44 protein-coding genes and 1 pseudogene (1 of these 45 running past the window's edge) are annotated in these 44,960 nt (G+C 72.4%); 13 read left to right on the top strand and 32 right to left on the bottom strand.

From position 1 onward, the window contains the following. Positions 1–854 carry the 3' portion of a DNA integrity scanning diadenylate cyclase DisA gene (gene disA / locus KJS59_RS17060; protein WP_213453892.1) on the top strand. 334 nt of this gene lie to the left of the window's left edge, so the window shows 854 of its 1,188 coding nt (coding positions 335–1,188); its start codon lies beyond the left edge, outside the window; the stop codon is at positions 852–854. A gap of 54 nt (positions 855–908) precedes the next feature. Here the strand turns inward: disA and KJS59_RS17065 are convergent, their stop codons facing one another. From KJS59_RS17065 to KJS59_RS17080, 4 genes are all read right to left on the bottom strand, one after another. After that, positions 909–1,598: a hypothetical protein gene (locus tag KJS59_RS17065; RefSeq protein WP_213453893.1), complete on the bottom strand. Its 690-nt coding sequence runs from the start codon at positions 1,596–1,598 to the stop codon at positions 909–911. Between the two features lie 87 nt (positions 1,599–1,685). After that, positions 1,686–2,249, bottom strand: a complete 564-nt coding sequence (locus KJS59_RS17070) for a peptide deformylase (protein ID WP_213453894.1) — start codon at positions 2,247–2,249, stop codon at positions 1,686–1,688. After that, positions 2,246–2,758 carry a glycine cleavage system protein R gene (locus tag KJS59_RS17075; RefSeq protein ID WP_213453895.1) on the bottom strand — a complete coding sequence of 171 codons (513 nt, stop codon included), beginning with the start codon at positions 2,756–2,758 and terminating at the stop codon, positions 2,246–2,248. Before KJS59_RS17075 ends, KJS59_RS17070 begins: the two co-directional genes overlap by 4 nt. Next, positions 2,755–4,320: a hypothetical protein gene (locus KJS59_RS17080; RefSeq protein WP_213453896.1), complete on the bottom strand. Its 1,566-nt coding sequence runs from the start codon at positions 4,318–4,320 to the stop codon at positions 2,755–2,757. The genes KJS59_RS17075 and KJS59_RS17080 overlap by 4 nt, the downstream gene beginning before the upstream one ends. Positions 4,321–4,426: 106 nt before the next feature. On the opposite strand from KJS59_RS17080, the gene KJS59_RS17085 reads away from it, so the two are divergent. Then, positions 4,427–5,317: an HhH-GPD family protein gene (locus tag KJS59_RS17085; protein ID WP_213453897.1), complete on the top strand. Its 891-nt coding sequence runs from the start codon at positions 4,427–4,429 to the stop codon at positions 5,315–5,317. Positions 5,318–5,444: 127 nt separating this feature from the next. Here KJS59_RS17085 and KJS59_RS17090 read toward each other — a convergent pair whose 3' ends face one another. From KJS59_RS17090 to KJS59_RS17140, 11 genes are all read right to left on the bottom strand, one after another. After that, a complete protein-coding gene (locus KJS59_RS17090) occupies positions 5,445–7,511 on the bottom strand; it encodes a DUF6077 domain-containing protein (protein WP_213453898.1) in 2,067 nt (688 codons plus the stop codon). Between the two features lie 119 nt (positions 7,512–7,630). Continuing rightward, positions 7,631–10,162, bottom strand: a complete 2,532-nt coding sequence (locus KJS59_RS17095; RefSeq protein ID WP_213453936.1) for an ATP-dependent Clp protease ATP-binding subunit — start codon at positions 10,160–10,162, stop codon at positions 7,631–7,633. A gap of 739 nt (positions 10,163–10,901) precedes the next feature. Then, on the bottom strand, positions 10,902–11,252 hold the full coding sequence (locus KJS59_RS17100) for a histone-like nucleoid-structuring protein Lsr2 (protein ID WP_213453899.1): 351 nt from the start codon (positions 11,250–11,252) through the stop codon (positions 10,902–10,904). A gap of 90 nt (positions 11,253–11,342) precedes the next feature. Beyond that, positions 11,343–12,797 (bottom strand): lysine--tRNA ligase, encoded by a 1,455-nt coding sequence (lysS, locus tag KJS59_RS17105; RefSeq protein ID WP_376771196.1) that lies wholly within the window; start codon positions 12,795–12,797, stop codon positions 11,343–11,345. Between the two features lie 158 nt (positions 12,798–12,955). Continuing rightward, positions 12,956–13,723, bottom strand: a complete 768-nt coding sequence (locus KJS59_RS17110) for a type III pantothenate kinase (RefSeq protein WP_213453901.1) — start codon at positions 13,721–13,723, stop codon at positions 12,956–12,958. Between the two features lie 5 nt (positions 13,724–13,728). Beyond that, positions 13,729–14,598, bottom strand: coding sequence for a carboxylating nicotinate-nucleotide diphosphorylase (nadC, locus tag KJS59_RS17115; protein WP_213453902.1), 870 nt, complete (start codon positions 14,596–14,598; stop codon positions 13,729–13,731). Then, entirely contained in the window at positions 14,598–16,232 is a 1,635-nt protein-coding gene (locus KJS59_RS17120) for an L-aspartate oxidase (RefSeq protein ID WP_213453903.1), read from the bottom strand. Before KJS59_RS17120 ends, nadC begins: the two co-directional genes overlap by 1 nt. Positions 16,233–16,309: 77 nt before the next feature. After that, a complete protein-coding gene (locus KJS59_RS17125; protein WP_213453904.1) occupies positions 16,310–17,203 on the bottom strand; it encodes a septum formation family protein in 894 nt (297 codons plus the stop codon). Between the two features lie 197 nt (positions 17,204–17,400). Continuing rightward, on the bottom strand, positions 17,401–17,832 hold the full coding sequence (gene panD / locus KJS59_RS17130) for an aspartate 1-decarboxylase (RefSeq protein ID WP_213453905.1): 432 nt from the start codon (positions 17,830–17,832) through the stop codon (positions 17,401–17,403). Beyond that, complete coding sequence (gene panC, locus KJS59_RS17135; RefSeq protein WP_213453906.1) at positions 17,832–18,665, bottom strand: pantoate--beta-alanine ligase; 834 nt, start codon at positions 18,663–18,665, stop codon at positions 17,832–17,834. Before panC ends, panD begins: the two co-directional genes overlap by 1 nt. Further along, positions 18,662–19,636: a Rossmann-like and DUF2520 domain-containing protein gene (locus KJS59_RS17140; RefSeq protein ID WP_213453907.1), complete on the bottom strand. Its 975-nt coding sequence runs from the start codon at positions 19,634–19,636 to the stop codon at positions 18,662–18,664. The genes panC and KJS59_RS17140 overlap by 4 nt, the downstream gene beginning before the upstream one ends. A 141-nt stretch (positions 19,637–19,777) precedes the next feature. Here KJS59_RS17140 and KJS59_RS17145 point away from each other — a divergent pair, with 141 nt between their 5' ends. Both KJS59_RS17145 and KJS59_RS17150 read left to right on the top strand, forming a co-directional pair. Next, positions 19,778–20,791 carry an SAM-dependent methyltransferase gene (locus KJS59_RS17145; protein WP_213453908.1) on the top strand — a complete coding sequence of 338 codons (1,014 nt, stop codon included), beginning with the start codon at positions 19,778–19,780 and terminating at the stop codon, positions 20,789–20,791. After that, entirely contained in the window at positions 20,788–21,936 is a 1,149-nt protein-coding gene (locus KJS59_RS17150; RefSeq protein WP_213453909.1) for an NADH-quinone oxidoreductase subunit D, read from the top strand. Before KJS59_RS17145 ends, KJS59_RS17150 begins: the two co-directional genes overlap by 4 nt. A gap of 7 nt (positions 21,937–21,943) precedes the next feature. Here KJS59_RS17150 and KJS59_RS17155 read toward each other — a convergent pair whose 3' ends face one another. The 4 genes from KJS59_RS17155 to KJS59_RS17170 all read right to left on the bottom strand — a co-directional run bounded on the left by KJS59_RS17155 (position 21,944) and on the right by KJS59_RS17170 (position 26,208). Then, positions 21,944–23,551, bottom strand: coding sequence for a hypothetical protein (locus KJS59_RS17155; RefSeq protein WP_213453910.1), 1,608 nt, complete (start codon positions 23,549–23,551; stop codon positions 21,944–21,946). Between the two features lie 108 nt (positions 23,552–23,659). Continuing rightward, entirely contained in the window at positions 23,660–24,664 is a 1,005-nt protein-coding gene (locus tag KJS59_RS17160) for a glycine betaine ABC transporter substrate-binding protein (protein ID WP_213453911.1), read from the bottom strand. 147 nt (positions 24,665–24,811) lie between these two features. Next, complete coding sequence (locus KJS59_RS17165; protein ID WP_213453912.1) at positions 24,812–25,534, bottom strand: ABC transporter permease; 723 nt, start codon at positions 25,532–25,534, stop codon at positions 24,812–24,814. Next, positions 25,531–26,208, bottom strand: a complete 678-nt coding sequence (locus KJS59_RS17170) for an ABC transporter permease (protein WP_213453913.1) — start codon at positions 26,206–26,208, stop codon at positions 25,531–25,533. Before KJS59_RS17170 ends, KJS59_RS17165 begins: the two co-directional genes overlap by 4 nt. Before the next feature lie 2 nt (positions 26,209–26,210). Between KJS59_RS17170 and KJS59_RS17175 the strand changes: the two genes are divergently transcribed. Continuing rightward, positions 26,211–27,206, top strand: a complete 996-nt coding sequence (locus KJS59_RS17175) for an ABC transporter ATP-binding protein (protein WP_213453914.1) — start codon at positions 26,211–26,213, stop codon at positions 27,204–27,206. Positions 27,207–27,284: 78 nt separating this feature from the next. Here KJS59_RS17175 and KJS59_RS17180 read toward each other — a convergent pair whose 3' ends face one another. From KJS59_RS17180 to folP, 7 genes are all read right to left on the bottom strand, one after another. Continuing rightward, complete coding sequence (locus tag KJS59_RS17180) at positions 27,285–27,779, bottom strand: hypothetical protein (RefSeq protein WP_213453915.1); 495 nt, start codon at positions 27,777–27,779, stop codon at positions 27,285–27,287. Between the two features lie 56 nt (positions 27,780–27,835). Then, a complete protein-coding gene (locus KJS59_RS17185) occupies positions 27,836–28,135 on the bottom strand; it encodes a hypothetical protein (protein ID WP_213453916.1) in 300 nt (99 codons plus the stop codon). 49 nt (positions 28,136–28,184) lie between these two features. Then, positions 28,185–29,513, bottom strand: a complete 1,329-nt coding sequence (locus tag KJS59_RS17190; RefSeq protein WP_213453917.1) for an ABC transporter permease — start codon at positions 29,511–29,513, stop codon at positions 28,185–28,187. Positions 29,514–29,645: 132 nt separating this feature from the next. Further along, a complete protein-coding gene (locus tag KJS59_RS17195; protein WP_249714322.1) occupies positions 29,646–30,164 on the bottom strand; it encodes a DUF3180 domain-containing protein in 519 nt (172 codons plus the stop codon). 3 nt (positions 30,165–30,167) lie between these two features. Beyond that, the gene (folK, locus tag KJS59_RS17200) at positions 30,168–30,689 is read right to left on the bottom strand and encodes a 2-amino-4-hydroxy-6-hydroxymethyldihydropteridine diphosphokinase (protein ID WP_213453918.1); all 522 of its coding nucleotides are present in this window, start codon (positions 30,687–30,689) and stop codon (positions 30,168–30,170) included. Beyond that, complete coding sequence (folB, locus tag KJS59_RS17205) at positions 30,686–31,048, bottom strand: dihydroneopterin aldolase (protein WP_213453919.1); 363 nt, start codon at positions 31,046–31,048, stop codon at positions 30,686–30,688. Before folB ends, folK begins: the two co-directional genes overlap by 4 nt. Then, positions 31,045–31,863: a dihydropteroate synthase gene (folP, locus tag KJS59_RS17210; protein ID WP_213453938.1), complete on the bottom strand. Its 819-nt coding sequence runs from the start codon at positions 31,861–31,863 to the stop codon at positions 31,045–31,047. Before folP ends, folB begins: the two co-directional genes overlap by 4 nt. A 370-nt stretch (positions 31,864–32,233) precedes the next feature. On the opposite strand from folP, the gene KJS59_RS17215 reads away from it, so the two are divergent. From KJS59_RS17215 to KJS59_RS17245, 7 genes are all read left to right on the top strand, one after another. Beyond that, positions 32,234–32,584, top strand: a complete 351-nt coding sequence (locus KJS59_RS17215) for a hypothetical protein (RefSeq protein WP_213453920.1) — start codon at positions 32,234–32,236, stop codon at positions 32,582–32,584. Between the two features lie 18 nt (positions 32,585–32,602). Then, positions 32,603–32,965, top strand: a complete 363-nt coding sequence (locus KJS59_RS17220) for a hypothetical protein (protein WP_213453921.1) — start codon at positions 32,603–32,605, stop codon at positions 32,963–32,965. A gap of 65 nt (positions 32,966–33,030) precedes the next feature. After that, positions 33,031–36,546: an ATP-binding protein gene (locus tag KJS59_RS17225; protein WP_376771195.1), complete on the top strand. Its 3,516-nt coding sequence runs from the start codon at positions 33,031–33,033 to the stop codon at positions 36,544–36,546. 1 nt (position 36,547) lies between these two features. After that, on the top strand, positions 36,548–38,497 hold the full coding sequence (locus KJS59_RS17230) for an MFS transporter (RefSeq protein WP_213453923.1): 1,950 nt from the start codon (positions 36,548–36,550) through the stop codon (positions 38,495–38,497). 6 nt (positions 38,498–38,503) lie between these two features. Then, positions 38,504–39,058, top strand: coding sequence for a hypothetical protein (locus KJS59_RS17235; protein WP_213453924.1), 555 nt, complete (start codon positions 38,504–38,506; stop codon positions 39,056–39,058). Further along, entirely contained in the window at positions 39,055–40,200 is a 1,146-nt protein-coding gene (locus tag KJS59_RS17240; RefSeq protein ID WP_213453925.1) for a peptidoglycan DD-metalloendopeptidase family protein, read from the top strand. Before KJS59_RS17235 ends, KJS59_RS17240 begins: the two co-directional genes overlap by 4 nt. A 14-nt stretch (positions 40,201–40,214) precedes the next feature. Continuing rightward, positions 40,215–40,808, top strand: a complete 594-nt coding sequence (locus KJS59_RS17245; protein WP_213453926.1) for a hypothetical protein — start codon at positions 40,215–40,217, stop codon at positions 40,806–40,808. 5 nt (positions 40,809–40,813) lie between these two features. Here KJS59_RS17245 and KJS59_RS17250 read toward each other — a convergent pair whose 3' ends face one another. Further along, entirely contained in the window at positions 40,814–41,167 is a 354-nt protein-coding gene (locus KJS59_RS17250) for a hypothetical protein (protein WP_213453927.1), read from the bottom strand. Between the two features lie 341 nt (positions 41,168–41,508). Here KJS59_RS17250 and KJS59_RS17255 point away from each other — a divergent pair, with 341 nt between their 5' ends. Further along, a complete protein-coding gene (locus tag KJS59_RS17255) occupies positions 41,509–41,931 on the top strand; it encodes a hypothetical protein (RefSeq protein ID WP_213453928.1) in 423 nt (140 codons plus the stop codon). 421 nt (positions 41,932–42,352) lie between these two features. Here KJS59_RS17255 and istB read toward each other — a convergent pair whose 3' ends face one another. From istB to KJS59_RS32270, 5 genes and pseudogenes are all read right to left on the bottom strand, one after another. Next, positions 42,353–43,153: an IS21-like element helper ATPase IstB gene (istB, locus tag KJS59_RS17260; protein ID WP_213453929.1), complete on the bottom strand. Its 801-nt coding sequence runs from the start codon at positions 43,151–43,153 to the stop codon at positions 42,353–42,355. Further along, the gene (locus tag KJS59_RS31825) at positions 43,153–43,278 is read right to left on the bottom strand and encodes a hypothetical protein (RefSeq protein ID WP_283775792.1); all 126 of its coding nucleotides are present in this window, start codon (positions 43,276–43,278) and stop codon (positions 43,153–43,155) included. Before KJS59_RS31825 ends, istB begins: the two co-directional genes overlap by 1 nt. 217 nt (positions 43,279–43,495) lie before the next feature. Next, positions 43,496–43,888, bottom strand: coding sequence for a hypothetical protein (locus KJS59_RS31245; protein WP_249714324.1), 393 nt, complete (start codon positions 43,886–43,888; stop codon positions 43,496–43,498). A gap of 2 nt (positions 43,889–43,890) precedes the next feature. Next, on the bottom strand, positions 43,891–44,256 hold the full coding sequence (locus tag KJS59_RS31250; protein ID WP_249714326.1) for a Mu transposase domain-containing protein: 366 nt from the start codon (positions 44,254–44,256) through the stop codon (positions 43,891–43,893). Positions 44,257–44,323: 67 nt separating this feature from the next. Then, positions 44,324–44,830, bottom strand: a pseudogene (locus KJS59_RS32270) (DDE-type integrase/transposase/recombinase); the annotation flags it as partial. Between the last annotated feature and the right edge of the window lie 130 nt (positions 44,831–44,960).

Genomic DNA, 44,960 nt, shown 5'->3' on the forward strand with positions numbered 1-44,960 from the left:
TGGTGCTGTCCAGCGACGGGACCCGGATCGTCCGGGCCGGCGTCCACCTGATGCCGGACCCGTCCATCCCGTCCGAGGAGTCGGGCACCCGGCACCGGACCGCCGAGCGGGTGGCGAAGCAGACCGGGTTCCCCGTGATCTCGGTCAGCCAGTCCATGCGGATCATCGGGCTGTACCTGAACCACCAGCGGCACGTGCTGGACGACTCCGCGGCGATCCTGTCCCGGGCGAACCAGGCGCTGGCCACGCTGGAGCGGTACAAGCTGCGGCTGGACGAGGTCTCCGGGACGCTCTCCGCGCTGGAGATCGAGGATCTGGTCACCGTGCGCGACGCGGTGGCGGTGGTGCAGCGGCTGGAGATGGTCCGCCGGATCGCGGACGAGATCGCCGGCTACGTGGTCGAACTGGGTACCGACGGCCGGCTGCTGGCGCTGCAACTGGACGAGTTGATGGCCGGCGTGGACGCCGATCGCACCCTGGTGATCCGGGACTACCTGCCCACCGGCCGGAAGGCCCGCACGCTGGACGAGGCACTGGTCGAACTGGACCTGCTCAGCGCGGCCGAACTGATCGACCTGGTGGCGGTGGCGAAGGCGCTGGGGTATCCGAGCGCGTCGGACGCGCTGGACGCGGCGGTCAGCCCGCGGGGGTTCCGGCTGCTGGCGAAGGTGCCCCGGCTGCCGGGCGCGGTGGTGGACCGGCTGGTGGACCACTTCGGCAGCCTCCAGCGGCTGCTCGGCGCGACCGTGGAGGACCTGCAGGCGGTGGACGGGGTCGGCGACGCCCGGGCCCGGGGTGTGCGGGAGGGCCTGTCGCGCCTCGCCGAGGCTTCCATCCTCGAGCGCTACGTCTAGCGGGCAAGCCCCGGCGGGGGTTGGGGCGGGCAAGCCCCGGGCGGGTTCGGGCCGTCAGTTCAGGGTCAACGTGACCGGCGCGCTGAGCTTGGAACCGAGGCGGGCGAAGACCTGATAGTCGCCGGCGTCGGCGAGTTTGCCGGTGGCCCGCTTGCCGTCGCAGGTGGTGCTCGTGTGCGTGTTCCAGGTGACCGTGTAGGCCCGCTCGAAGTTCGGCGTGAACGGCAGAACCTCGCTGCCGCGGGTCGCGTCACAGTCGTCCGAGGACCAGACCTTGGCCGAGCCGCCGCCCTTCACGATGCGGATCTCCTGGAAGTCGGCGCCCACGTCGCGCTTGCAGGTCCGCTTGCTCACGTTCTTGATCTTGATGGTGAGCTGGACGCTGCCGCCCCGCGGCGCGTCGGCCGGCGACGGGACCGGGGTGACCAGCATCTCCTGGTCGCTACACATCTGGCTGGTGGCGGCCGGCGGCGCCTGGGCGGTGCCGGGCGGCGAGCTGCTCGGGTGGGCGCTGGGGGTGGCACCCGCCGTCGTCGGGGCGCCGGTGCCCGCCGAGGCGCTGACGGACATCGTGGGGGTCGGTGACTGGCTGGGCAGGGTGTCGTTCTGCGCCGCCTTGTTGTCGTTCGGCCCGTCGCTGCACGCGTAGACAAAGACGAAGATAACGGACAGCACGATGGTGAGCACGATGGCCCGGCGTCGCCAGTAGACGGCGGGAGGTAGGGAACCAACCGTCAGTCGCATGATTGCCTCACGTTAACCGCGCCGGACCAGAACCCCACGGCGACTCGCCGGTGGTATGACCGCTTACCAGCTCCCATACCGGGAGCCTTACAGGTAGACCTTGCGCGGGTAGACGGCGTGCGCGCCGGTCACCCGATCGAGAAAGAGCCGGCCGGCACAGTGGTCGATTTCGTGTTGAATCGCGCGCGCTTCGAACGCATCCGTACTCAGCCGCACCGGTGCGCCACTGCCGGGCAGGACCGCCTCGACCACCACCTTCGTGGCGCGCTTGACATCACCGGTGAGGTCGGGCACCGACATGCAGCCCTCCCGACCCAGCCGCAACCGGCTCGCCTCCACCACCCGCGCGTTGCACAGCACGAACGCGCCGTGCCGGGTAACCGCCTTCGGGTGCCCGGTCACGTCCACCGCGAAGACCTGCGCGGCGACGCCCACCTGAGGCGCGGCCAGCCCGACGCACCCCGGCGAGACACGCATGGTGGCGAGCAGGCCGGCGGCGAGTCGCAGCACCTCGGGGTCGGTCGGGTCCACCTCGGGGCCGGCCGCGGCGAGCACCGGGTCCGGCGCGCGTACCACCTTGAGCACCTCGCCCGGCTCGCCGAGCAGCGCCGCATCCCACCCCGCCAGGGTGTCCGGTTCCGGCTCGGTCACAGCAGATCGGTCTCCACCGGGCGCAGCTTGACCTCCACGCTCAACTCATGGGCGACCTCCGCGAGCCGGGCCTCGACCACGCCGGTCGCGTCCCGTGCCAGGTCCACCTCGGCGACGACCAGGTACAGCGGCCCGGTCAGGCGGGTGGTCAGGTCGGTCACGTTCCCGCCCGCCTCCGCCAGGACCCGGGTCACGGCGGCCACGATGCCGAGCCGGTCCGCGCCGTGCACGGTCAGGACGTGCGGCACGCCGGTGGCGTCCTGCTCCCCGTCCGGCCGCACCCTTCGCACGGTGGCGAGCAGGCGGCCGTCCGCGGTCAGCGAGGCGAGCGCGTCCTCCACCGGCCCGGCGTCCGCCCCGGTGCAGATCAGCGTCATCGCGAAATGGCTGCGCAGCCGGGTCATGGTGGAGTCGCTGAGATTGGCGCCGACCCCGGCCAGCGCCTCCGCGACATCGGCCACGATGCCCGGTCGGTCGTGGCCGATCACGGTGATGGCCAGTTCGGTCATGGCTCGACACTCCGGTCGGATCGTCGGTCCCGCAGAAACAGCAGCGGGACCAGAAGGATGCCCACGAACATCGGGCCCATCATGTACCGGACGAGCTGGGCGGGGTTGTTCGCCAGCACCGGCAACTGGTTGGACACGGCCACCGCCGCGAGCGCCAGCAGCGCGGACTCCCGGCGCCGCCAGGCGAGCAGCCCGACCGCCGCGTACCCGATGTAGCACCAGGTGGCGCCGCGCCACAGCAGCCACATGAAGGTGCGCAGGTCGGTGGCCTCGCGGATCCACTGCGCCACCCCGTGCAGCGCCGGCACCGGCGGGTCCAGGTAGATCACCGACCGGTACGGGTTGTCCGCCATCCGCTCGCCGAAGCCGTGCAGCACACGGCTGCCGGTCAGCGGGGTGAGGATGGTGCCTCCCTCGGGCGGGCCGGCACCGATCTTCCAGGCGATGGCACCCCGGCAGAACCGGGCGTCGAACACCTCGCCCGGCACCCGCTTGAGCAGCCGCGTCCACAGCGCGAACAGGTCGGCGTCGTTGGCCTGGGCGGCGTCCCGGTCGAACTCGCCGCTCGTGGTGGTGTCCGAGGTGTAGCAGTTCGCCGAATCCGACCAGAAGCTCAGCGGGGCGACCCGGGCCATCACCTCGAGGTCGCGGCCCGTGAACTCCTCCGGCCGGTCGCGGTAGACCACCGCGATGTCCGCGTACGCCGGGCCGAGGAGCAGGTCGGACTTTGCCGGTTCCGCGCCCATCGCCGGGAACACCACGACGTTGCACACCAGGCTCAGCGCCGCCGCCACCAGGCCGATGCCGATCAGCCACAGCCGGATGCCGGCCAGCACCACCGCCGCCGCGACGGCGCCGACCACGACCATCAGGATGCCGTTCTGCCGGAACAGGGCCATCAGCAGGAACTCGACGAACAGCCAGCCGAGCAGGGCACGCATCGCCCCGTCCCGGTACCACCGCCCGGTCACCGGTTGCCGCTTGCGGACCACCATTCGGGCCAGCGTGCCGAGCAGGAACACCTGGAGGATGACGAACGGGACATCCTTCCAGACGAAGATCAGGAAGGTGCCGAGCGACGGCACGACCGGGACGATCACCGCCGCGACCCCCAGCCACTTCCCGGGTACCCCGAGGGCCCGCAGCCCGACGACGGCGTACGCCAGGGCGACGGCCGCGGCGACGGTCTGCGCCAGGGTGAGCAGCCACAGCCCGCCGACCGCCTGGATCGACAGCCACACCAGCCCGGTGTAGATGACCGAGTGGTTGGTCATCCAGTTGTCGGTCGTCGCCTGCCACACGTAGGCCACCGAGTCGTAGCTCGTCAGGCCCGGGAAGAAGGCGAGCCACCAGACCAGCAGCACGACCTGGGTGACGGCGTAGACCGCGAACGGCAGCCGCCGGTGCGGCGGAATCCGGTCGACCAGCCGCCGTCGCCCGGCGGCGCGCTCGGTACCGGCACGGCGCTCGTCCGCCCGGGGCGGACCGTCCGGTGGGGTCGGCGGCGTGGGCGGCGCCGGCACGGCGACCGGCTGGGCCGGGGCCAATGCTCGGTCCGTCATCGCAGACTCCATTCGTCGGTCGGGCACACTGGCCTCGGGGTGAGGCGAGAATATCGACCCGAGGTTGTGTGCTTCCTGTCAGGTCTCCTGGCATGATCGGCATACCATGTCCGACCCCCGGTTCGCGGACACCCTCGTCCGCTGGTTCGACGCCGCCGCCCGCCCCCTGCCCTGGCGCGAGCCGGGCACGGGCGCCTGGCCCATTCTCGTCTCCGAGGTCATGCTCCAGCAGACACCGGTGGCGCGTGTCCTGCCGGTCTGGCACGAGTGGGTGGCCCGCTGGCCGGTGCCCGCCGCGCTGGCCGCCGACCCGCCCGCCGAGGCGATCCGGCTGTGGGGCCGGCTCGGGTACCCCCGCCGCGCGCTGCGCCTGCACCAGTGCGCCGTCGCACTGGTCGACCGGCACGGCGGCGCGGTACCCGCCGACCTGGCGGAGTTGCTGGCCCTGCCCGGCATCGGCGCCTACACGGCCCGCGCGGTCGGGGCGTTCGCGTTCGGCCAGCGCCAGCCCGTGGTCGACACGAACGTCCGGCGGGTGGTCGCCCGGGCCATCGCCGGCGCCCCCGACGCCGGACCGGCCACCACCGCCGCCGACCTGACGGCCGTCGCCGCCCTCCTGCCGAAGGAACCCGCGGCGGCGGCACGGGCGAGCGCCGCGTTCATGGAACTGGGTGCGCTGATCTGCACCGCCCGCACCCCCCGCTGCGCGTCCTGCCCGGTCGCCGCGGAGTGCACGTGGCGCGCGATCGGCAGCCCACCCGCCACCGAGCCGACCCGCCGTCCCCAGCGGTACGCGGGCACCGACCGCCAGGTCCGCGGGCTGCTGATGGCCGCGCTGCGGGAGAGCGGGGGCCCGGTGCCGCGCGAACGCCTCGACCTGGTCTGGTCCGACGGGCCGCAGCGCGACCGGGCGCTCGCCGGGCTACTCGAGGACGGCCTGGTCGAGGCCGCCGGCCGGCGCGCCTACCGCCTCCCCGGCGACCACCACGTCCGCTGATCCCGCACCCTCAACCGCCGTGTTGGCTGTGGGCCGGAGGCGCAGTCGTACGACCGCGCCTCCGGCCGTGCCGGTGTTGGGTGGAAGCGGTTACGTGGCGCCGCACTCGGCGGTGACGGGATGAGCGTTACCGTCGCCCCCGGTGCACCGGGCCGCCCGAGTGGCGCAGCTGCGGACGGAGGTCCGTACGATCGGGGCCGCCCGCGGCCGGCGCGCCGTGCCGGGGAGTGAGGCACACCAGCGACCGCACGGTGCGCTCGCCGGCCAGCCCCGCCGCGCGCAGGGCCGCGAGGCCGTTGACGTTGCCGCGCTGGAGGCACGCCACGTCCACCGGTACGGCGGCGAGCGCGGCCCGGAGACGGTCGGGCGGGGGTACCGAGCGCCGGGCGGCGAGGGCGGACAGCAGTTGCCGCTCGCCGGCCGTCCCGTCGCGCAGGGTCGCCAGGTACAACCCGCGCGGGTCGACCACCTTGACCTCGGCCGTGCGCGCGGTCATCGCCCGCATCACGCCCGGCGGGGCGAGCACCAGGTGCGCCGACGGGTAGGCCCGCAGCACGGCGGCGGCGACCCGCCCGCTGGCCGGGTCGCTCTTCCACTGCGGTCGCGACACCAGCGACGCCCGGTTCACGCCGGCCCACACCGGTACCGCCGTGAGCACGAGCAGCAACGCCAGGCTCGCACCCGGCGCGAGGACGGCCACCCGTCCCCGCACCGCCGGGCGGGGCCAGCGCGCCAGGCGGCCCAGTGACGGTACCCGCACCGAGGCCACCAGCCCGACCAGGGCCGGGGCCGGAAGGACCCACAGCATGCGCCACAGCACCGGCGCCGAGCCGGTGAGCAGCGCCGCGAGGTTCATCGCGCCGGGCAGCAGCAGGATCACCGCCACGGCCGCGGCGCCCCAGGCGAAGGCGGCCGGTACCACACCCCGGACCAGCAGCGGTCCGCACCAGACGGCGGCCGCGCCGACCACGCCCGCCGCGCCGACACCCACCACCCACCGCCAGGCCAGCGGCGCGGCCTGCAGGGTGCCGGACTCCCCCGCGGGCGCGCCCAGCGTCAGGCCCACGAGCAGGCCGCCGACCAGCGGGTACGCGGTGACCAGGGCGAGCGGGGGCGTGTCCCGGAGCCGGCCGAGGAGCACGAGGCCGAGCCCGGCGGCGACGGCGGTCAGCGGCACCACGAACGCGGCGGAGGAACTGAACCCGAGGCCGGCCACCCCGGCGGTGACCGCGAGCAGCAGGGCGAGCCGGGACCGGTCCCGGGCCCACTCGGTCAGGTACAGCCAGAGCGCCGGCAGCGCCAGCGACACCAGGATGGCCTTGCCCTGCCAGGCGCGCACCAGGTGGAACGAGCCGAACGAGGCGGCCGAGGCGCCGGACCAGAGCAGAAAGACCAGCGCCAGCAGCAGACCGGCCAGCGGCCGGCGGGGGGCCCACGCCTTCACGAGTTGCCACAGCGCGAGCACGGCCAGGACCGTGACCGCCGGCGGCAGCAGGTACCAGACCACGGAGGCGGCCGGCAGGTGCACCACCCGGGCCACGGAACCGGCGAACGCCTCGATGCTGGAGACCGGGGCCATACCCGGCAGGATCCGGCCCCCGTCGCCGAACAGGACGTCACCGACCGGCAGCCGGCCGTGCTCGGCCACCCAGACCGACCGGTTCACGTAGAACACGTCGTCGGCGTCGGGGCGCACGATGAACACCGACAGCACCCCGAGCCCGACGGCGACGAGCAGCGCAACCCCCTCCTGCCACTGCGGGACCCTGCCCTCCAGCGGCGGCTCGGCGGGCCGGCCCCGACCGGCGGTCCGCAGCCACGGGACGGCGGCCACCACGGCCAGGGCTCCGAACGCGACCAGCATCGGCCACAGCCCGGCCGCGCCCGCCACCGCCGCGAGCACACCCGCCGTGACGATCACCGCGGCCCGGACCCGGGACGGCGAAGTGACCCGCTCCCGCTCCACCTCACCCGACCGCCCGGCTTCCGATTGGTCGGCGGTGCTCCCGGCACCGCGCCCGGCGCGACGGCGGGCGGAAGCGAGGGCCACGGCGCACGGGACCGTGACCACGAGCCAGGCGGCGAGCAGCGGCCGCACCGGCGCACCGAAGGCCAGGCCGAGGTGGTACGCGACGGTCCAGACCGCGGCGGCGGCGATCGCACAGTCCACGACCCACCGGTTCACAGCCCGCATACCGGTCCCTTACCGCGAAAACCAGTCCGTATCCGGGCGAACAACCAGACCGGAGAAAGCGAACGGGCCCGTGGCACTGTGCCACGGGCCCGTCTCGCCGGTTCAGCGACCGGTGTCGACTACTCCTCCGCCGCGCCGGCCGACGCACCGCCGAGGTTCGCCGGAACCGCGTCCGGGACCTCCACCGGCTTGTCCGCGCCGCGGAACACCAGCTTGGACTTCTCGATGTCCTCCGGGTCGCCCTCGCAGTCCACGACCACGATCTGACCCGGCTTGAGCTCGTTGAACAGGATCCGCTCGGACAGGTTGTCCTCGATGTCCCGCTGGATCGTCCGGCGCAGCGGCCGGGCGCCCATGACCGGGTCGAAGCCCTTCTTCGCCAGGTACTTCTTGGCGTTGTCGGTCAGCTCGAGGCCCATGTCCTTGTTCTTCAGCTGGCTCTCGATCCGGGCGATCATGATGTCGACGATCGACAGGATCTCCCGCTCGTTGAGCTGGTGGAACACGATGGTGTCGTCGATCCGGTTCAGGAACTCCGGGCGGAAGTGCTGCTTCAGCTCGTCGTTGACCTTGGTCTTCATCCGCTCGTAGTTGGAGTCGGAGTCGTCCGAGGCCTGGAAGCCGATGGAGACCGCCTTGGCCACGTCCCGGGTGCCCAGGTTCGTGGTCAGTATGATCACCGTGTTCTTGAAGTCCACGATGCGGCCCTGCCCGTCGGTCAACCGCCCATCCTCCAGGATCTGGAGCAGGGTGTTGAACACGTCCGGGTGCGCCTTCTCGATCTCGTCGAACAGCACCACGGAGAACGGCCGGCGGCGCACCTTCTCGGTGAGCTGGCCGCCCTCGTCGTAGCCGACGTACCCCGGAGGGGCACCGACCAGGCGGGACACCGTGTACCGGTCGTGGAACTCGCTCATGTCCAGCTGGATGAGCGAATCCTCGCTGCCGAACAGGAACTCCGCCAGCGCCTTGGACAGCTCGGTCTTACCCACGCCGGACGGGCCGGCGAAGATGAACGAGCCGGACGGCCGCTTCGGGTCCTTCAGCCCGGCGCGGGTACGCCGGATCGCCTTGGACACCGCCTTGACCGCGTCCTCCTGGCCGACGACCCGCTTGTGCAGCTCGTCCTCCATGCGCAGCAGCCGGGTGGTCTCCTCCTCGGTCAGCTTGTAGACCGGGATACCGGTCCAGTTCGCCAGCACCTCGGAGATCTGCTCGTCGTCGACCTCGGACACCACGTCCAGGTCGCCGGCCTTCCACTCCTTCTCCCGCTGCGCCTTCTGGCCGAGCAGCTGCTTCTCCTTGTCCCGCAGCTGGGCGGCCCGCTCGAAGTCCTGCGCGTCGATCGCGGACTCCTTGTCCCGGCGAACCTGGGCGATCCGCTCGTCGAAGTCACGCAGGTCCGGCGGCGCGGTCATCCGGCGGATACGCATCCGGGCGCCGGCCTCGTCGATGAGGTCGATCGCCTTGTCCGGCAGGTACCGGTCGGAGATGTAGCGGTCGGCCAGGGTGGCCGCGGCGACCAGCGCGGCGTCGGTGATCGACACGCGGTGGTGCGCCTCGTACCGGTCGCGCAGGCCCTTGAGGATCTCGATGGTGTGCGCCAGCGATGGCTCACCCACCTGGATCGGCTGGAACCGGCGCTCCAGCGCGGCGTCCTTCTCCAGGTACTTGCGGTATTCGTCGAGCGTGGTCGCGCCGATGGTCTGCAGCTCGCCGCGGGCCAGCATCGGCTTGAGGATGCTTGCCGCGTCGATCGCGCCCTCGGCGGCGCCCGCGCCGACCAGGGTGTGGATCTCGTCGATGAACAGGATGATGTCGCCCCGGGTGCGGATCTCCTTGAGCACCTTCTTCAGGCGCTCCTCGAAGTCACCGCGGTACCGGGAGCCGGCGACCAGGGCGCCGAGGTCGAGCGTGTAGAGCTGCTTGTCCTTCAGCGTCTCGGGCACCTCGCCCTTGACGATCTTCTGGGACAGGCCCTCGACGACGGCGGTCTTGCCGACGCCGGGCTCACCGATCAGGACCGGGTTGTTCTTGGTACGGCGGGAGAGCACCTGCATCACCCGCTCGATCTCCTTCTCGCGCCCGATGACCGGGTCGAGCTTGCCCTCGCGGGCCGCCTGGGTCAGGTTCCGCCCGAACTGGTCGAGCACCAGGCTGGTCGACGGGGCCGCCTCGCCGGTGGCCGCGCCGGCCGCGGCCGGCTCCTTGCCCTGGTAGCCGGAGAGCAGCTGGATGACCTGCTGGCGGACCCGGTTCAGGTCGGCGCCGAGCTTGACCAGCACCTGGGCCGCGACACCCTCGCCCTCACGGATCAGGCCGAGCAGGATGTGCTCCGTGCCGATGTAGTTGTGGCCGAGCTGCAGCGCCTCGCGCAACGACAGCTCGAGGACCTTCTTGGCCCGGGGGGTGAACGGGATGTGCCCGCTCGGCGCCTGCTGGCCCTGGCCGATGATCTCCTCGACCTGCTGCCGGACGCCCTCCAGCGAGATGCCGAGGCTCTCCAGAGCCTTGGCCGCGACGCCCTCGCCCTCGTGGATAAGCCCGAGCAGGATGTGCTCGGTGCCGATGTAGTTGTGGTTGAGCATCCGGGCTTCTTCCTGAGCCAGGACGACAACCCGTCGCGCTCGGTCGGTGAACCGCTCGAACATGCCCTCGTGCTCCTCACGTGCCGTGCGCCAGTGGATCTTGGCGGGGCTCCGCACGGACCCCGACTGGGTATCCGTTCCATCACTCTATCGCCGCGGACTGACTCATCCGACCCTGTGCACCAGGTACCGGCGCCCGTCCGCGCACCTTTTGCCCAACTCCGGAGTGCCCCACGGTGTTCCCGCCACAACCGGCTACGCCGACAGCGAAATCGGTCTCCGGCGGGTCCGGCCCCGGCACGCCGTCCCCAGGGTTGTCCACAGGCCCGGCCACCGTCCTCCACAGCCTGTGGATAACCTCGCGGACGGGAAGCCGACGGTCGCGCGGCGGTCCCGGCGGACCCACCGACGACCTTCCGCTCTTGATCAAGTCCCGGGACGGCGCTCGACGATCAGGCCGGGAGTGCGGCGAGCGCACAAGCAGCGACCGCGGGAAGCGCAGCCACCGCACGGGGCACGCACCGCATGGCGCCCGTCGGGGAGCCGCCGGACCGCGGCGCGGAGCACAGGGTGCGAAACGGTACGACGCGCCGGGGCAACCGCACCGCACGGGAAGCCCCCATGGGGGCGAGGGCCGGCGAGCCTCCAGGCCCGAGGGCAGGCCGGGCCTTGAGCAGGCGGGCGCGCGGCGCGGGCGCAGGCAGGAGGGCGCGCGGCGCAGGCGCTGGAAGGAGCGCGGGCATGGGAAAGGCCCGCGGCGTTGGTGCCGCCGCGGGCCGTCAACCTGCTTCGCCGGCGCCGATCACCGCCCGGCGCTGGCGTGGTACTCCTGCACGATGTCGGCCGGGATCCGGCCCCGGTCGGAGATCTCCTTGCCGGCGCGCTTCGCCCAGGCCCGGATCGCCCGGTTCTGCTCGCGGTCCGCGGCCGCGACGCCGCGACCCCGGGCCGCCCGGCCGCCGACCACCACGCCGCCGCGCCCGACCTTCTGGCCGGCCGCCAGGTACGGGGCCAAAACGTCCCGCAATTTGCCGGCGTTCTTCTTCGACAGATCGATCTCGTACTGAATCCCGTCGAGCGCGAACTTCACGGTCTCTTCGGCATCCCCGCCATCGATGTCGTCAACGAGCTTGTGAATGATCTGCTTCGCCACGCGCGGTTACCCTCCGAGCACATACTTCGCCGCTACTTTAATCGAAACAATAGCGAACCTCGGGCGGCGTGCGTCAACCGCATCCGAAAACTACTCCGGCCGGACCAGCGGGAACAGGATGGTTTCGCGAATCCCGAGCCCGGTCAGCGCCATCAGCAACCTGTCGATTCCCATTCCCATACCGCCGCTGGGCGGCATTCCGTACTCCATCGCGCGGAGGAAGTCCTCGTCCAGCGGCATCGCCTCGTCGTCCCCCCGGGCCGCCTGGCGGGCCTGGGCCACCAGGCGCTGGCGCTGCACCACCGGGTCCACCAGCTCGGAGTAGCCGGTGCCCAGCTCGAAGCCCTGCACGTACAGGTCCCACTTCTCGGCCAGGCCGGGCTCGGTGCGGTGCGCGCGGGTCAGCGGCGAGGTCTCCTCCGGGTAGTCGCGCACGAACGTCGGCGCCCGCAACTCGGGCACCACGAGGTGCTCGAACAACTCCTCGGCCAGCTTGCCGGGGCCCCACTTCGGGTCGACCGGCAGGGCGTGCTTGTCGGCGAGTTCGACCAGCCGGACCATCGGCGTGCGGACCGTGACCTGGTCGCCGACGGCCTCGGAGAGCACACCGAACAGGGTCACCTCGCGCCACTGCCCACCCAGGTCCACCTCGCTACCGTCGTGGTGGACCACGGTGGTGGACCCGGTGAGCGCCGCGGCGGCCGCCTGGACCAGCTCGCGGGTCAGGGTGGCCACCGTGTCGTAGTCCCCATATGCCTGATATGTCTCCAGCATCGCGAATTCCGGCGAGTGCGACGAGTCCATGCCCTCGTTGCGGAAATTCCGGTTGATCTCGAAGACGCGGTCGATGCCGCCCACCACGCAGCGCTTCAGGAATAGTTCCGGAGCGATGCGAAGGTACAGCTGCGTGTCCAGGGCATTGCTATGCGTCACGAAAGGGCGGGCCGCCGCACCGCCGTGCAGCAACTGGAGCATCGGGGTCTCGACCTCGACGAAGCCGCGCGCGTGCAGCGAATCGCGGAGACTGCGTACCACCGTGGCCCGGGTGCGCACGTTGTCCCGGGCCTGCGGCCGGACGATCAGGTCCACGTACCGCTGCCGGACGCGGGCCTCCTCGCTCAACGGCTTGTGCGCGACCGGCAGGGGGCGCAGCGCCTTCGCGGTCATCACCCACTCGTCGGCCAGCACCGACAGCTCACCCCGCCGGCTCGTGATCACCTCGCCGGTGACGCCGACATGGTCCCCGAGGTCGACCAGGTGCTTCCAGCTGTCCAGCGCCGGCGCGCCCACCCGGTCCAGGGAGAGCATGGCCTGCAACTCGGTGCCGTCGCCGTCGCGCAGGGTGGCGAAGCACAGCTTGCCGGTGTTCCGCATGAAGATGACGCGGCCGGCGACCGCGACCCGGTCACCGGTGGCCGTGTCGGTGGGCAGGTCCGCGTACCTGGCGCGCACCTGGGCGAGCGAGGCGGTGCGGGGGAAGGCGACGGGATACGGCTCGCGGCCCTCGGCCAGGATCCGGTCCCGCTTCTCCCGGCGGATCCGCATCTGCTCCGGAAGGTCATCAGCGGCGTCCACGGCGGGGTTCTCGGTCACGGCGGGCTCTCTGGCTCGGTGGGAAACGTCGCGCCAAGCCTACTCAGCGCCCCCGCACCAGCCCCACCCGATATACCGCCCCCATCGGGTACACCGCCGCACGGGAGACGTCAGGCGGACGCCATGTTCTTCTCGTAGACCATCCGCAGCCCGATCAGCGTGATCATCGGCTCGTGCCCGGTCACCGAGCGGCACTCGCCGAGCACCACGGGCGCCAGGCCACCGGTCGCGATCACGGCGCGCAGCGGGCCCAGCTCCTCCGCCATCCGCTCCACGATCCGGTCGATCAGGCCCGCGTACCCGAAGTACATGCCGGACTGGAGGCACTCGACCGTGTTCTTGCCGATGACCGAGCGGGGCCTGGCCGGCTCGACCTTGCGCAACTGGGCGGCGCGGGCGGCGAGCGCGTCGAAGGAGATCTCGATGCCCGGGGTGAAGGCGCCGCCGAGGAACTCGCCGCGCGCGCTGATCACGTCGAACGTGGTGGTGGTACCGATGTCCACCACGATCGACGGGCCGCCGTAGAGGGTGAACGCGGCCAGCGTGTTCACCACCCGGTCGGCGCCCACCTCCTTGGGGTTGTCGATCGCGAGTTGCACGCCGGTCTTCACGCCGGGCTCCACGATCACGGTGGGGAGGTGGCCGTAGTACCGGCCCAGCATGGTCCGCAGCGAGCGCAGCGCGGCGGGAACCGTGGAGCAGGCGGCGACACCGGTGATCTCCACGGCGTCCCCGGCGAGCAGGCCGCGGTAGAGCAGGCCCATCTCGTCGGCGGTGGCCCGGGCGTCCGTCTTGATCCGCCAGTGGTGCACGATCTTGTCGCCCTCGAACGTGGCCAGGACCGTGTTGGTGTTACCGATGTCGATGCACAGCAGCATGCGGCTCAGCTCCGGGGGCGCAGATCCAGGGCGATGTCCAAGATAGGCGAGGAGTGCGTGAGGGCGCCCACCGACAGGTAGTCCACGCCGGTCAGCGCGTACTCGCGGGCCACGTCGAGGGTGAGCCCGCCGGTCGCCTCCAGTTCCGCCCGGCCGCCGACCGCGGCGACCACCTCGGCCAGCAGCGCGGGCGTCATGTTGTCGCAGAGCAGGAAGTCCGCGCCCGCCTCGACCGCCTCGACCGCCTCGACCACATCGGTCACCTCCACCTGCACGGGTACCGCCGGGAAGGCTTCCCTGATCCGGCGGTAGGCGGCGGCGACGCCCCCGGCGGCGAGCTTGTGGTTGTCCTTGACCATCGCCACGTCGTACAGGCCCATGCGCTTGTTGGTGCCCCCGCCGGCCCGCACCGCGTACTTCTCCAGGACGCGCAGCCCCGGCGTGGTCTTGCGGGTGTCCAGCACCGTGGCGCCGGTGCCCTCCAGGGCATCCGCCCAGTCCCGGGTGTGCGTGGCGACGCCGGACATCCGGCAGAGCAGGTTCAGCGCGGTGCGCTCGGCGGTGAGCAGCGCCCGGGTCGGGCCGGTGACCGTGGCGAGCACGTCGCCGCGGGCCACCCGGGTACCGTCCGCGACCTTGAGCTCCACCCGGACGGCCCCGGGCGCGCGGGCGTGGTCGATCGCCGCCCGGAAGACCGCCGCCGCGACCTCCAGCCCGGCCACCACCCCGGCGGCTCGGGCCACCACGTCGGCGGTGTCGGTCTGCTCGGCCGGGATCGTCGCCACGCTGGTCACGTCGACGCCGTCCGGCCCGCCGAGATCCTCCTCCAGGGCGGTCCGCACGATCCGCTCCACGGCGGCCGGGTCCAGGGTCATCACGCCTCCCAGGTGGGTACGAGGTGGCCGGTGGGGTCGATCGCGCCGAGCAGGTGACCGACCCACTCGGGGCGGGCCGACGGGAAGTCCTCGCGCCAGTGGCAGCCGCGCGTCTCCTCCCGGGCATACGCCGCACCGACCAGCGCCGACGCGACGGTCACCAGGTTGGTGGCCTCCCAGCTGGCCATGCGCGGCGTGGACCCGCCCTCGACCAGTCGGCTCAGCCGCGCGCCGGTCTCCGCCAGCGTCTCGGCGGAGCGCAGCACGCCCGCGCCCCGGGTCATGGCCCGCTGCATCGGCACCCGGATGCCGGGATCGGCCACCCAGTCGCCGCCGGCGCCACCGATGGTGACCGGTTCACCCTGATCGGGCAGGGAGCGGGCGATGTCGGCGGCGATCCGGCGGGCGAACACCAACCCCTCCAGCAGCGAGTTGCTGGCCAGCCGGTTCGCGCCGTGCACCCCGGTGCAGGCGACCTCGCCGCACGCGTACAGGCCGGGAATGGAGGTGCGGCCGTGCAGGTCCGTGCGGACACCCCCGGACGCGTAGTGCGCCGCGGGTGCGACCGGGATCAACTCCTCGCCCGGGTCGATGCCGGCCGACCGGCACGAGGCCACGATGGTCGGGAAGCGCCGGGCCAGGAACTCGCCGCCCAGGTGGCGGGCGTCCAGGTAGACGTGCTCGGCACCGGCGGCGAGCAGCACCCGGTGAATGCCCTTCGCGACCACGTCCCGCGGCGCCAACTCGGCCAGCTCGTGCTGACCCACCATGAACCGCTTGCCGTCGGCGTCCACGAGGTACGCGCCCTCGCCGCGCAGCGCCTCGGACACGAGCGGCTGCTGGGGCGAGCCGGTCGCGCCGCCCAGGAACAGCGCCGTGGGGTGGAACTGGACGAACTCCACGTCGGTCACGACCGCGCCGGCCCGCAGGGCGAGGGCCACCCCGTCGCCGGTGGAGACCGAGGGGTTCGTGGTGGCCGCGTAGATCTGGCCCATCCCGCCGGTCGCCAGCACCACGGCGCGCGCCTCGATCGCGCCGACGCCGTCCTCCGTGCCCTCGCCGAGCACGTGCAGGGTGAGCCCGCAGGCCCGCCCGTCGGCCGCCCGGAGCAGGTCCAGGACCAGCGCGTGCTCCACCAGCCGGATCCACGGGTCCCGGCGGACCGCGGCGTGCAGGGCCCGCTGGACCTCCGCGCCGGTCGCGTCGCCGCCCGCGTGGACGATCCGGTCCGCGTGGTGGCCGCCCTCGCGGGTCAGCATCAGCGAGCCGTCCGGGTGCCGGTCGAACTCGGCGCCCAACCGCATCAACTCGCGGACCCGGGTCGGGCCCTCCGCCACCAGCACGCCCACCGCCGCCTCGTCGCACAGGCCCACGCCGGCGACCAGCGTGTCCTGGGCGTGCGCGGCCGGTGTGTCCAGCGGGTCCAGGACGGCGGCGATACCGCCCTGTGCCCAGCGGGTCGACCCGTCGTCGATGCGGACCTTGGTCACGACGGTGACGTGCAGGCCCGCCTCGCGCAGGTGGAGTGCCGCGGTCAGCCCGGCGATCCCGGAGCCGACCACCACCACGTCCGTCCGCTCGGACCAGCCGGGGTCGGGCGCCCGGAGCCGGCGCGGCAGGGAAGGCAAGTGCATCCCGTCAGTCAACCGCGCCGGGGCGCCGCGGTGGGCGGCGCCCCCTGTGATCTAGCCCGCCTGTGATCTGAGCGACCTCAGTTGATGGGCAGCGCGCCCGTGCCGGCGCCCTTCAGCGACTTGGTCTGGTTTTTCTTGTCCAGCCAGATGTGGCACAGCACGCCGCGGTTGCCCCGCTCCCACTCGGTGCGCCCGAGCGGGGTCACGATCGTGCCGTACCGGTAGACCGTGTTCCCGTCGTTCGGGACGTTCGCCCAGCCCGCCACCATCGAGCGGCACGCCTTGTGGTACGCGTCGTAGGTGCCGCTGGTCGGGGCCTTGTAGGCGCCGTCCGGCGCGGTGTAGACGCCCACGAACTCGGCGTTGTGCGTCTTGGTGCAGGCGGTCGGGGTCATCTTGTCGACGCTGTTGTTCTTCAGCGTGACCGCGTAACAGGTGTATCCCAGGGCCCGGCTGCCGCCGAGCGCCCCCTTGATCGAACCTTCGCGGGCGACGAAGTCGCTGTCGTCCTTGCCGACCGTCTCCATCAGGTCGCACCGGAACCAGCGGGCGCCACCGGACCAGGCGTCCGTGGACGGCAGCACCATGCCCAGGTACACGCGCCCGGAGCGCCAGTCGGCACCGAGGTACTCCTTGGCCTTGCCGGCGCACTCCGCGTACGCGGCCTTCATCGCGGCCGAACTGGCGGTGGGCGGGGTGTTCGAGTCCACGTCGCCGTCGGCGAACGTGCCCACGTACGCGGTCTCGGACTCGTGCTTCTTGGCGCAGTCCACCGGCTCGTAGCTGGACAGGTACCCGGTCTCCTTGAAGGTCTCGTGGCACGTGTCCGCGGCCGGGACGAACGGCTTGGGTTCGCCGATCGCGGGCCAGCCGTTGGTGAGCGAACCGTCCACGCCGGCCGGCTTGCCGCAGCCGGCCAGGGTCACGGCCGTCACGACCACCAGCGCCACGGCGGCCAAGCTTCGTCGCATTCCCGCGCACCTCCCCCGGAAGCGGGCTCCGGCCGCTCCGGTTGGGCAGCATACGTCACCCGAACCAGCGGACGCCGACCCTGCACCCCGCCCCCCCCCACCGCCACCACCAGCCGACCTTGGGCTGGTGGCGCCCGGGTTGGGCGGTTACGGAGTGCTTGATCCCGCCACAAATCCAAGATCGACAGAGGCTCCGGTCAGGCGGGGAGGGGGACGGAGCGACCGGAGCGGGCGGGGTCGCCCGCGGTGCCGGGAACGGCGGCGCCGGGGTCGCCACCCAGCTCGATGATCTTGTTCTCGGCGTCCACGTGCACGACGCGCGGCCGGTAGGAGCGGGCCTCCGCGTCGTCCATCTGCCCGTACGAGATGAGAATCACCAGGTCGCCGGGGTGCACCAGGTGGGCGGCGGCCCCGTTGATGCCGATGACGCCGCTGCCCCGCTCGCCCGGGATCACATACGTCTCCAGCCGGGCGCCGTTGGTCACGTCCACGATCGCCACCTGCTCGCCCGCAAGCAGGTCGGCGGCGTCCAGCAGGTCCTGGTCGACCGTGACCGAGCCCACGTAGTGCAGGTCGGCCTGCGTGACCGTGGCCCGATGGATCTTGGACTTGAGCATGGTACGGAACATCAGCGCAACTCCAGCGGTGCGTTGTCGATGAGTCGGGTGGCGCCCACCCAGGCCGCCACGAGCAGCCGCGCCGGGCCGTGCGCCGGCGCCGGGCCGAGCGCGGGATCGGTGAGGACCAGGTAGTCCAGCTTGGCGCCGGGCGCCCCGTCGAGCACAGCCCGGGCGGCGGCGTGCACCGCCTCCGGCCCCTCCCCACCCCCGGCGGCGGCCGCCCCGGCCCGCAGCGCACCGGACAGCGCCAGCGCCGCGCCGCGCTCCTCCGCCGACAGGAACCGGTTGCGGCTGGACAGGGCCAGCCCGTCCGGCTCCCGCACCGTGGGCACCTCCACCACCCGGACCGGCAGGTCCAGGTCGGTGACCATCCGGCGGATCAGGGTGAGCTGCTGATAGTCCTTCGCGCCGAAGAACGCCAGGTCGGGGCGGGTGAGCTGGAACAGCTTCAGCACCACGGTGAGCACACCGTGGAAGAACCCCGGCCGGCTCGCGCCCTCCAGCACCTCGCCCAGCGGCCCCGGTTGCAGCCGCACCTGCGGCTCGCCGGCCGGGTACATCTCCGCGCGGGACGGGACGAACACCGTGTCCACCCCGGTCCGGCGGCAGACCTCCAGGTCCGCGTCCAGCGTCCGGGGGTACCGGTCGAAGTCCTCGTTCGGGCCGAACTGCAGCGGGTTGACGAAGATCGTGACGACCACGTGGTCCGACCGCTCCCGGGCGGCCCGGATCAGCGCCTCGTGCCCCTCGTGCAGGGCACCCATGGTCGGCACCACCCCGACCGTCCCGACCGCGGCTCGGCGGGCGTCCGCCACCTCGGCCCGGGTCCGTACCACCCTCATGCGCTCGCCTCCTCGCGGGTTGCGTCCCCGACCGGGGTCCGCCCGGCACCCGCCGCGTCGGCGAGAACCTCCAGCAGCGGCTCCGCGTCGATCGGGCGGAGCCGGCCGGCGGCGATCGCCCGCGCCGCGGTGCGCCGGGCCAACGCCAGGTAGGCCGGCACCGAGTCGGGCGCCGAGGCGCTGAGCCGGCGCAGGTGGCGGGCGACGGTACCGGCGTCGCCCCGGGACACCGGGCCGGTCAGCGCCTCGTCACCCAGGGCCAACGCGTTCTCCAGCGCCGCGTGCAGCAGCGGGGAGAGCACCTTGGCGGGGTCGGTCACGCCCGCGTCCCGCAGCCGGTCGGCCGCCTCGTTCACCAGCGTGACCAGGTGGTTCGCGCCGTGCGCCAGCGCCGCGTGGTACAGCGGCCGGTCCGCCTCCGCGACCCACTCCACGACCCCACCGAGGTCCGCCACCAGCCGGGTGGCGAACGGGCGCAGGTCCGCCGGCGCGGTCACCCCGAACGACGTCCCGGGCAGCCGCGCCAGGTCGGCGGCGGTACCGGTGAAGGTCATCGCCGGGTGCACGGCCAGCGGGCGGGCGCCGCGCGGCACCACCGGGGCGAGCACGGCCAACCCGTGCGCGCCGGACGTGTGGGCCACGATCTGGCCCGGTCGCAGCGCGCCGGTGGTGGCCAGGCCCGACACCACGCCAGCGAGCGCGTCGTCGGGTACGGCCAGGATCAGCAGATCGGTCGCGGCGCGGGCCACCTCGTCGGCGGGCAGGTGCGCCGCGCCGGGCAGCAGCCGGGAGTTCCGCTCCCGGGAGGCGGTGGAAACGCCGGCCGCGGCCACCACCCGGTGGCCCGCCCGGGCCAGGGCCGCGCCCAGCACGGCGCCGACCCGCCCGGCGCCGACGACGCCAAGGTCAAGGCTCATGTCGTGATCCAGTCCTCGTAGGGGTACCGGTCGTGGTCGAATTATCGCCCGCATCCCGGGATGCTGGGCATGTCTGTGACGATCCTCGCCGGCGGCTGTGCGCGTCGATCAAGGCATCATGGTCAACGCCCGCACCGATCGGCGGCTTCCCCACGCGGGTACCCGCAGGGTCAGGGCCACGTAGGGTCTGAGCCCATGGGAGCGTGGCTGCGCTGGCGGGAGGCGACCGAGCGGGCACTCTACGGTCCCGGTGGTTTCTACCTGCGCCCCGGTGCCGGCCCGGCCGGCGAGTTCCGGACCAGCGCGCACGCGTCCCCGCTGTTCGCCGCCGCCCTGCTCCGCCTGATCGACTCCGTGCTGCCCGGCACCGACCCGCTGCCCGTGGTCGACGTGGGCGCCGGCCGGGGCGAACTGCTCACGGCCCTGGTCGCCGCCTCGCTCCCCGACAGCCGGCTACGCCCGATCGCCGTCGAGCGGGCACCGCGACCGGACCGGCTGCCGGACCGGATCGACTGGCGCGACACCCCGCCCGAGCCGTTCGAGGGCGTCCTGCTCGCCACCGAGTGGCTGGACAACGTGCCGGTCGACGTGTCCGAGGTGGACGAGGCGGGCGAACCGCGGTACGTCGAGGTCGACCCGGCCACCGGCGAGGAGCGCCTCGGCGGGTCGCTGGAGCCCGCCGACGCCACCTGGCTCGACCGGTGGTGGCCGCTGCGCGGGGCGCCACCCGGCACCCGCGCCGAGATCGGCCGCCCCCGCGACGAGGCGTGGGCCGCCGCCCTCCGCGGGCTCCGCCGCGGGCTCGCCCTGGCCGTCGACTACGGGCACACCCGGGCAACCCGGCCGCCGTACGGCAGCCTGACCGGGTACCGGGCCGGGCGGCAGACCCATCCCGTACCCGATGGAAGCGGCGACATCACGGCGCACGTCGCGTTCGACGCGGTGGCGGAGCGCGGCGGGTACCCGTACCGGCTGATCTCCCAGCGGGAGGCGCTGCGGGCGCTCGGGGCCGATGGCGCCCGGCCACCGATCGCGCTGGCCGGCTCCGACCCGGCGGGTTACCTGCGGGCGCTCGCCGCGGCGGCCGCGGCGGCCGAACTGACCGAACCGGCGGGGCTCGGGGCGCACCTCTGGCTGGTCCAGCCGATTGGAATCGACCACCCGCTGGCCGCCGCATCCCCGCCCGTGCGGCCTACCATGACCGGATGACCGCGGAGGCGCTGCGCGAGGTGACGGCCGGCACCGGTACCGGGCTGGACACCGCGGACATGGTGCTGAACATCGGCCCGCAGCACCCGTCGACCCACGGGGTGCTGCGGCTGCGGCTGGTGCTGGACGGCGAGCGGGTGGTCGCCTGCGAGCCGATCGTGGGGTACATGCACCGGGGCGCCGAGAAGCTCTTCGAGGTGCGGGACTACCGGCAGATCATCGTGCTGGCGAACCGGCACGACTGGCTCTCCGCCTTCGCCAGCGAACTGGGCGTGGTGCTGGCGGTCGAGCGGCTGATGGGCATCGAGGTGCCGGAGCGGGCGGTGTGGCTGCGCATGGCGCTGGCCGAACTGAACCGGGTGCTGAACCACCTGATGTTCCTCGGCTCGTACCCGCTGGAGATCGGGGCGATCACCCCGGTGTTCTACGCGTTCCGGGAACGGGAGACGATCCAGGCCGTCCTGGAGGAGGCGTCCGGCGGCCGGATGCACTACATGTTCAACCGGATCGGCGGGCTCAAGGAGGAGGTCCCAGCCGGCTGGACCGACCGGGCCCGGACGGCGGTGGACTCGGTCCGGCGGGGCATGGCGGACCTGGACGCCATCATCCGCCGCAACGACATCTTCCTCGCCCGGACCGTGGGGGTCGGCGTGCTCAGCGCCGCCGACGCCGCCGCCTACGGCGCCTCCGGCCCGGTGGCCCGGGCCAGCGGACTGGACCTGGACCTGCGCCGCGACGAGCCGTACCTGGCGTACGGGGAACTCGACGTGCCGGTGGTCACCCGCACCGCCGGCGACTGCCACGCCCGGTTCGAGGTGCTGCTGGACCAGGTGTACGCCTCGCTCGACCTGGCCCAGGCGTGCCTGGACCGGGTCGACCGGCTCACCGGGCCGGTGAACGTGCGGCTGCCCAAGGTGGTCAAGGCGCCCGAGGGGCACGCCTACGCGTGGACCGAGAACCCGCTCGGCATCAACGGGTACTACCTGGTCTCCCGGGGAGAGAAGACGCCCTGGCGGCTCAAGCTGCGTACCGCCTCGTACGCGAACGTGCAGGCGCTGACCACACTGCTGCCGGGCTGCCTGGTGCCGGACCTGATCGCGATCCTCGGCTCGATGTTCTTCGTGGTCGGCGACATCGACAAGTAGCCGGTACCTACCAGCGCTCGTGCGAGTGCTGGTAGGCGGAGCCGGAGTGCGGCCGATCGTCCTCGTCCCGCCGCCGCCGGCCGCCGGTGGGGCCACCGTCGTGCTCGCTCCATGTCGGCGCGTCGGACCGGCTGGTCAACTCGGGCGCGGTGGGCCCGGTGCGCAGGGCGGAGACCCAGTCGTCGCCCCAACCGCCGGCGTCCGCAGCGGGAGCGGGGGCGGGGACGGGCATCCCGGGGTTGGTGTCGTCGTCGCGCCGTCGGCGGCCCGGGCGCGGCTCCTCGCTTCGCACGCTGGCCCAGCGGTCCTCAACGCGCAGCTCGGCGCCGGTCGCGTCGGCGCGCACGGCGGCGCGCCGCTCGGCCATCCGCACCTCGCTGCCGTGCTCGTCCGCGCGGGCGGTCGCCCACCGGTCGCCGGCCTCGGCCTGCCGGACGCCGCCCCTCGGCCCCTCGGCGGCCGGTGGCTGACCGGGCCGGGGCGTGTTCTGGGCCCACGGACTGCCTTCACCGGCCGGCCGCCCGTACTCGCCGGGCTGCGGGCGCCGCTGGTCCTCGCCCCACGGGGCGTCGCGGCCGTCTCCGTTCGCATCTCGGCCATCGCCCCAGGAGGGGGTACCGGGCTCCGCGGCGCGCCGCCCGCGCGGCGGCGCCGGCGGCGGCCCGTACCCGTTCCCGCCACGCTCGGCGTAGCCGCTCCCGCCGTGGTCGCTGTAGCCGTGCCCCCCGTGCCTGCTCCCGCCATGGTCGGCGTGGCCGCTCGTGCCGTGCTCGGCGTAGCCGTTCCCGCCATGGTCGGCGTGGCCGTTCCCGCCGTGCCCGGCGTAGCCGGGCTGTTCGGGCGGGCGGCCGTAGACCGATGGACCGCCGTAGACGCGGCCGGTGTCGGGCCGCTCGCCGTCGCCGTCGTCCACGATGGTCTCGCGGGTGGTGACCTGCACGGTCTCCGCGTACCGGACCCGGCCACCGCCGCGCTGGCGCGGGATGCCGCCGGCCGCGCGCGGCGGCCCCTCGGGCACGGCGGCAGCGTGCTCGTACCCGTTGGCCGGCTGCCGCCCGTACCGGTCCGGCTGCTGCTCCCGCGCCGGGCCGGTGTAGCCGCTCGGCGGAGCCGGCTCCGCCCACTCCTCGCCGCCGTGCTGGTAGCCGGCGGCGACCGGGGCGACCTCCTCGGGGTGCTGCGCCGGGCGGGCGGGCGGGGCCACCGGCCCGGGTACGGGGACACCGCCACCGGCGCGGACCGCCTGGACCTCCGCGCGCAGCGACTCGACGGACTGGTTCAGGGTCTGCACGCGCTCGCCGAACGCCCGGTGGGTCGCCCGCGCCGCGGTGGTGATGTCCTCGCGGACGTCCTCGCGCAGCGCGTCCACCTCGTCCAGCAGGGTGCCCTCCAGCTCGACCCGGACCGACTCCGGATCGCCGCGCAGGGCGATGGACACCCCGATCAGCACGACGCAGCCGATCGCGGCCACGGCGGCGATGCGTAGCAGGAAACCGCTGTTCGCCACGAGCAGCAGCAACGCGGCGAGGGGCGCGAGGGCCACCCCGGTCCAGAACAGGACCGCCAGCATCCGTCCGCCGCCGCGAGCTTTCCGCTCTGTGTCCGGGCCCGGCATGGGTGTAGAGGCTACCGAGAACCGCCCATTCGGGGAATGCCCCCGCGAAGACGGCATCGGGCGGGCGCCGCGTCACGGCGCCCGCCCGATGTGCGGTGGTGGCTCCCGTCAGCCCGCGGCCAGCGCGCCGTCCGAGGAGAGCACCAGACCGACGCTGATCGTCCCGGTCTTCAGGGCGTTCTTGGTCTGCGGACCGCCCGCGTCCAGCGAGCTGAAGCTGCCGGCCTTGAAGTCGTACGTCTCGACCAGGCCCTTCTGGCACTTGGGCCGCTGCGGGCACTCCGCCGGGCCACCCAGCACCGTGGCCTGCCCCGAGCACTTGCGGGCCAGGTCGGAGAGCGTCTTCAGGCCGTACTTGTCGGCGAAGGCCGTGGTCACCGCGAAGGCGTTCTGGTCCTGCGCCTGCGACGGCTCGCCGAATTCGATGTTCACCCGCTGCCCGGCCGCCTTCAGCCCGGTCATCGTCTGCCCCAGGTCCGGCGAGGAGATCGGGTCGGCGTCCTTGCCGTTCAGCTTCCCGTTGAGGAAGTCCGCCATCGTCGCGGCGTACTCCGGCACGACCTGGATCTGCCCCTTCTCCAGGGCCGGCTCGTACAGTTCGCGGTTGCCGATCTTCTGCACCTTCACCGTGTACCCGGCCGAGGTCAGCGCGATCTTGTACAGCTCCGCGAGAATCTCGCTCTCGGTGAAGTCCGCGGCCCCGATGGTGATGTCGCCGCCGGCGCCCTTCGTGATGCCGGTGGTGAACTGGTTGACGTCGTTGAACTCGTTCGCCGCCACCGGCGCGGTCTTGCGATCCACATCGACGGCCTTGTTGAGCTGGATCAACTTCGCCGTGTCCAGCGAGGCCGAGACCTTGTTCAGCGCGCCCATCAGCTCCGGGCTGGCGACCTTGGCATTGACCGCCGGCAGGACGTTGTCCGTGTTCTGCAGGCTCTTGTCGTCCTCCAGCACCCTCAGCGTGTCGCCGGCGAGCGGCGCGCAGCCGGCGCCCGTGGCGCCCGCGGCCGGGGCCTCGGTACCGGAGGAGCCCTTCTCGCCGCAGCCGGCGGCGAACCCGCCCACCGCGACCAGGCCGACGATTCCTATTGCCAGTCGTGCACGCGCGCGCATCCCTGCCCGCCTTCCGTGTCCCGGCGCGACCCCACCGGGGCCGGCCGCGTGTCTGGCGGGCGTCCCTCAACAGCACCCGCGTCTCTCAGCCAACATTCTCCGCACGGGACCGACAACTTTTGCGGGCGGTTGTGTCCGGATCGTCACTCACGCACCGGCGGTGACCGCACCGTCACCGGACCGGCCGGCGCGACGCAGCGGCCGCGGCGTCAGGACGCGCTGGACCAGCGCCAGCAGCCCCTCGACCGCCAGCGCGAGCAGGGCCACCAGCAACCCGCCGGCCAGCACCTGGCCGCCACCGACGGCGATACTCAACCCGAACCCGGCCGCGATGATCTGGCCCAGGCCGCCGCCGTTGACGAACGCGGCCAGCGCGGCGGTCGCCACCACCTGCACGGCGGCGGTGCGGAAGCCGGCGGCCAGGTACGGGACGGCCAGCGGCAGCTCGACCCGGGTCAACAGCTGCCAGCCGGACAGGCCCATGCCCCGGGCCGCGTCGCGGGTCTGCGGGTCGACCGAGCGCACCCCCGTATACGCGTTGGCCAGCAGCGGCGGTACGGCGAAGACCGACAGCGCCACGATGACCGGGCGCTGGCCGAAGCCGAGGAAGGTGAGCGGCAGGATGGTGAGCAGGGCGAGGGTCGGGATGGCGAGAGTGACGTTCGACACGGCCAGGACCACAGCGCCGCCGCGCCCCGAGTGCCCCAGCCAGACCCCCAGCGGCCAGGCCACCACCGCGCCGAGCAGCACCGCCGCGGCCGAGATGGTCACGTGCTCGGTCAGCCGATCCAGGATGCCGCCGGGGTTGGTCCAGTTCAGCGGGTCGTTGAGCCAGGTGACCGCCTGCCCCACCGCCGTGCCCGGGCTCATCGGCGCCCCCGCCGGGCCCAGGGCGTGACCAGCCGGCCGGCGCCGGCCAACAGCAGGTCCAGGACCAGCGCCAGGGCGACCGCCAGCACCGTGCCGGTGAGGATCGGCGCCCGGTAGAAATTGTTCCGGAAACCGCCGAGGATCAGCTGACCCAGGCCGCCGTGCCCGATCAGCACGCCGACGGTGGTCAGCGCCACGGTGGAGACCGTCGCCAGCCGCAGGCCGGTCAGGATGCCCGGCAGCGCCAGTGGCAACTCGATGCGCAGCAGCCGGGCGAACCGTCCGTAACCCATCCCCTGCGCCGCGTCACGCACCTCCGCCGGCACCTGCCGCAGCCCGGTCAGCGCGTTCCGCACGATCAGCAGCAGGGCGTACATGACCAGGGCGGACAGCACCAGGCCGGTATCGGTGGACAGCGGCGCCAGGAACGCGAACAGCGCCAGCGACGGGATCGTGTAGAGCACGCCGGAGAGTGCAAGAATCGGCCCGGACAGCGGGCGGAACCAGTACGCCACGACGGCCAGCGGAATGGCCACCACGGCGGCCAGCACGACCGCCTCGGCGGTCAGGGTGACGTGCTCGCGCAGCGCGGCGAGGATGGAGTCCGCGTTGTCGTGCACGTACTGCCACGACACCCAGGGATTGGCCGCGTCTTCCAACCGGCGGAGGGACACAGGTGGACGTTACCCCGGACGGTGACCCCGGCGCGCGGCCGGCGGCGGCGCCGATCGCCCTGCAGGGCCTGCGCAAGCAGTACGAGGACGGTACGGTCGCGGTCGCCGGGCTGAGCCTGGAGGTGGCCGCCGGCGAACTGATGGTGCTGATCGGCCCGTCCGGCTGCGGCAAGTCGACCGTGCTGCGGATGGTGAACCGGCTCATCGAACCGACCGCCGGCCGGATCCTGCTGGCCGGCGAGGACGTGACGACCGCGGACCCGGTCCAGTTGCGGCGGCGGATCGGGTACGTCATCCAGCACGTCGGGCTGTTCCCGCACCAGACCATCCGGGCCAACGTGGGTACCGTGCCGAAGCTGCTCGGCTGGCCCAAGGCCCGGATCCGGCAGCGCGCCAACGAACTGCTCGACCTGGTGGGCCTGGACCCCTCCCGGTACGGCCGGCGGTACCCGCACGAACTGTCCGGCGGACAGCGGCAGCGGGTGGGGGTGGCCCGGGCGCTGGCCGCCGACCCGGTCGTGCTCCTGATGGACGAGCCGTTCTCCGCCGTCGACCCGATCGCCCGCGCTCGCCTCCAGGAGGAGTTCCTGCGCCTACAGGCGGACGTGCGCAAGACCATCATCCTGGTGACCCACGACCTGGACGAGGCGGTGCGCCTCGGCGACCGGATCGCCGTGCTCTCCGAGGGCGCGCACCTGGAGCAGTACGCACCGCCCGGCGAGTTGCTGGGCGCCCCGGCGACGCCGTTCGTGGCCGAGTTCGTCGGCGCGGACCGCGGCATCCGCCGGCTCGCCGTGACCCCGCTGAGCCGGGACATGCTGCGGAACGAGTCCGAAGTGGACGTGACGGCGCGGCAGCCCGAGGTGCCCCTGGACGCCTCCCTGTACGACGCGCTCGCCGCGATGCTGACCGCGGACGCGGACTACGCCACCGTCACGGAGGACGGCCGGCCGATCGGCGTGGTCAGCCGGCACCGCGTGCTCAGCGCACCGCGCTAGCTGCCGGTGTCGGCGGGCACCCATGCCGCCGGCGCGGCCGACCAGGCGGGCCGGCCGCGCCATGCGGGGAAGGAGCCGTCAGGAGCGGGTGCCGCGGTGGCCGCCGAGCGCCGCCAGGCCCACGATCCAGCCGACGAACAGCCCGTACGTCGCGCCCGCGCCGGCCGACTGGAACGCGCCGAGCAGGGACGGGTTCGTGTGCACCAGGGTCGTGATCAGCGCGGCGAACCCGCCGGCGAACACGTACGACGACCAGCCGGCGAAGAACTGGGCGACCGTGCCGCGGGCCCGGGCCAACTGAGTGCCCGGCAGCAGGTAGAGGAACAGCGCGGTGAGCACGACGACCAGGATCGCCTTGAGGTCGTCCGAGAAGATGTTCCGCAGCGAGTCCGCGCTGTCGAAGCGCCAGCGGGGCCACGCCAGCAGGCGCAGGAACCAGCCGCCCGCCGTGTCGGGGTTGGTGTGGTGCGCCGCCCAGTCGAAGTACCAGGGGCTGCCGAACACCAGCACCAGGATGAGCGCCGCGAGGGTGCCGGCACCCGTCGCGGACCGGTACCGAGAGGTGAGTGCCATGCACCGGTAATTCCCCAGTGGACCGCCGCCGCGAAACCTTCAGCGGTCGAAGGGGGTCAATCCCGGCGCAGGTAGTCGATGAACGCGGCGCGCAGCAGCGGCTCCGCGTCGCCGTAGCCGCCGCGCCCGGTGAACTCCCGCCACAGGGCGACCGCGTCCTCCACGGTGCCGCCCACCCCGCCCAGGTCGCTCTCCTGCGCCTCGGCGTCGTCGGCGTGCGGCAGGTGCTCCAGCACGGACCAGAAGAACGCCACGTCGCGCCGTTCCCGGGCCCGCTCGAACGCGCGCTCCCGCAACTGCTCGGTGGGCAGCGCGTCCAGCTCGGCCAGGCTCGGGTGGGGCGCCGGTTCGGTCATGCAGCCACCCTAACCGCTGCCCGGCCGCTCCCACCCGTACCGGCGCGAATCAACGACTGGCGGTCCAGCGGTCGCTCTCCCACGGGTCGGACCGGGTGGTCGTGGCGGGCTGCGCGGGCAACGGCGACGACCACGGCTCGGAGCGGGTCGCCGACCATCCGGAGCCGACGGTGTCCGACGGCCAGTCGTCCGCGTCGTCGCGGTCGCGCGGGGACGCCGGCCGGCCGAGCGCCTCCACCAGCCGGGTCACGATCAGGCCGCCGGCGAGCACCGCCGCGCCGATCGCCAGCGGCGCGATCCGCCAGCCGCGCTCGGCCTGGTACGTGATGAACAGCTGGATCGCGAACGCGGCCAGCAGCGTGCCGAAGATCCCGCCGCGCCGGCCGAAGGCGCTGGTGCCGCCGAGCATGGCGGCGCCGAGCGCCAGCACCGTGTAGTCGATGCCGGGGTTGGGCAGGATGCCGGCATCGCCGGGCGCGTTGGCGGCCAGCAGCACGCCGGCGCCCGCGGCGAACGCCATCGACAGGATCAGCGTGCCGGCCGTCACCACGCCGGCCAGGCCGCCCCGGCGCGCGGCCGGGTCGCCGACCGGGCGGAACCGGCCCACCGCGCGGCGAACCGGCTTGATCGCGCCGAGCAGCCCGCCGACCACCGCCAGCGCGGCCACCCCGCCGAACAGGGCCGGGGCGTATTCGGTCGGGTCGAAGTCGCCGTGCAGCGGCTGCCGGCCGGTGAACGTGCCGATCCAGACGATCGCCGCGGCGGCCGCCGCCAGGCTGGCCGCCCACCCGGGCACGTGGAAGCCGACCACGAGGATCGCGACCAACACACCCAGCGCCGCCGCCACGCCCACGGCGATGGCGCCGGCGTGGAGCACGCCGTGGGCTCCGTCGCGGGCGAAGAACAGGCCGGCCGCCATCGCGACCGGGCCGACCGCCAGGTTCGGGGCACCGGCCCGCAGGGTCAGCCCGGCGCCGACCGCGAGCAGGGTCAGCGCGGCGGCGGAGACCAGCAGCGCGTCCAGCCGGTCGCCGCGCACGGCGCCGCCGTTCCACTGGTACAGCAGGAAACCGATGGCGACGGTGGCCAGCAGCAGGACGATCTCGAGCATCACGTGCACGCCCATCCGGTCCCGGCCGGGCTCGCCGTGCGCCGGGTCGTCGAACACGTCGTCCAGGGCCGGCGACGAGGAGCGGCGACCGGCGTTCACATCCGCCGTGTCCGGTTCCCGGGTGGTCGCCCCGGCGTAGCCGCCCGAGGCGAACGATGAGGTCGGCTGCCGGTATCCGGGGTCCTGGCCCGAGTCGTCCCGCGAGAATCCCGCCGCGTCCGGACCGTCCTGGTCCCGCCGCCGAAAGGTCGACTCCTCGTACGCCATGTGCGCGCCTCCTGTGGTCGTTCGGTCGCACCGTACTCGGGCTCGCTGCCATGCGACAGTCCCTCGGACGGGCTCAAGGCACAGGTGGCCACGCTTTAAGCCGCATTTAAGGTCCGTGTCGACATGGTGCCCTCACGGGCCGGGCTCGCCCGGCGGGGGCTCCCGGTCCTCCGGCGGTGGCGGCACCCGGCACGAACGCTCCAGCCACAGCGCCGCCGCGACCAGCGCCAGCGAGGCCACGAAGCCGGCGATCGCGGCCGGCAACTGCTGCCCACCCCAGCGCCGGGTGTCGATCAGCAGGTACGCGCCCAGCCCGCCGTAGAAGCCGGCGAACAGGGCGCCGGCGAGCGACGACGCCTTCGCCAGGACCACGTACCGGGCCACCACGAGCGGCTCCACCCGGGGCCGGCCGGGGCGGCGATCCAGCCGGGTGCGGGTGTTGTACGCGAGCAGAACCTCGAGCACCGCCAGCGCGGCGAAGACGACGATCGGCGCGGTCGGCACCGGGAAGGTCCCGTAGTTCGTGCTGATCAGCAGCCAGGCCAGCGCCGCCGCCGCGAGCCCGGCGACGACCAGGGTGGCCGGCCGGGTGGGTTCCATCCGGGGACGCTCGGGCTCCGTCCGCCGGCTCGGGTCGCTGCGCTCGCTCATCGCCTACGACTGTAACGGCACATCCGGCCGGGCACGGACGCCCGCGACATCGCCGGCGACCGGTTCGGCGCCCAGCAGGTCGGTCAGCCAGCCGCGCCCGGGCAGCCGCCCGTACGGCTCGATGTCGATCCACGGGCGGAGCACGAACGCGCGCAGGTGCGCCCGCGGGTGCGGCAGGGTCAGTTCCGGATCCTCGGTGAGCACCGGCTCGCCGCCGTCGTCCCACACCGAGATCACGTCCACGTCGAGGGTGCGCGGGCCGAACCGGCGCCCCGGCTCCCGCACCCGGCCCTCGGCCGCCTCCAGGGCGCGGGCCCGCTCCAGCCACTCCCGCGGGCCGGCGGCCGGGTCCGCCACGATCACCACGGCGTTCAGGTACGGGGGCTGGTCGTCGTCGCCCCACGGCGCGGTCTCGTACACGCCCGAGACCACCCGCACCGCGTCGCCCAGGCCGGCGACCGCGGCGCGCAGGTGGCCGGCCCGGTCGCCGAGGTTGCTGCCGAGCGACAGGACGGCCCGGGTCACCGCTGCCGCCGCATGGTGACCGCCACGTCGGCGAACTGGAGGTCGATGGGGGCCTGCGGCTTGTGTACGGTGACCGTCGCGGCCGCCACCCGGGGATCCGCCAGGCAGGCGTCCAGCAGCCGGTCCGCCAGCGTCTCGATCAGGTTGACCGGCTCGCCACCGACGATCGCGGCCAGCCGCCCGGCCAGCTCGCCGTAGTGGACGGTCTCCGCCACGTCGTCGCTGCGCGCCGCCGCCGACAGGTCCAGTTCCAACCGCACGTCCACAACGAAGTCCTGGCCCCGCTCGCGCTCGACGGCGTACACGCCGTGCCGGCCGCGCACCCGCAGCCCCGTGAGCGTGATCTGCCCGAGGTTCATTCCTGTTCCTTCGCGATCATCCGCGGACTCCCGGTTGCCCGCCAGACGGCGAGCGCGTCGATCGTCCCGCGCACGTCGTGCACGCGCACCCCCCACGCGCCGGCCGCGACCGCGAGCAGCGAGGTCGCGATGGTCGCCGCCGCCCGCTCCGCCACCGGCCGGGGCCGGCCGTCGGGCGCGGCGAGCAACCGGCCCAGGTACGACTTGCGGCTGGCCGCGAACAGCACCGGGTACCCCAGCGCGACCAGCTCCGGCAGGCGCGCCGAGAGCAGCCAGTTGTGCTCGGCGGTCTTGGCGAAGCCCAGTCCCGGGTCGATGATCAACCGGTCCCCGGCGACCCCGGCGGCGAGCGCCTCCTCGACCCGGGCCAGCAGCTCCCGGCGCACCTCGGCGACCACGTCGTCGTACCTGGCCAACTGGGTCATCGCGCGCGAGTGGCCGCGCCAGTGCATCAGGACCCAGGGGCACCCGGCCTGCGCCACCACCTTGGCCATCGCGGGGTCGGCCAGTCCACCGGAGACGTCGTTCACCACCGCCGCGCCGGCCGCCAGTGCCGCCGCCGCGACGCCGGCCCGGGTGGTGTCGATGCTGACCGACACCCCGGCCGCGACCAGCTCACGGATCACCGGCAGGACCCGCGCGATCTCGGTTTCCGCGTCTACCCGCTCGGCACCCGGACGGGTGGACTCCCCGCCCACGTCCACGAGTTGGGCGCCGTCCTGGAAAAGTCGGACCCCGTGTTCGACCGCGGCGGACAGGTCGGCGTACCGGCCGCCGTCCGAAAAGGAGTCGGGGGTGACGTTGAGGACGCCCATCACCACGGGCGGACGGAAGGGCGGCAGGACCACCGGTAGAGGTTATCTATTCCCAGGTGGAGCCGGGTGACCGGGAACCGGGGTTCACGCCGGGTGGTGATCTGGATTCGAACGTGTGTACGGTAACCCGGGCGTGACTCAGGGGCCCCTCCCGTCCCGACCTTCGCAGCTTGTTCGATAGGGGTCGCCCCCGTACGCTTCTTCAAAGATGATGACGAGGGAGACAGGTTGAAAACCGGATCAAACCGCCCAGAAATCATCACCGTTCGCGATGATCTGGGGTACGCAGAGTCATAACTCGGCGTGGATGACCACAGCCAGCAGGAGCAGTGCGTGGACCTTGCCAGCCACGCACCGGGGAGGTTGATCGATGTTCGCCACAGGGCTCGCCGTTGGTGCTGAGCTCGTCGCCGGGTTGACCAGAGCGGCGCTAGCCAGCACCGCTCGGTTCGCCGACGCGCTGGCGGCCGTCCCGCCGCTCGCCGCACCGAATCCCGGCGGCACGATCGACACCAGCGGCGCGGTCTCCTTCATCGCCAGCAAGGTCGCGCCGATCCTGCTCGCCGTCCTCGGCATCATCTTCATCGGCCGCGCGAGCAAGGGCGAGGTGTCCAAGGTGCTCACCAGCTCGGCGATCGCGATCATCGGGCTGGCCTTCATCGCCGGGGCGGCCACGCTGTTCTTCGTCGGCGAGGCCCTCGTGAACATCCTGTTCAAATAGGTCGCTCGGGGGCATCGGATGCGGCTGCGCACAGACGACGACATCTACCGGGCGCGCCTGGTCTACCTAGGCCCGCCCGGGTACACGCTGCCGATCCACCTGCCCTACGCCCAGTACGGGCTGTTCATCGTGCTCGTGCCGCTGTTCATGTTCATCCACTGGCTCTTCACCTTCAGGGTGGAGCTGTTCCCCGCCTGGGAGATCTCGCTGGCGATGGTCGCCACGTCGTACATCTTCCGGCACGTCGATCCGGACCGGCCGGCCCGCATGGTGATCCGGACCGCACTCACCGACTGGCGCCGCACCCGCGAGCCCGCCGAGGAACAGCGTGACCCCCGCCTGGTCGCCTCCCGGGTCCGGGTCCGGGAGGAGTTGCTGTGACGGCCACCCCACCGCCGGGCCAACCACGCTCGGCCGGCGATCCTGCCGACATCGAACGTAACGGTATGCGATCAACTCGCTACGGCTCGCCGGATCCGGTCGAGGACGAGACCGTCATCGACGGTGAACTGGTCACCAGCCCGGGCCACGGCGCGATCGCCGTCTTCCAGCGCGCCGGCGACGCCAACGGCGTGATCGGCGGACGCCGCCGGCCCGCCAACGCCCGCCCCGCCGGCAACGGCACGCCACCCCACGCCACCGACATCGATTCGCCGTTCCTCGACCTCTTCGGCGCGACGCCGGCGCAACCGGCAACCGGGGAGACCACCGAACCCGCGGTTGGGTCGACCACCGGACCCGCCGCCGAACCGGCGGCAGAGCCGAAGGCGAAGCCGGCGCCTCCGGTCGCCCCGCAGCCGGCTGCCCCCACGTCCGGGCCGCCCGCGCCCAGCGCGCCCACCTCTGCGGCGCCCGCGCCCAGCGCGCCCAACTCCGGGGCACTCATCTCTGGAGCACCCATCTCGGGAGCACCCATCTCGGGAGCACCCATCTCTGGAGCGCCGGTCTCGGGAGCGCCGATCTCGGGGGCACCCGTCTCGGGAGCGCCGATCTCGGGGGCACCCGTCTCGGGAGCGCCGGGGAACCGGCGGGCGGTTCCGTCGCCCCCACCCCCGATGGAGATACCGTCGCCGGTGGACCTGGCTCCGCCACCGCCACCCCGCGGGCGACCGCTCCAGCCGCCGTTGGGTGCGCCTCTGCCGCCCCCCAACGGGGCGGCGGGCGGGCATCCCGGGCGACTCGCCCCGCCGCCACCGCTGCCGGCCGATCCGACCCGACCGGGCAAGCCGGCGCCGGTACAGGATGACGGTGGACCACGACGCGGAGCGCGGCCGCCAGCCGTGCGCGACCGGCGCGCTGCCGGCGCGCTGCCCGGACGCGGCGCGAACCTGCCGGTACCCCGCAAGGAGGACAAGCGCCCGATCCGCGCGGACCACAAGCTGCCGAAGCGGCCGAGGTTCAAGGACCGCGACGCGGCGATCGGGTTGGCGATCACGGAGATCGCCGGGCACCTGACCTTCACCCCGAGCACGGTGACCGCCTGGTACTGGCTGCCCGAGGTGCGCTGGGCGTTCCGCCCGGACGCCGAGCGCGAGGCGCTGCTGTCGGCGATCTCCGAGCAGTACGCGGGCCTGGCCGGCTTCCGGCTGCACCTGCGCCGCACCACCCGCCCGTTCCCCGCCGACGAGTGGGCCCGCGTGGTGGACGCGCACACCCCGCACCCGCTATCCCCGGTGCCCGGCGCGCCCACCTGGTCGGACCACCTGGTCGCGGCGCAACGGCACCTGCTGTCGGTCAACCACGCCGAGGGGCAGACCTACCTGGGCGTCACGTTCGCCCGCCGGGGCCTCGGCGACTCCTTCACCGAGAAGGTGCTGCGCCTGTTCGGCCGGGGCGTCGGCGAGGGCGAACGGCGCAAGCTCGGCCGCACGGTCGAGCAGTTCGACGAGGTGCTCGGCGCGTTCGGCATGCGCGGCCGGCAGGTCACCGCGCACGAACTCGAATGGCTCATGTACCGGTCGGTGGCGCTGTGCATGGCCCCACCGGGCCAGCTCTCGCCGGTCACCGGCGGGGCCTGGGAGAGCGGCGACCTGCTCGCGCTCACCGAACAGATCGAGCGGTACCGCACCCCGTACGGCTCCACCGTCAAGCTCGTCGACCGGATGACCGGCGAGGAACGGCACGTCGCCGTGCTCTCCGTCGGCCGGATGGAACCCCTCGAAATCCCCGAACGGCACGAGCCGTGGCTGCACTTCCACGAACGCATGCCGTTCCCCATGGAACTGTCCTCCCGGGTGGACATCCTCGGCTCGTCGGACAGCTTCCGGAACCTGGAGCACCGGCTCCGGATGATCCGCTCCCAGCAGCTCGACTACGCCGAACACGGCATCGACGCCCCGCCCGAGCTGGAGCGGCTGGCCAAGCGCGCCCTGGTGATCGGCGACGAAATGACCACCGGCCTGCCGGTCGAGTCGGCCCGTGCACACGGCTGGCACCGCATCGCCGTCGGCGGGCGCAGCCGCGAGGAGTGCCTGGAACGGGCCCGCCGCCTCATGCAGTTGTACTCGCGCGAGCTGCGCGTCTCCCTCCAGCACCCGAAGAACCAGGACTGGCTGGCCCGGGAATTCATCCCCGGCGAACCCATCGCGAACACCGGCTACCTGCGCCGCATGCCGGTCAAGCTGCTCGCCGCCGCGCTACCCCAGGCCGCTTCCACCGTCGGCGACCGCCGCGGCGACCTCATCGGCCGCACCGCTGGCACCTGCCGCCGCCCCGTCTTCCTGGACCTGCACTTCCCCATGGAGGTGCGGGAACGCTCCGGCCTGGCGGTCTTCGTCGCCGAACCCGGCGGCGGCAAGTCCACCCTGCTCGGCGCCCTCGGCTACCTCGCCGCCCGGCGCGGCGTCCAGGTCACCCTGCTCGACCCGTCCGGCCCGCTGGCCCGGCTCTGCGCCATGCCCGAACTGCGCCCACACTCCCGGGTCCTCAACCTCACCGGCTCCGAGCAGGGCACCCTGGCGCCGTACTCGCTGATCCCCACCCCGCTGCGCTCCGAATTCCCCGTCGGCGACACCGGCGACCGCGAGTACGAGATCGCCGTCTCCAACGCCCGCGCCGAGCGCCGCATGCTGGTCCAGGACATCTGCATGATGCTGGTCCCCCCGCAGGTCGCCCGGGAAGCCAGCACCGCCACCCTGCTCCGCCACGCGGTCCGCCAGGTCCCCGCCGAGGAGACCTCCACCCTCGACGACATCATCACCGCCCTGCAGGGCACCGACGACGACGGCCGCGAACTGGCCAACCTGCTGCTCGACACCGCCGAGATGCCGCTCGCCATGCTGTTCTTCGGCCGCCCGCCCGAGGGCCTGCTCGGCGCCGACGCCGCCCTCACCGTCATCACCATGGCCGGCCTCCGCCTACCCGACCTGAAGATCGAACGCGAGTACTGGTCGGCCGAGGAGGCCCTCGCCCTGCCGATGCTGCACACCGCGCACCGGCTCGCCGTGCGCCGCTGCTACGGCGGCAGCATGTCCTCCCGCAAGCTCGTCGGCCTCGACGAGGCCCACTTCATGGAGGGCTGGCGCTCCGGCCGCTCCTTCCTGGTCCGACTCGCCCGCGACTCCCGCAAGTGGAACCTCGCCGCCCTGGTCGCCAGCCAGAACCCGCGCGACATCCTCGGCCTGGACGTCCAGAACCTGGTCTCCACCGTCTTCGTCGGCCGCATCGCCGAGGACACCGAAATCGCCTCCGAGGCGCTACGCCTGCTCCGCGTCCCGGTCAACGACGGGTACGAGGCGACACTCGCCTCCCTCTCGGCGGTGGACAGCACCTCCTCCAGCCGGCTCGGCTTCCGCGAGTTCATCATGCGCGACGTGGACGGCCGGGTCCAAAAGCTCCGCGTCGACGTGTCCTACGTGGACGGCCTGCTCGAGTACCTGGACACCACCCCCACGGCGGCGGAGAACCCGCCACCGGCAACCCCCCTGTCGCCCACGCGCGGCGCCACCCGCCGGGAGGTATGACGTGAGAGGTCAGGTCGTCCGCCGACCCGCCGCGTTCGTCCTGGCGCTGTTGGTGGCGGCACTCGCCGTCGTCTGGCCCGTATCCGGTCCGGCCCAGGCCGCGCTACCAGACCGCGCCCCGGGTCCCGGCGACCTTTGCACGACCCAGGAATGGCAGACGGATTTCCGCACGTGCGTGGCCAAGCTGAAAGCGGAGACCGACAATACGGTCCAGTGCCTCAAGCCGCCCGTGCCCAGCGCGCCGGATTCCGGCTTCGCAGGATGGTTCGCCTCGAAGCCCAGCACCGATCCCAAGACCATCGCCTCGGGCAAGTACAGCGACTATGGCTATGCCGGCTACAGCTACACCACATACGACGTCGATGGTGGCTGCGCCTCTGGGCTTCTCCATCCGGAGTACAAGTTTTGGAACACGATCGCCAACGGCGAATTTATGATCGCGACCGGCGTAATAGGTGCGAGCAACGCCCTCCGGGAGCGGGCTTGGAATCCGCAGACAATGTGGGGGTGGGCCGATCCTCTGGTGAAGAACGCGACTCAATCGATCTACAATAAGGTCTTCAGCGTCTTTGGCATCATCACACTCGCCGTGGTCGGCCTCTACCTGATCTGGCGGTCCCGTCAGTCCGACATGAGCAACGCCATGACGACGGCTGGGTGGGCTGTCCTCGTCATGGTCGGTGTGACGGCACTGTCGTTGTGGCCTGTTCGGGCCGCCAACCTCGCCGATTCGACGCTTGTGCACACACTCGACGTCGTGCACAGCGCCGTGGGCCCGCGAGCCTACGAACCTCGTCCCGGCGAATGCCTCGACCCGAACCGCTGCAAGGATCTTCGTGATCCAGCGGTGCGGGCGAGCGACACCGCGACCGAGACCATGCTCTATCGCAACTGGCTTCGCGGCGCGCTCGGCAGCGCGGACAGCGATACCGCGAAAAAGTACGGCGAAGCGCTGTACGACGCCAAATCGCTGACCTGGGGTGAAGCAGCATCTATCAAGGCGAACCCAAATACCCGGGACTCCACGATCGCCGCGAAGCAGCGTCAGTGGGCGACTGTAGCCTCGCAGATCAAGAAGGAAGACCCGGAAGCATACGAATACCTTAAGGGCGTACAGGATCTCGACCGAGTTGGTGCTGGCTTCATCGCGGTCCTCGCGTCGTTGCTGTTCGCCATGTTCGATCTGACCGCATCGGTCCTCGTGCTCCTCGGATTCTTGATCTTCCGCTGGGCGGTCGTGGCCACGCCGATCCTCGGCACGGTCGGGCTGCTGCGCCCGGCGAGCGCCGGCCTGCGCCGCCTCGCCAACGCGGTCGTCGCTGCGGTCTTCAACATCGCCATCTTCGGCACCGGCGCCGCCGTCTACCTGTTCGCCGTGGACCTGATCATGAGTACGCCCAGCCTTGCCGGTTGGTTGCAGGTGGTCCTGGTCTGGCTGTGCGGGGTCGTCGGGTGGCTGTTGCTGCGGCCGTACCGGCGGATCACGCAGCTCGGCGGCAAGGACAGCACCGCGGCGGTGACCGGTTCGTGGCACCGGCGGTTCTTCCGGGACATCCGCGAGGCGGCGAAGCTCAACGTGGTCGAACCGGGCGGCACGGCGGAGCCGGCAATGGGGCGGCGCCGGCAGGTGGTCGCGGAGCAGGGCAATCTGCGGCCGGAGGCGCGGCGGGAGGATGCCGGCTCGTCGGCGGGGCGAGACGGAGCGACGCCACTGTCGCAGCCGGCCCCGGAGCGGTACGAGTCGAGCCCCGAGCGGGTGCCGGTCGGCGCGCCCGAGGTCGATACGGCGCCGGCGCGCGCGACGACCGCGCCCCGGCGTCGGGCGTCCGGGCAGTGGACCTCGCCCGACGTGCCCGACGGGCCGCGCACCTACACGATCTACCGGCCGGACACGGGTGACACCGTCGAGGCTCGGCCCGAGCCACCCCGGATCCGCACCGAGGCGAGGTGATCGCGGGTGCGCGAAGCGGTGGAGGCGTTCGCGAAGGGCTTTCTGCGATCACGGTACGGCGTGGCGGTGGTCCTCGTCGTGATCGTGCTGGCGGTACTGGCCGGCGCGAAGATGTTCGGCAGCGGCAGCGACCGGCGGACACCGCCGGGGCTGGCCACCGGTACACAAGCGCCGATAACCACGGTTGATCCCAGCACCGGCGACGACGGTGTCGACGAGGCGGGTACGACGCCGTCGCCAGTGGTCAAGGCTGGTACACCGGAACCGGTGACGGTCGCGCGAGCGTTCGCTGTGGCGTGGCTGCATCACCGGGGCGTGACGGCCAAGGCGTGGCATGACGCGCTCATTCCCCACTCGACCCCGATCCTCGCCGACAAGCTGGCGGGGGTCGAACCGGAGACGGTCCCAGCCGACCAGATGATCGGCGAACCGACCCAGGTGCCGGAGGCCGACACCCTCGTCGAGGTCGCCTTCCCCGTGGACTCGGGCACGCTGCGCCTGCGCCTGATCGCGCCCGACGGCAAGTGGCTCGTTGACGGCGTCGACTGGGAGCCGGCATGACCGCGCCGATGCGGGCTGCGGCCCGGGCCGGCCGACCAGGCCGCCGGTTCATCCTGCTGATCTCGCTGACCGTGGCGCTCGCGCTGTTGTGCTGCGGCGGCACCGTGGTCGGGTACTTCCTCGGCGGGCTCGGCGGCAGCGACGAGCCCGACCTGGCCAGCACCATGGGCTGCGGCGAGGGCGACCCGATCGACCCGAACGCGAAAATGCCGAGCATCAGCGCGTACGGTCCGGAGCAGATGCGTAACGCTGCCATCATCATCAACGTGGGCAAGCGGATGGGAGTACCACCGCGCGGTTGGGTGGTCGCTGTGGCGACGGCGATGCAGGAGTCGCGGCTGACCAACCTGGGCTTCCTGGGCGCCCGCAACGACCACGACTCCATCGGACTCTTCCAGCAGCGTCCCAGTATGGGTTGGGGCACCGTGGAACAGATCCGCGACCCGGCGTACGCGGCTCGCAAGTTCTACGAGAAGCTCGTGAAGATAAAGGGCTGGGAGTCGATGGCGCTCACCGACGCCGCCCAGCAGGTGCAGCGCTCTGCCTACCCGGACGCGTACGCCAAGCACGAGCCCGTCGCGGCGGAGATCGTGAACCGGCTGGCCAACGGCGCGGCGAAGGCGGTGCAGGTCAACAACCAGATCAAGTGCGCCAGCGGCGGGCAGATCGCGGCCTCGGGTTGGACCATCCCGGCCCGCGCCACGGTCGGCTCCGGCTTCCGCACCGCCGACCGCCCCGGCCACGACGGCGTCGACCTGATCGCCGGCCGGCGCACCCCGATCTTCGCCGCCGCCAGCGGGCGGGTCATCATGGTCCGCTGCAACGCCAGCCGCTCCGGCCGCCTGACCAGCTGCGACGAGGACGGTTCACCCAGCACGCAGGGCTGCGGCTGGTACGTGGACATCCTGCACGCCGGCAACTACATCACCCGGTACTGCCATCAGCTCGTCCGGCCCTTGGTACACATCGGCCAGATGGTCCGGGCCGGCCAGCAGATCGGCATCGTCGGCACCAGCGGCCACTCCTCCGGTCCGCACCTGCACTTCGAGGTGCACATCAACGGCGATCGGTCGCCCCGCGGCGCGATCGACCCGGTACCGTTCATGCGGCAGCAGGGCGCGCCCCTGGAGCAACAGCCGTAAGAGGACCGCCATCGATGAACCCCGAAGGCATACCGGACCCATTCGCCGATTGGGCGCCCCGTCCCCCCGCACCCATCGTTCCGGTACCGGCGGCAAGCCGGCCGGAGCTGCGCGGAAAGCGCCTGGTCATCGGCTTGCCTGGCCTCGGCTGGCGCAACGACCTGCGCGGCGACGATCCCGTCATCCAGGGCAGCCGGACCTACGTGCCGATCGTCGCGGAGCAGGAGTGGTACCGCGCCGAGGCCGAACAGACGGAGGTGTTCGCCCCGCTCGTCCCGATCGAGCGCGTCTGGGTCGAGACCATCGCGTCAACGCCGGGTCCGGGCACGCCGCCGAGCGATGTGCTGTCACGGCTCGTGTCCCTGGACGCGCCGCCGGACCGTGCGCCGCTACCGGCGCTGGACGCCGGCCAGTTAACAGGCCGGCGGGTCGTGGACATGTCGGACGGTGAGCGCCGCGAACTGCGTGCCGTGACGGAGTTGTACGCCAACTCCGAAGGCGATATATCGGTTCGGGTGGCGAGGGAAATCGACTGGTACCGGTGGTCGTGGAGCGGCAAAGCCCCCGAAACCCTCGAAGTCCCTGTACACCTCCTCTGGGTCGAATGACCGATTCAGAGAGGTAAACCACCACACACCCGCCACCCGCCTTCATCGACCAACTCGAGTTGCCACCGGTCAGTCAGGCTCTGCCGAACGCCGTTTGTCGTAACGACGCGCCGCAGGTCGACTAGTGCGATAGCCGTAGTATCACCAGTTCGCTGAACCTGAAGATTTTCTATTTTCACGCTGATGACCGACTGCAGCCTCTGCTCCTGATCTTCGACATCGCGTTCAAACCGGTGAAGATTCACGAGCTTACTCTGGTCTGCACAAGAGAACAATCGCGCCCTGGTGGGATTGCGATCGATCACAAGAGCGATCAGGTAGTTGTTGGCCGCGACGTCGGGCGAGCTTCGATCAGGCATCGCGACGTGTTGGTATGCCAGGAGGGCGACCCCGAGCAACCCGGCACATAGGAGTACAAGCATGCCCCCGCCAACGATCAAATAAAGTCGAAGTCGTCCCAGCCTCTCTGGCCGTGCAGACTCTGACAAGTTGCCTTGCAGGCACCCCGGTTGGCCACCGGCGGAGTCTGATGGCAGGGAAGGCCGAGTGGGAGTCGGCGGCTGCGGCGGCGGCTGGCTCACGGGCAAAGACTATCGACCTCGATGCCCCGTTGGGCAGTTTGATCCCCGCTTATCCACAGACCTGTTGCCGACCGTGGCGAGAAGGTAACCTTCTGCGTGGTGTCCTGGGGAGGTACACAATGGTGAAGCGACCCGCGGAGGACGATCCGGGGCCGACCTCGCGAGCGATCGAGGTCGATCTGGCTGGGCTGCGGGACCTGGCCAACACGGTCCGGCAGGAAAACTGGGCGACGCTGGAGCCGCAGTCCAATCTGGTCCGCTCGGAGTTGAGCAACGGCGTCTGCTTCGGGGCGAGGTCGGCAAGCGGGTCTGTGCTGGAGGCGAAGCAGCGCTACCAGGACAGCCTGCAGCGGGCGATGGAGCAGATGTACGCGCACGTGCGTGCCGCTTCCATCCTGGCCGACACCGCGGACCGGGTGGTCCAGAACTACGCGAACACGGATGCGCTGGCGAGGGCGCGCAGCCAGGAGGTGGAACGGGCGTTGACGGAGGCGATCATCGCCGCCGATCGAGTGGTGGGGCCGCACCTCAGCGCGCAGTAGGGCTCTATCGCTGAGGCACGACCTTCCGACCGGGCCGAGATGAGTCGGCTGCGGCGTTGGAGCCGCAGTCCGCTTTTGCTGCCGCTCACCCGAAGGGAATCGGCAGCAGGCCCGAACCAACCGCGCTCAGACCAACCACGCCCAAAGCAACCACCTCCGGACCCATACCACCCTTGGTCCGGAATCCGCTCCAGGCATCGACGACGGACAGGGCTCGGGGCCGATCCCCTGGGCGCCCTCCTGCGAAAACACCCGCGCCATCCCGTCCGAACCGCCGCCGTCAAGCGGACCAATCCCGCGCAAGACCAACCCGGGCGATGCCAAGAGCGGGCGGCGGCCCCACGACCTGATGTCCTGTCAACGGCCATGGTGATGTCGCCACTGGTGGCCACCGAGTGTCTCCACCGTTGGCCATGTCAGGTCATGATCGACTCCTTGTAGTTCGGGTGCGGGTCTCCCGCATGCGGAAGGACTCGCTTTCGGTGACCACGACGGTGGCGTGGTGCAGCAGCCGGTCGAGCAGGCTGGTGGCGGTGACGTGTTCGGGCAGGAAGCGGCCCCACTGCTCGAACGGCCAGTGCGAGGCGATGCCCAGGGCGCGGCGTTCGTAGGCGGCGGCGACGAACCGGAACAGCAGTTGGGTGCCGGTGTCGTCCAGCGGGGCGAAGCCCACCTCGTCCACGATCACGAAATCGTGGCGCAGCAGGGCATCGATGACGCGGCCGACGGAGTTGTCGGCCAGGCCGCGGTAGAGCTGCTCGACGAGTTCGGCGGCGGTGAGGTAGCGGACTTTGTGCCCGGCGGCGACAGCGGCGTGGCCGAGCGCGACGAGCAGATGCGATTTCCCGGTGCCGGCGGGGCCGACCAGGCAAAGGTTCTCCGCTTTCGGCACCCATTCCAGGCCGGCGAGGTAGTCGAACGTGGCCTGCGGCACCGACGAGGCAGCGACCTTGAACTCCTCCAGGGTCTTGGTGACGGGAAACCCGGCACCGCGCAGCCGGTTGCGGAGGTTGGACTCGTCCCGGGCGGCGACCTCGGCCTCGATGAGGGTGCGCAGCACTTCCTCGGGGGTCCAGCGTTGCACCTTCGCGGTGTGCAGCACCTCGGGCGCCAGCCGGCGCACGGTGGCGAGTTTCAGCCGCCGCAGCGCCTCGGTGAGATCGGCCGGCAGCGACGCCGGCGGGGCGGCCGGTGGGGAGGCCGTGGTGGCGGCGCGTGCCATCACATCACCACCTCCTGCGCCGCGGGTGGGGCCGGGTCGGTGATGGTCCAGACCCGCACCGGGTGCGTGGCGATCGTTGCCTCGGTGCGGATCCACGTGCGCGTGGCGGTGGTGTGCCGGTGCACTGGTGCCGACCAGGACGCGAGCGTAGGCCGCGACCGCGTCCGTCCTGGTCGCCTCGTCCGCGGCGCCGAGGGGGCACCTGGATGCTGATTTCGGCGCCGTCCACGATGATCGACACGTCGGTCACGCCGGTTGCGCCGACCAGTGTCGCGGCGGCGATCAACGCGGTGGTCAGGTCAGGATTGCGCTCGCCCGCCGCAGGGGCGGTGGGGGTGCTCATCAAGCCACCTCCCGCAACCGGTCGGTGCGGTAGGCGTCCAGGCCCCGGGTCGGCACCGCCGGCACCGCTGCGGGCAGTGTGCCGTCGAGGGCGGCGCCGGGTGGCTGCGGGGTCGGGGCGGCCGGCCCGGCGGCCAGGATCGCCCGCACGTCCTCGACGGTGAACCGGCGAAACTGCGTCGCCCGGCGCAGCGCCGCGACCAGCGTGTCGCGGCCGTGCGCGGCTTCGAGGGCGACGATGCCGGCCAGGTGGCTGGTCAGCCGGGTGGTGCCGGCCGCGGCCGCGGCGGGCAGGAACGCCTCCGCCTCTGAGCCCAGGGCCAGGAACGCTCTCTCCGCCGTGGTGCGGGGCCGCACCGCCCGCTGCGGCTTGGCGGGCCGGCCGGTCGTCATGCTCATCCATGATCGAGGTGCCCCCGGGTGGGACGGCGGTGCGAGGCCACCAGCGCCTGCTCGTGCCGGTCCTCGATCCGGTCCTCGATCGTGGCCACCTCGACAGCAGCGCCGACGAGCGTGTGTGGCACCGAGTAGCGGGCCGAGCCGATGCGCACCGTGGCCAGCTTGTCGACCTTGCGGGACACACCGTGGCGCATGGCCGGGCGCAGCGACGGCAACGCCCGCAGCACCCGGACCTCCTCGGCCAGGCGCTGATCCGGGATCGCCTGAATCTCGCTGTGCAGGCGGGCGTTGACCTCGGCGCACCACGCCACCGCCGCCGCGTTCGCCGCGGCGAGGTCCCCGCCGAAGTCCTCCGCCGGCACCACCAGATCCGACTTCGCCAGCCGGACGAGGGCCTCGACAGCCCCCCTTGGACTCGGGGTCCCTGGCCTCGCAGAAGTCTGGCCGGAACCGGTAGTGCGCGGCGAAACGCACGTGCTGCGCGGTGGGCACGACCACGTTGGCGACCACGCCGCCCTTCAGGCAGCCCATCCGGTCGGCGAGGACCTCGGCCGGCACCCCGCCCGCGGCCTCGAAACACTGCGCGAGCAGCCGCAATGTCGTGTCGAGTGATTCGTCACGGGTGAAACGCACGAACCGCCACCGTGACCATGGCAGGATCGCGGTGAACAGCTTCAGGCCGCGGTTCGGGCCCGTGGTGACGGTGCCGTAATCGATGAGCAGATGCCCGCCTGGCTCCGGCGTCCAGGGCCGATACACCCGACGCGCCCGCTTCCATGTGGCTTTCGTGCGCCGTGAGGCGCTGTGTTTCCGAGAGGGGTGCAAGGACCCTCCGCCGGGCTGTCGCAGCAGTTCGGTGAAGCTGGCGGCAGCCTGACCCCGGAGGTGCGGGGAAGGGTGGGAAGCAGCCGCGACAACGACGGGACGTGCCGGCACTACCAGACGGCAGCGGGCCCGGCTAGCGAGGCGGGTAGGTGTAACGCGAGTGAACCAGTGGTTGAACCCCCGTAAGGGTGGAACCGGCTCAAACCTGGTGGATAGGGGCCGGGCAGTAGTACGCGACGCT

It is taken from the genome of Rhizomonospora bruguierae, from assembly GCF_018397995.1.
Taxonomy (GTDB): domain Bacteria; phylum Actinomycetota; class Actinomycetes; order Mycobacteriales; family Micromonosporaceae; genus Rhizomonospora; species Rhizomonospora bruguierae.

Coding starts and splice junctions, on each gene's coding strand:
- KJS59_RS17065 (WP_213453893.1), bottom strand. CDS start 1,598: ATGCGACTGACGGTTGGTTCCCTACCTCCCGCCGTCTACTGGCGACGC.
- KJS59_RS17075 (WP_213453895.1), bottom strand. CDS start 2,758: ATGACCGAACTGGCCATCACCGTGATCGGCCACGACCGACCGGGCATC.
- KJS59_RS17080 (WP_213453896.1), bottom strand. CDS start 4,320: ATGACGGACCGAGCATTGGCCCCGGCCCAGCCGGTCGCCGTGCCGGCG.
- KJS59_RS17085 (WP_213453897.1), top strand. CDS start 4,427: ATGTCCGACCCCCGGTTCGCGGACACCCTCGTCCGCTGGTTCGACGCC.
- KJS59_RS17090 (WP_213453898.1), bottom strand. CDS start 7,511: ATGCGGGCTGTGAACCGGTGGGTCGTGGACTGTGCGATCGCCGCCGCC.
- KJS59_RS17095 (WP_213453936.1), bottom strand. CDS start 10,162: ATGTTCGAGCGGTTCACCGACCGAGCGCGACGGGTTGTCGTCCTGGCT.
- lysS (WP_376771196.1), bottom strand. CDS start 12,797: ATGCGGATCCGCCGGGAGAAGCGGGACCGGATCCTGGCCGAGGGCCGC.
- KJS59_RS17110 (WP_213453901.1), bottom strand. CDS start 13,723: ATGCTGCTGTGCATCGACATCGGTAACACCAACACGGTCCTGGCCACG.
- nadC (WP_213453902.1), bottom strand. CDS start 14,598: ATGACCCTGGACCCGGCCGCCGTGGAGCGGATCGTGCGGACCGCCCTG.
- KJS59_RS17120 (WP_213453903.1), bottom strand. CDS start 16,232: ATGCACTTGCCTTCCCTGCCGCGCCGGCTCCGGGCGCCCGACCCCGGC.
- KJS59_RS17125 (WP_213453904.1), bottom strand. CDS start 17,203: ATGCGACGAAGCTTGGCCGCCGTGGCGCTGGTGGTCGTGACGGCCGTG.
- panD (WP_213453905.1), bottom strand. CDS start 17,832: ATGTTCCGTACCATGCTCAAGTCCAAGATCCATCGGGCCACGGTCACG.
- panC (WP_213453906.1), bottom strand. CDS start 18,665: ATGAGGGTGGTACGGACCCGGGCCGAGGTGGCGGACGCCCGCCGAGCC.
- KJS59_RS17140 (WP_213453907.1), bottom strand. CDS start 19,636: ATGCGGGCGATAATTCGACCACGACCGGTACCCCTACGAGGACTGGAT.
- KJS59_RS17145 (WP_213453908.1), top strand. CDS start 19,778: ATGGGAGCGTGGCTGCGCTGGCGGGAGGCGACCGAGCGGGCACTCTAC.
- KJS59_RS17150 (WP_213453909.1), top strand. CDS start 20,788: ATGACCGCGGAGGCGCTGCGCGAGGTGACGGCCGGCACCGGTACCGGG.
- KJS59_RS17155 (WP_213453910.1), bottom strand. CDS start 23,551: ATGCCGGGCCCGGACACAGAGCGGAAAGCTCGCGGCGGCGGACGGATG.
- KJS59_RS17160 (WP_213453911.1), bottom strand. CDS start 24,664: ATGCGCGCGCGTGCACGACTGGCAATAGGAATCGTCGGCCTGGTCGCG.
- KJS59_RS17165 (WP_213453912.1), bottom strand. CDS start 25,534: ATGAGCCCGGGCACGGCGGTGGGGCAGGCGGTCACCTGGCTCAACGAC.
- KJS59_RS17180 (WP_213453915.1), bottom strand. CDS start 27,779: ATGGCACTCACCTCTCGGTACCGGTCCGCGACGGGTGCCGGCACCCTC.
- KJS59_RS17185 (WP_213453916.1), bottom strand. CDS start 28,135: ATGACCGAACCGGCGCCCCACCCGAGCCTGGCCGAGCTGGACGCGCTG.
- KJS59_RS17190 (WP_213453917.1), bottom strand. CDS start 29,513: ATGGCGTACGAGGAGTCGACCTTTCGGCGGCGGGACCAGGACGGTCCG.
- KJS59_RS17195 (WP_249714322.1), bottom strand. CDS start 30,164: ATGAGCGAGCGCAGCGACCCGAGCCGGCGGACGGAGCCCGAGCGTCCC.
- folB (WP_213453919.1), bottom strand. CDS start 31,048: ATGAACCTCGGGCAGATCACGCTCACGGGGCTGCGGGTGCGCGGCCGG.
- folP (WP_213453938.1), bottom strand. CDS start 31,863: ATGGGCGTCCTCAACGTCACCCCCGACTCCTTTTCGGACGGCGGCCGG.
- KJS59_RS17215 (WP_213453920.1), top strand. CDS start 32,234: ATGTTCGCCACAGGGCTCGCCGTTGGTGCTGAGCTCGTCGCCGGGTTG.
- KJS59_RS17220 (WP_213453921.1), top strand. CDS start 32,603: ATGCGGCTGCGCACAGACGACGACATCTACCGGGCGCGCCTGGTCTAC.
- KJS59_RS17225 (WP_376771195.1), top strand. CDS start 33,031: ATGCGATCAACTCGCTACGGCTCGCCGGATCCGGTCGAGGACGAGACC.
- KJS59_RS17240 (WP_213453925.1), top strand. CDS start 39,055: ATGACCGCGCCGATGCGGGCTGCGGCCCGGGCCGGCCGACCAGGCCGC.
- KJS59_RS17245 (WP_213453926.1), top strand. CDS start 40,215: ATGAACCCCGAAGGCATACCGGACCCATTCGCCGATTGGGCGCCCCGT.
- KJS59_RS17250 (WP_213453927.1), bottom strand. CDS start 41,167: ATGCCTGATCGAAGCTCGCCCGACGTCGCGGCCAACAACTACCTGATC.
- KJS59_RS17255 (WP_213453928.1), top strand. CDS start 41,509: ATGGTGAAGCGACCCGCGGAGGACGATCCGGGGCCGACCTCGCGAGCG.
- istB (WP_213453929.1), bottom strand. CDS start 43,153: ATGGCACGCGCCGCCACCACGGCCTCCCCACCGGCCGCCCCGCCGGCG.
- KJS59_RS31245 (WP_249714324.1), bottom strand. CDS start 43,888: ATGACGACCGGCCGGCCCGCCAAGCCGCAGCGGGCGGTGCGGCCCCGC.